This is a genomic window from Kocuria rosea, from assembly GCF_023715525.1.
In the GTDB taxonomy this organism is placed as follows: Bacteria; Actinomycetota; Actinomycetes; order Actinomycetales; family Micrococcaceae; genus Kocuria; species Kocuria rosea_A.
The window spans coordinates 55,942-111,785 of the sequence record NZ_JAMBOG010000010.1; the positions used below are offsets into that span (position 1 = coordinate 55,942).

Annotated in this window: 51 protein-coding genes and 1 riboswitch (2 of these 52 only partly in view); of the genes, 19 read left to right on the top strand and 32 right to left on the bottom strand. The window is 74.4% G+C overall.

Annotated features, from left to right (window positions below):
• The 3 genes from M3185_RS09025 to dtd all read right to left on the bottom strand — a co-directional run.
• Nucleotides 1–407, bottom strand: partial view of a protein adenylyltransferase SelO gene (locus M3185_RS09025; RefSeq protein ID WP_251333339.1) — the beginning only. The gene continues 1,060 nt to the left of window position 1, outside the view; only the first 407 of its 1,467 coding nucleotides appear in the window; it begins with the start codon at nt 405–407; the stop codon falls past the left edge of the window.
• A 54-nt stretch (nt 408–461) separates the two neighbouring features.
• The gene (locus M3185_RS09030; RefSeq protein WP_251333340.1) at nt 462–1,151 is read right to left on the bottom strand and encodes a hypothetical protein; all 690 of its coding nucleotides are present in this window, start codon (nt 1,149–1,151) and stop codon (nt 462–464) included.
• Nucleotides 1,152–1,340: 189 nt separating this feature from the next.
• Complete coding sequence (gene dtd, locus M3185_RS09035) at nt 1,341–1,793, bottom strand: D-aminoacyl-tRNA deacylase (RefSeq protein ID WP_251333341.1); 453 nt, start codon at nt 1,791–1,793, stop codon at nt 1,341–1,343.
• A 119-nt stretch (nt 1,794–1,912) separates the two neighbouring features.
• On the opposite strand from dtd, the gene M3185_RS09040 reads away from it, so the two are divergent.
• Genes M3185_RS09040 through M3185_RS09050 form a run of 3 tightly spaced genes read left to right on the top strand, consistent with a single transcriptional unit; the run spans nt 1,913 to nt 4,844 of the window.
• A complete protein-coding gene (locus M3185_RS09040) occupies nt 1,913–2,320 on the top strand; it encodes a hypothetical protein (protein ID WP_251333342.1) in 408 nt (135 codons plus the stop codon).
• Nucleotides 2,320–3,558, top strand: coding sequence for a glutathionylspermidine synthase family protein (locus M3185_RS09045; protein ID WP_251333343.1), 1,239 nt, complete (start codon nt 2,320–2,322; stop codon nt 3,556–3,558). Before M3185_RS09040 ends, M3185_RS09045 begins: the two co-directional genes overlap by 1 nt.
• On the top strand, nt 3,555–4,844 hold the full coding sequence (locus tag M3185_RS09050; RefSeq protein ID WP_251333344.1) for an amino acid permease: 1,290 nt from the start codon (nt 3,555–3,557) through the stop codon (nt 4,842–4,844). The genes M3185_RS09045 and M3185_RS09050 overlap by 4 nt, the downstream gene beginning before the upstream one ends.
• A gap of 9 nt (nt 4,845–4,853) precedes the next feature.
• On the opposite strand, the gene M3185_RS09055 is transcribed toward M3185_RS09050, so the two are convergent.
• From M3185_RS09055 to hisS, 3 genes are all read right to left on the bottom strand, one after another.
• On the bottom strand, nt 4,854–5,501 hold the full coding sequence (locus tag M3185_RS09055) for a maleylpyruvate isomerase N-terminal domain-containing protein (RefSeq protein ID WP_251333345.1): 648 nt from the start codon (nt 5,499–5,501) through the stop codon (nt 4,854–4,856).
• 89 nt (nt 5,502–5,590) lie between these two features.
• Nucleotides 5,591–7,432, bottom strand: a complete 1,842-nt coding sequence (aspS, locus tag M3185_RS09060; protein ID WP_251333346.1) for an aspartate--tRNA ligase — start codon at nt 7,430–7,432, stop codon at nt 5,591–5,593.
• Between the two features lie 287 nt (nt 7,433–7,719).
• Complete coding sequence (gene hisS / locus M3185_RS09065; RefSeq protein ID WP_251333347.1) at nt 7,720–9,084, bottom strand: histidine--tRNA ligase; 1,365 nt, start codon at nt 9,082–9,084, stop codon at nt 7,720–7,722.
• Between the two features lie 241 nt (nt 9,085–9,325).
• On the opposite strand from hisS, the gene M3185_RS09070 reads away from it, so the two are divergent.
• Both M3185_RS09070 and M3185_RS09075 read left to right on the top strand, forming a co-directional pair.
• The gene (locus M3185_RS09070) at nt 9,326–10,825 is read left to right on the top strand and encodes a DUF349 domain-containing protein (RefSeq protein ID WP_374238485.1); all 1,500 of its coding nucleotides are present in this window, start codon (nt 9,326–9,328) and stop codon (nt 10,823–10,825) included.
• Nucleotides 10,826–10,920: 95 nt separating this feature from the next.
• Complete coding sequence (locus M3185_RS09075) at nt 10,921–11,517, top strand: type IV toxin-antitoxin system AbiEi family antitoxin (RefSeq protein WP_251333348.1); 597 nt, start codon at nt 10,921–10,923, stop codon at nt 11,515–11,517.
• Between the two features lie 46 nt (nt 11,518–11,563).
• Here M3185_RS09075 and M3185_RS09080 read toward each other — a convergent pair whose 3' ends face one another.
• The 10 genes from M3185_RS09080 to M3185_RS09125 all read right to left on the bottom strand — a co-directional run bounded on the left by M3185_RS09080 (nt 11,564) and on the right by M3185_RS09125 (nt 23,160).
• Nucleotides 11,564–13,960: a RelA/SpoT family protein gene (locus tag M3185_RS09080; protein ID WP_374238486.1), complete on the bottom strand. Its 2,397-nt coding sequence runs from the start codon at nt 13,958–13,960 to the stop codon at nt 11,564–11,566.
• Between the two features lie 130 nt (nt 13,961–14,090).
• Nucleotides 14,091–15,122: a protein translocase subunit SecF gene (secF, locus tag M3185_RS09085; RefSeq protein WP_251333349.1), complete on the bottom strand. Its 1,032-nt coding sequence runs from the start codon at nt 15,120–15,122 to the stop codon at nt 14,091–14,093.
• Entirely contained in the window at nt 15,122–16,975 is a 1,854-nt protein-coding gene (secD, locus tag M3185_RS09090; protein WP_251333350.1) for a protein translocase subunit SecD, read from the bottom strand. Before secD ends, secF begins: the two co-directional genes overlap by 1 nt.
• An 87-nt stretch (nt 16,976–17,062) precedes the next feature.
• Nucleotides 17,063–17,524, bottom strand: coding sequence for a preprotein translocase subunit YajC (yajC, locus tag M3185_RS09095; RefSeq protein ID WP_251333351.1), 462 nt, complete (start codon nt 17,522–17,524; stop codon nt 17,063–17,065).
• A gap of 117 nt (nt 17,525–17,641) precedes the next feature.
• Nucleotides 17,642–18,766 carry a Holliday junction branch migration DNA helicase RuvB gene (gene ruvB / locus M3185_RS09100; protein WP_251333352.1) on the bottom strand — a complete coding sequence of 375 codons (1,125 nt, stop codon included), beginning with the start codon at nt 18,764–18,766 and terminating at the stop codon, nt 17,642–17,644.
• A gap of 2 nt (nt 18,767–18,768) precedes the next feature.
• Nucleotides 18,769–19,410, bottom strand: a complete 642-nt coding sequence (ruvA, locus tag M3185_RS09105) for a Holliday junction branch migration protein RuvA (RefSeq protein WP_251333353.1) — start codon at nt 19,408–19,410, stop codon at nt 18,769–18,771.
• Nucleotides 19,411–19,590: 180 nt separating this feature from the next.
• Nucleotides 19,591–20,145, bottom strand: a complete 555-nt coding sequence (locus M3185_RS09110; RefSeq protein WP_251333354.1) for a crossover junction endodeoxyribonuclease RuvC — start codon at nt 20,143–20,145, stop codon at nt 19,591–19,593.
• A gap of 68 nt (nt 20,146–20,213) precedes the next feature.
• The gene (locus M3185_RS09115; RefSeq protein WP_251333355.1) at nt 20,214–20,975 is read right to left on the bottom strand and encodes a YebC/PmpR family DNA-binding transcriptional regulator; all 762 of its coding nucleotides are present in this window, start codon (nt 20,973–20,975) and stop codon (nt 20,214–20,216) included.
• Between the two features lie 138 nt (nt 20,976–21,113).
• On the bottom strand, nt 21,114–21,845 hold the full coding sequence (locus tag M3185_RS09120) for a type 1 glutamine amidotransferase (RefSeq protein WP_251333356.1): 732 nt from the start codon (nt 21,843–21,845) through the stop codon (nt 21,114–21,116).
• Nucleotides 21,846–21,852: 7 nt separating this feature from the next.
• A complete protein-coding gene (locus M3185_RS09125; RefSeq protein ID WP_251333357.1) occupies nt 21,853–23,160 on the bottom strand; it encodes a Mur ligase family protein in 1,308 nt (435 codons plus the stop codon).
• Nucleotides 23,161–23,520: 360 nt separating this feature from the next.
• Here M3185_RS09125 and M3185_RS09130 point away from each other — a divergent pair, with 360 nt between their 5' ends.
• From M3185_RS09130 to M3185_RS09145, 4 genes are all read left to right on the top strand, one after another.
• Nucleotides 23,521–25,302 carry an N-acetylglutaminylglutamine amidotransferase gene (locus M3185_RS09130; RefSeq protein ID WP_251333358.1) on the top strand — a complete coding sequence of 594 codons (1,782 nt, stop codon included), beginning with the start codon at nt 23,521–23,523 and terminating at the stop codon, nt 25,300–25,302.
• Nucleotides 25,303–25,627: 325 nt separating this feature from the next.
• On the top strand, nt 25,628–26,362 hold the full coding sequence (locus M3185_RS09135) for a GAF and ANTAR domain-containing protein (protein ID WP_251333359.1): 735 nt from the start codon (nt 25,628–25,630) through the stop codon (nt 26,360–26,362).
• 159 nt (nt 26,363–26,521) lie between these two features.
• Entirely contained in the window at nt 26,522–28,615 is a 2,094-nt protein-coding gene (locus tag M3185_RS09140; RefSeq protein ID WP_251333360.1) for a M3 family metallopeptidase, read from the top strand.
• Between the two features lie 76 nt (nt 28,616–28,691).
• On the top strand, nt 28,692–29,168 hold the full coding sequence (locus tag M3185_RS09145; protein ID WP_251333361.1) for a VOC family protein: 477 nt from the start codon (nt 28,692–28,694) through the stop codon (nt 29,166–29,168).
• A 60-nt stretch (nt 29,169–29,228) separates the two neighbouring features.
• On the opposite strand, the gene M3185_RS09150 is transcribed toward M3185_RS09145, so the two are convergent.
• Both M3185_RS09150 and thrS read right to left on the bottom strand, forming a co-directional pair.
• Entirely contained in the window at nt 29,229–29,807 is a 579-nt protein-coding gene (locus M3185_RS09150) for an HIT family protein (protein WP_251333362.1), read from the bottom strand.
• Nucleotides 29,804–31,906 carry a threonine--tRNA ligase gene (gene thrS, locus M3185_RS09155; protein WP_251333363.1) on the bottom strand — a complete coding sequence of 701 codons (2,103 nt, stop codon included), beginning with the start codon at nt 31,904–31,906 and terminating at the stop codon, nt 29,804–29,806. The genes M3185_RS09150 and thrS overlap by 4 nt, the downstream gene beginning before the upstream one ends.
• A 138-nt stretch (nt 31,907–32,044) precedes the next feature.
• On the opposite strand from thrS, the gene M3185_RS09160 reads away from it, so the two are divergent.
• Nucleotides 32,045–33,283, top strand: coding sequence for an MFS transporter (locus tag M3185_RS09160; RefSeq protein ID WP_251333364.1), 1,239 nt, complete (start codon nt 32,045–32,047; stop codon nt 33,281–33,283).
• A gap of 107 nt (nt 33,284–33,390) precedes the next feature.
• Here M3185_RS09160 and M3185_RS09165 read toward each other — a convergent pair whose 3' ends face one another.
• Together M3185_RS09165 and M3185_RS09170 are read right to left on the bottom strand one after the other, a co-directional pair.
• Nucleotides 33,391–34,380, bottom strand: coding sequence for a DUF2382 domain-containing protein (locus tag M3185_RS09165; RefSeq protein WP_251333365.1), 990 nt, complete (start codon nt 34,378–34,380; stop codon nt 33,391–33,393).
• A gap of 100 nt (nt 34,381–34,480) precedes the next feature.
• The gene (locus tag M3185_RS09170) at nt 34,481–38,011 is read right to left on the bottom strand and encodes a DNA polymerase III subunit alpha (protein ID WP_251333366.1); all 3,531 of its coding nucleotides are present in this window, start codon (nt 38,009–38,011) and stop codon (nt 34,481–34,483) included.
• Nucleotides 38,012–38,154: 143 nt separating this feature from the next.
• Here M3185_RS09170 and M3185_RS09175 point away from each other — a divergent pair, with 143 nt between their 5' ends.
• From M3185_RS09175 to M3185_RS09190, 4 genes are all read left to right on the top strand, one after another.
• On the top strand, nt 38,155–38,364 hold the full coding sequence (locus M3185_RS09175; RefSeq protein ID WP_251333367.1) for a hypothetical protein: 210 nt from the start codon (nt 38,155–38,157) through the stop codon (nt 38,362–38,364).
• Between the two features lie 208 nt (nt 38,365–38,572).
• Entirely contained in the window at nt 38,573–39,847 is a 1,275-nt protein-coding gene (locus M3185_RS09180; RefSeq protein WP_251333368.1) for an SAM-dependent methyltransferase, read from the top strand.
• Between the two features lie 77 nt (nt 39,848–39,924).
• Nucleotides 39,925–40,024: riboswitch (glycine riboswitch) on the top strand.
• A gap of 154 nt (nt 40,025–40,178) precedes the next feature.
• On the top strand, nt 40,179–40,481 hold the full coding sequence (locus tag M3185_RS09185) for a hypothetical protein (RefSeq protein ID WP_251333421.1): 303 nt from the start codon (nt 40,179–40,181) through the stop codon (nt 40,479–40,481).
• Nucleotides 40,482–40,570: 89 nt separating this feature from the next.
• Nucleotides 40,571–42,001: an L-serine ammonia-lyase gene (locus M3185_RS09190; protein WP_251333369.1), complete on the top strand. Its 1,431-nt coding sequence runs from the start codon at nt 40,571–40,573 to the stop codon at nt 41,999–42,001.
• A gap of 365 nt (nt 42,002–42,366) precedes the next feature.
• On the opposite strand, the gene M3185_RS09195 is transcribed toward M3185_RS09190, so the two are convergent.
• From M3185_RS09195 to M3185_RS09205, 3 genes are all read right to left on the bottom strand, one after another.
• The gene (locus M3185_RS09195; RefSeq protein WP_251333370.1) at nt 42,367–43,335 is read right to left on the bottom strand and encodes a TIGR03885 family FMN-dependent LLM class oxidoreductase; all 969 of its coding nucleotides are present in this window, start codon (nt 43,333–43,335) and stop codon (nt 42,367–42,369) included.
• Between the two features lie 45 nt (nt 43,336–43,380).
• A complete protein-coding gene (locus M3185_RS09200) occupies nt 43,381–44,217 on the bottom strand; it encodes a fumarylacetoacetate hydrolase family protein (protein ID WP_374238487.1) in 837 nt (278 codons plus the stop codon).
• Nucleotides 44,218–44,315: 98 nt separating this feature from the next.
• The gene (locus M3185_RS09205) at nt 44,316–44,639 is read right to left on the bottom strand and encodes a DUF6504 family protein (RefSeq protein WP_251333372.1); all 324 of its coding nucleotides are present in this window, start codon (nt 44,637–44,639) and stop codon (nt 44,316–44,318) included.
• Between the two features lie 295 nt (nt 44,640–44,934).
• Here M3185_RS09205 and M3185_RS09210 point away from each other — a divergent pair, with 295 nt between their 5' ends.
• Nucleotides 44,935–45,438 (top strand): GNAT family N-acetyltransferase, encoded by a 504-nt coding sequence (locus M3185_RS09210; RefSeq protein WP_251333373.1) that lies wholly within the window; start codon nt 44,935–44,937, stop codon nt 45,436–45,438.
• A gap of 37 nt (nt 45,439–45,475) precedes the next feature.
• On the opposite strand, the gene M3185_RS09215 is transcribed toward M3185_RS09210, so the two are convergent.
• The 8 genes from M3185_RS09215 to M3185_RS09250 form a co-directional block, all read right to left on the bottom strand.
• On the bottom strand, nt 45,476–45,895 hold the full coding sequence (locus M3185_RS09215; protein WP_251333374.1) for a pyridoxamine 5'-phosphate oxidase family protein: 420 nt from the start codon (nt 45,893–45,895) through the stop codon (nt 45,476–45,478).
• A gap of 26 nt (nt 45,896–45,921) precedes the next feature.
• Nucleotides 45,922–46,752, bottom strand: coding sequence for an SOS response-associated peptidase (locus M3185_RS09220; protein WP_251333375.1), 831 nt, complete (start codon nt 46,750–46,752; stop codon nt 45,922–45,924).
• Nucleotides 46,753–46,799: 47 nt separating this feature from the next.
• On the bottom strand, nt 46,800–47,510 hold the full coding sequence (locus M3185_RS09225) for a lipoate--protein ligase family protein (protein ID WP_251333376.1): 711 nt from the start codon (nt 47,508–47,510) through the stop codon (nt 46,800–46,802).
• A gap of 7 nt (nt 47,511–47,517) precedes the next feature.
• Nucleotides 47,518–48,114: a nucleosidase gene (locus M3185_RS09230; RefSeq protein ID WP_251333377.1), complete on the bottom strand. Its 597-nt coding sequence runs from the start codon at nt 48,112–48,114 to the stop codon at nt 47,518–47,520.
• Between the two features lie 149 nt (nt 48,115–48,263).
• Nucleotides 48,264–49,262, bottom strand: coding sequence for an MsnO8 family LLM class oxidoreductase (locus tag M3185_RS09235; protein ID WP_251333378.1), 999 nt, complete (start codon nt 49,260–49,262; stop codon nt 48,264–48,266).
• A gap of 64 nt (nt 49,263–49,326) precedes the next feature.
• The gene (locus M3185_RS09240; protein WP_251333379.1) at nt 49,327–50,178 is read right to left on the bottom strand and encodes a Rieske 2Fe-2S domain-containing protein; all 852 of its coding nucleotides are present in this window, start codon (nt 50,176–50,178) and stop codon (nt 49,327–49,329) included.
• 129 nt (nt 50,179–50,307) lie between these two features.
• Nucleotides 50,308–50,772 carry a Fe-S cluster assembly sulfur transfer protein SufU gene (sufU, locus tag M3185_RS09245; RefSeq protein ID WP_251333380.1) on the bottom strand — a complete coding sequence of 155 codons (465 nt, stop codon included), beginning with the start codon at nt 50,770–50,772 and terminating at the stop codon, nt 50,308–50,310.
• Entirely contained in the window at nt 50,769–52,073 is a 1,305-nt protein-coding gene (locus M3185_RS09250; protein WP_374238488.1) for a SufS family cysteine desulfurase, read from the bottom strand. Before M3185_RS09250 ends, sufU begins: the two co-directional genes overlap by 4 nt.
• A gap of 213 nt (nt 52,074–52,286) precedes the next feature.
• On the opposite strand from M3185_RS09250, the gene M3185_RS09255 reads away from it, so the two are divergent.
• The 3 genes from M3185_RS09255 (at nt 52,287) to M3185_RS09265 (ending at nt 54,414) form a co-directional block, all read left to right on the top strand.
• Nucleotides 52,287–53,297, top strand: coding sequence for a matrixin family metalloprotease (locus M3185_RS09255; protein WP_251333381.1), 1,011 nt, complete (start codon nt 52,287–52,289; stop codon nt 53,295–53,297).
• 100 nt (nt 53,298–53,397) lie between these two features.
• The gene (locus M3185_RS09260; protein WP_251333382.1) at nt 53,398–53,862 is read left to right on the top strand and encodes a carboxymuconolactone decarboxylase family protein; all 465 of its coding nucleotides are present in this window, start codon (nt 53,398–53,400) and stop codon (nt 53,860–53,862) included.
• Nucleotides 53,863–53,943: 81 nt separating this feature from the next.
• Complete coding sequence (locus tag M3185_RS09265) at nt 53,944–54,414, top strand: DUF1990 family protein (RefSeq protein WP_251333383.1); 471 nt, start codon at nt 53,944–53,946, stop codon at nt 54,412–54,414.
• Nucleotides 54,415–54,705: 291 nt separating this feature from the next.
• Here M3185_RS09265 and M3185_RS09270 read toward each other — a convergent pair whose 3' ends face one another.
• A complete protein-coding gene (locus tag M3185_RS09270) occupies nt 54,706–55,386 on the bottom strand; it encodes a nucleoside/nucleotide kinase family protein (RefSeq protein WP_251333384.1) in 681 nt (226 codons plus the stop codon).
• Nucleotides 55,387–55,832: 446 nt separating this feature from the next.
• On the opposite strand from M3185_RS09270, the gene M3185_RS09275 reads away from it, so the two are divergent.
• Nucleotides 55,833–55,844 carry the beginning of a hypothetical protein gene (locus tag M3185_RS09275; RefSeq protein WP_251333385.1) on the top strand. 336 nt of this gene lie beyond the right edge of the window, so the window shows 12 of its 348 coding nt (coding positions 1–12); the start codon lies at nt 55,833–55,835; its stop codon lies beyond the right edge, outside the window.

Consider the following 55,844-nt stretch of genomic DNA (forward strand, 5'->3'; position numbering starts at 1 on the left):
AGCATCGGGCCCACCGCCGCGAACCCGTCGCCGCCGCGCGCGAACGGCGTGCGCCCGGAGCCCTTGAGGTGGAGGTCGCGCAGGCGGCCCCCGGCGTCGACCACCTCCCCCAGCAGCAGGGCGCGGCCGTCACCGAGGCGCGGGGAGAACCCGCCGAACTGGTGCCCGGAGTAGGCCTGCGCCACCGGTGTGGCGCCCTCGGGGACGCGGTTGCCCACCAGCAGGCGCACGCCCTCCGGGCTGCGCAGCGAGGCGGGATCCAGGCCCAGCTCGGCGGCCAGCGGCTCGTTGAGCACCAGCAGCTCGGGCTCGGGGACCTGCTCGGCCCGCCAGGGAACGGCCATTTCGCCCAGTTCCCGGGCGAAGGCGCTGTCCAGGGTGATGGTCGGCAGCGGTGTGACGCTCATCCCGTCAACGATACAGGGGACGGCCCGTTCCGTCGCGGGCGGTGCCCGCCGGAACTAGGCGGGCACCCGGGGGTCGGCGAGCCCGTCGATCCCGACGAGCGTGGTGAACACCGCGTCGGCGAGGTCCCGCTCGTGCCGGGTCCGTCCGGCGGGGCCCCGGCGCATCAGTCCCACCACGGCCCGGCGGGCCGCGGCGAGCAGCTCCGGGTCCGAGGCCAGCTGCCGGCTCAGGTCCTCCGCGGAGCCCTCGGCCTGCTGGGCGGGCACGGGGGCGCCGTCCACGTCGAGGTAGGTCGGCTCCGGGGAGTACGTCCGGTCCACCACCGGCTCGGGGGCGAGGGCCAGGCACACCAGGGGGTTCTCCCCGTCCCCCTCCGGGTCCTCCACCACGGTGGCCACCGCCACCCCGTGGACGCTCAGGCGCGCCAGCTGCTGCGGCTCCTCCACGGGGATGTCGGAGTCGAGCGCCGTCTCCACCGCCCAGAAGCTGCCCTCGGTCGCCACCGGGTCCGGCAGCACCAGGGCCACGTAGTGGGCCAGGAACTCCAGGACCGTCTCGTATCCCCCGGTGCGCGCGAGCCGGCGCAGCTGCGGGCTCATCGCCCGCGCCCCGGAGCCCAGGTTGGGGACGGGAAGACGCCGGCCCTCCAGGAAGGCCCGCTGCAGGCCGGGGTTCACCACCGCGTCCAGGGGGCTCGGCGTGGTGGGCAGGTCCTCGGGGGCAACGTTCAGGAGCTCGTTCATCATTTCCTCCGGTGACACGGTCCGGCAGGGGGCACGGACGGTGTGGAGACGATTTTCACCCGCCGGCCGCCGCCGCGTAAGACCCCGAAGGTCTCGACTTCTCCGTGACGGGGCGGGCGGGGTTCCACCAGGGGCGCGGGCGCCGGCTGTCCCGCGGGCGACGGACGCCGGGGCCGCCGCGGCCCCGGCTCACGACCGTCGCGGCCGCTCCAGCTCCGCGCTGTCCAGGACGAGCGTGACCGGCCCGTCGTTGACCAGCTCGACCTGCATCGTCGCCCCGAACCGGCCGGTCTCCACCCGGGCCCCCAGCGCGCGCAGCGCCTGCACGTAGGCCTCGAAGACGGGCTCGCTGACCGGACCGGGAGCCGCGGCCGACCACGAGGGGCGCCGGCCCCTCCGGGCGTCGCCGTAGAGCGTGAACTGGCTGATCGCCAGCACCGGCGCGCCGAGGTCCGCGCACGACCTCTCGCCCTCCAGCAGCCGCAGGTTCCAGGTCCGCTCGGCCAGCCTCGCGGCGACGGCGGCGTCGTCGTCGTGGGTCACGCCCACGAGGGCCACCAGGCCCGGCTCGTCGATCCGGCCCACGGCGGAGCCCCCGACGGTCACGGCGGCCCGGGCCACCCGCTGCAGAACGATGCGCATGGGCCCCAGTCCACCACAGCTCCCGGCGCGGTCGCGCGACAACGGGGGCCCGCGTGCCGGAGGATAAGAGGGTGGGCGGCTGCCGGCCGCCCGCTCCGTCCCGAGCCGAAGGACCCGCTGTGCCTCCTCGCCCCTCGACCCGCATCATGGCCGCCGCCTCGATCGGCGTCCTCGCCGTCACCCTCACGGGCTGCGGCGAGGACGTGCAGGAGGTCGACGCCGACTACGCCGAGATCTGCGTGCAGGAGGACCCGGAGACGGGCGAAAACGTGCGGGTCGACGACGACAACTGCGACGACGACCGCCCGCGCGGGTCGTTCATCCCGATGTTCCTGTTCCTCAACGCCAGCCGCGCGGTCTCCGTGCCGGCGGTGGGCGCCCCGGTGCCGCGGTCGTCGGGCTTCACGACCACCCGCCCGCCGGCCTCCGCGAAGGTGGCCCGGAACTTCTCCCCCTCCGGGACCTCCGTGGGCAAGACCGGGGTCTCCAAGGGCTTCGGCGGCTCGAAGAGCGGGGCGGGGTCCTGATGCGGCGCATCGACGGCCTGCCGCCCCGTCCGCACTGGGAGCAGACCGTGCGCGACGAGGGCCTGACCTACGCCTTCACCGAGCGCCCGGACGGCTCCCGGTTCTCCTACTGGAACGAGACCGCCGCCTACGTGCTCTCCCCGGCCGAGGTCGAGGAGCTGGAGTCCACCACGGACGAGCTGTACCGGATGACGCTGGAGGCGGCCCGGTACATGGCCGCCGGCAACCTGGGCACGCTGGGGCTCTCCGAGGCCGCGTTCGAGCTCGCCCAGTACTCCCTGAGCCTGCGGGAGCCCTCGATCTACGGCCGCTTCGACCTCGCGTGGGACGGCACGGGCCCCGCCAAGATGCTCGAGTTCAACGGCGACACCCCCACCGGGCTCGTCGAGGGCGCGATCTGCCAGTGGTCGCGCGTGGAGGCGCTGCACCCGGGACTGGGCGAGGAGCACGCGCAGTTCGACCAGCTCAACGGCCTGTGGCCGATGCTCGTGGAGCGGTGGCGGCAGCGGCTGCCGTCGTCGGCGTCGAAGGTCCTGCACGTGGCGTACACCCGCGAGGAGGAGTCCGGGGAGGACGCGGCCAACGCCGCCGTGATGGCCGCGACCGCCGCGGAGGCCGGCTACCGCACGGTCCTACTGCCCGTGGAGGACGTGCGCTTCGACACCCGCGCCAACCACTGGGTGCACGCCGCGGGCAGCGTGGACGACCCCGCGGTGGTCTCGGGCATCGAGGAGCTCTTCGCGCTGCACCCGTGGGAGGTCATGGTCGACGACGGGCCCGGCGCGTTCGTGCTGGGCGACCCCCTGCTGATGCACCACTGGTACGAGCCGGCCTGGAAGATGTTCTGCTCCACCAAGCTGCTGCTCGTGGCCCTGTGGCGCTGCTTCCCCGGCCACCCCAACCTGCTGCCCGCCTATCCGGACGGACCCAACGGCCTGGCGGAGTGGGTGCGCAAGCCGATCTTCGGCCGCGAGGGCGACGGCATCGAGATCCGCGCCCGCGACGTGCACGTCCGCTCCCCCAACCCCCACCCCTCTCCGATGGACGTGTGGCAGGGCTACGTGCCGCTGCGGAACTTCCCGGGCTCGGACGGGGCGCCCAACCACCCGGTCGTCGGCTCCTGGGTGGTCGGCGACGCCGGGGCCGCCGGCGTCGGCATCCGCGAGTCCGACGGCCCGCTCACCGACTACTGGTGCCGCTTCGTGCCCAACATCATCGACAAGAAGGGCGTCCTGTGACCGCGCACCTGCTCCCCCGGTCCATCTCCACGGCCACCTCGGCGGTCATCGGCGCGACCTCCATCGCCCCGCTGTACTCCGCGGTGGTCACCCTGGGCCTCATGCACGCCCTCGTGGGCCGGTGGACCCCGGTGGTGCTGGTCGCCGCCGTGGTCCCCATGGCCGTCGTGTCGGTGTGCTTCGCGCGGCTGGACGACCTCTACGAGGACCAGGGCACCGTCTACCGCTGGGCCCGGGAGGCCTTCGGGGAGTTCGCGGGGTTCCTGGGCGGCTGGGGGCTGTGGCTGTCGGCGACCCTCGTGCTCGCCTCCCTGGCCTGGGTCACGGCCGACTCCGCCCTCTTCGCCCTGGGCCTCGACCCGGGCGCGTGGACCACCACCGGGGTGGCGGCCGCGCTCATGGCGGTCTTCGCGGCCGTCTCCTCCACGGGGATCCGGGTCTCGGCGGCCGTGCAGGCGGTGCTCGCCGCCCTGCAGCTGGTGGGGGTCGGCGTCCTGGTGTGGGCCATGCGCACGGCCCCGGTCCTCGCCGACGGCACGGGGACCGCGGACGGCGAGTGGAGCGGGTTCTACACCGACGTGCTCACCGGCGGCGAGCTCACCGCCGGCAACCTGGCCGCGGCCCTGCTGCTGGCCCTGTTCCTGTACTGGGGCTGGGACTCGACGTTCTCCCTCACCGAGGAGTCCACCACCCAGCGGGCGCCGCGGGTCTCGGCGTGGATCGCGCTCGCGGTCGTGGCGGCCGCCTACGCCCTCATCGGCTGGGCCTACGTGCCCGGGGCCTCGGTGGGCTCCCCGCTGCTGGCGTCCCTGGTGGCGGTCTCGGCCGGTGCGTCCATCGGCACCACGATGATCCCCACCTCCCGCGGGCTGATGTCGATGGCCCGCGGCGGGCACCTGCCCCGCCGGTTCGTGTCCCTGGCCTTCGCGACGTGGACCACCGCGGCCGTCGCCGCGGCGTGGATGGCGTTCTCGGGCTCCCTGTTCGACGACTCGATCGGGATCATCTCGGTGCTCGTGGCGCTCTACTACGGCCTGGCCTGCGCGGCGGCCGCCCGGCTCGCCCGCACGGCCGGCACCCGGGCGCTCGGGGTGGCCGGGGCGGTGCTGATGGGCCTCGCCCTGGCCCTCACCGGCTGGGAGTACGTGCTCTCGGCCACCTGGGTCGGGGTCGGGGTGGCGCTGGTGCTGCTCGTGGTCCCGCTGTGGTTCCTCCTGGGCCGCGGGCGCGACCCGCTGCCCGGCGCGCACGAGCGCGCCCCGCACCTGGAGAGCCTGCGGAACTGACCGGTCCGCTCAGTCGAGCACGCTGAACCCCCGCGGCAGGGACCGGCGGCCCGTGAGGGCCTGCAGCACCGCGGGCACGTGCCCGCGCTCGGCGGCGATCTCCACGAGGGTCAGGGCGGCGTCGGCCAGCACGTGGCCGGGCGGGGTGCGCTCCAGCCCGCAGGCCGCGGTGATGTCGAGCCCGTGCACGGCGAGCTCGAAGGTGCGGGTCGGCAGGTAGGCGCTCAGCCGCGTGCCGCCGACGACGGTGCGGATCAGCGGGTCCTCCCCCACCGGCACCCGGGCCAGCGCCTCGCGGGCGTCCTCGAGCGCGCCGCGCACCACGGACGCCGGCTCGTCCCCGAGCGCCCGCCCCGCGGCCACGCCGCGCGCGGCGACCTCCTGCGGGCCCGTGGCCCCGCCGGAGAGCACGTAGTACTGCCCGATGCTCGTGCAGGCCGCGACGTCCGCGGGCTCGCCGAGGTAGGCGGCGAGCGTGACGAGGGCGCGGTGGGTGTGCCCCACCAGCGCCCGGACGTCCCAGGCGCCGAGACCTGGCCGGGCCCACACGTCGTCGTCGGAGCGCTCGGCGAGCTGCTCGATCTCGTCGACGAGGCGGGCGAAGAACACCCCGGCCTCGAGGAAGGCCGTGCGGGCGGCGGCGGGGTCGCGGTCCATGGGTCCCCCTCGGCGGAGCGGCAGGCGGTACGGCGCGGGCCGGGCCCCGTCCGCGAGGACGGGGTCCGGCCCGCAGGAGTGACCGAAGCCTACTGCGCGGCGGCCGCCGCGGCCTCCGTGTTGCTCCCGGTTGCGGCCTGCTCGCCCTTCGGGCCGTCGACCTGCTTGACCTTGGGCTCGGGCCGGGCGTCCACCCCGGCCTCCTTGCGCTGCTGCGCCGTGATGGGCGCCGGGGCGGCGGTGAGCGGGTCGTAGCCGTTGCCGGTCTTCGGGAAGGCGATGACCTCGCGGATGGAGTCGGCCCCGGCGAGGAGGGCGACGACGCGGTCCCAGCCGAAGGCGATGCCGCCGTGCGGGGGCGCGCCGTACTTGAAGCCCTCCAGCAGGAAGCCGAACTTCTCGTCGGCCTCGGCCTCGCCGATGCCCATGACCTCGAAGACGCGCCGCTGCACGTCCTGCTGGTGGATGCGGATGGAGCCGCCGCCGATCTCGTGGCCGTTGCAGACGATGTCGTAGGCGTAGGCCAGGGCGGACTCGGGGTCCTGGTCGAAGGTGTCCAGGAACTCGGGCTTGGGCGAGGTGAACGCGTGGTGCACGGCGGTCCAGGCCCCGGCGCCGACGGCGACGTCCCCGGACTCGACGGCCTCGGCCGCCGGCTCGAACATCGGCGCGTCGACGACCCACACGAACGCCCACTCGCCCTCGTCTATCAGCCCGGTGCGGTGGCCGATCTCCACGCGCGCGGCCCCGAGCAGGGCGCGGGTGGACTTCCTCTCGCCGGCGCCGAAGAAGATGCAGTCGCCGGGCTGGGCGCCGGTGGCGGCGGCGAGGCCGTCGCGCTCCGCGTCGGTCAGGTTCTTGGCGACGGGCCCGGAGAGGGCGCCGTCCTCGCCGACGAGCACGTAGGCGAGGCCCTTGGCGCCGCGCTGCTTGGCCCACTCCTGCCAGGCGTCGAGCGTGCGGCGCGGCTGGGAGGCCCCGCCGGGCATGACGACCGCGCCCACGTAGGGGGCCTTGAACACGCGGAAGGTGGTGTCCTTGAAGTACTCGGTGAGCTCGGTGAGCTCCAGGCCGAAGCGCAGGTCCGGCTTGTCGGAGCCGTACTTCGCCATGGCCTCGGCGTAGGTCATCCGGCGGATCGGGGTGGGGATCTCCACGCCGATGAGCCGCCACAGGGCGGCGACGATGCGCTCGCCCAGGGCGATGACGTCGTCCTGCTCCACGAAGGAGGCCTCGATGTCGAGCTGGGTGAACTCCGGCTGGCGGTCGGCGCGGAAGTCCTCGTCGCGGTAGCAGCGGGCGATCTGGAAGTACTTCTCGACGCCGCCGACCTGCAGCAGCTGCTTGAACAGCTGCGGGGACTGGGGCAGGGCGTACCAGGAGCCGGGCGCGAGGCGGGCCGGCACCAGGAAGTCGCGGGCGCCCTCGGGGGTGGAGCGGGTCAGCGTGGGGGTCTCGACCTCGAGGAAGTCGTCGCCGTGGAGCAGCTCGCGGGCCACGCGGTTGGCCTCGGAGCGCAGCCGCAGGATGCGGGCGGGCCCGGGCCGGCGCAGGTCCAGGTAGCGGTGGCGCAGGCGGGTCTCCTCGCCGACCTCCACGTGGGCGTCGATCTGGAACGGCAGCGGCGCGGCGGTGTTGAGCACGGTCACGGTCTCGGCCATGACCTCGACCTCGCCGGTGGCGAGGGCCGGGTTCTCGTTGCCCTCGGGCCGGCGCTCCACGGTGCCGGTCACCTGCAGGACGTACTCGTTGCGCAGGTGGTGGAAGTCCGCCTCGTCGCGCACCACGATCTGGGCGATCCCGGACGCGTCGCGCAGATCCAGGAACGCCACCCCGCCGTGGTCGCGGCGGCGGCCGACCCAGCCGGCCAGCGTGACGGTCTCTCCGATGTGCTCGGCGCGCAGCTCGCCGAGGTTGTGTGTGCGCAGCACTCAAAAACCCTTCGTTGTTCGGGAGGTCCGGACGGGGCCGCGCGGATCGCACGTTCGCCCGGGGTTCGCCCGGTGCCCCTACTCTCGTTCGGGCACGAGTTTACAGCCCGCCTCTCGGGCCCCAGGACGGCCCCACCGGAGCGCCGGGCTCCCGGGGCCCCGCCCCGGCACCGCGCCGAGCCCCCATCCCGGGCGCATTCCCCCGGGATCGAACGTGGGGAGATGGGGCAGAGGTGGGGACTCGGCGGAAAGGAGCGGGGCTCGGCGGAAGGGAGTGGGGGCTCGGCTCAGGCCTCGACCGGCACGACGGCCCGCACGACCGGGCGCAGGTCCTCGGCCGGCGGGGTCCAGGCGGCGAGGTCGGCGGGGACCTGCTCTCCCGAGCGGATGTCCTTGACCTCGTGGGTCAGGCTCCCGTCCTCGCCGCGGGAGGTGAACCACACGTACGGGATGCCGCGGCGCTCGGCGTACTTGATCTGCTTGCCGAACTTCGCCGCGGTCGCCGAGACCTCGCAGGCGATCCCGCGGGCGCGCAGCTGCTCGGCCGCGTCCTGGGCCTGGGCCCACGACTGCTCGTCCACCAGCGAGACCAGCACCGCGGTGGGCACCTTGCGCGAGGGCTCGGCCATCCCCTGGGAGAGCATCCGCGAGACGAGGCGGGTCACCCCGATCGACAGGCCCACGCCCGGGTAGCTCCTCTTGCCGGCGGAGGCCAGCGACTCGTAGCGCCCGCCGGAGCAGATGGAGCCCAGCTGCTCGTGGCCCACCAGCACGGTCTCGTAGACGGTCCCGGTGTAGTAGTCCAGGCCGCGGGCGATCGACAGGTCGGCCACGACCTTGCCCGGGGCGCGGCGGGCGGCCTCGCCCACCACCTCGGCGAGCTCCGCCAGGCCCTCCTCGAGCAGCTCGTCGCTCACCCCGAGCGCGCGGACCTGCTCCACGAAGGAGGTGTCCTCGGTGCGGATGGAGGCGAGCCGCAGCGCGGCCTCGGCCTGCGCGGCGGTGGCACCGACCTCCTCGCGCAGCGCCTCGGCGACCCGCTCCGGGCCGATCTTCTCGAGCTTGTCGATGTTGCGCAGCACCCCGGCGGTGTCCTCGAGGCCGATGCCGCGGTAGAAGCCCTCGGCGAGCTTGCGGTTGTTGATCCGCAGCCTGAACGGCGGGACGGGCAGCTTCGCGAGGGCGTCGATCATCACGAGCGCGAGCTCCACGTCGTAGCGGAACGGCAGCGTGCCGTCGCCGACCACGTCGATGTCCGCCTGGGTGAACTCCCGGGCCCGGCCCTCCTGGGGGCGCTCGCCGCGCCAGACCTTCTGCACCTGGTAGCGGCGGAACGGGAACGTGAGGAAGCCGCTGTTCTCGACGACGTACCGGGCGAAGGGGACGGTGAGGTCGAAGTGGAGGGCGAGCTGCTCCTCACCCTTGGGGGAGCCGGCGTCCTCGTCCTCCTGGAGGCGCGAGACGGCGTAGACCTCCTTGTCGATCTCGCCCTTGCGCAGCAGCTGGCCGACGGTCTCGACGGCGCGGGTCTCGATCGAGGAGAAGCCGTGCAGCTCGAAGGTCTCGCGCAGCACGTCGAGCACGTGCAGCTCGACCAGACGCTCCTCCGGAAGCCATTCGGGGAAACCGGACAGGGAGGTCTTGCGGGCCATGGGGACGTGCTCCTCGGGTGGGACGGGGGGGACGGGGCGACAACGGTCGGACGACGGGACGGCAGGGGCCGCGGGTCCGGACTCATCCTAGAGAGCACCGCCGCCCGGCCCCAAGCTCCGGCCCGTGGGACCTCCCCGGCACGGTCCTCGGTACTATGGGGCAGACGACTGTCCGAAGCCGGGCGACGACGCCGGGTGCACGCTCCGGCCCCCGTCCGGCGAGAGCGAAAGAGTTTCAGCGGTGACCGAACGTCTCGAATCCGACGACCAGCCCACGCCCCGCCCCGTCCCCGCCCCGGGGCCCGTGCCGAAGCCTGCCGTGCCCGCCCCTGCGGCACCGGCCCCGGCAGCGCCCACCCCGGCGGCCGCGGCACCCGGTCCTGCCGCCCCGGCAGCGCCTGCGGCACCGGCCCCCGCCGCCACGGCACCGGCCGCCACGGCACCGGCCCCCGCGGCGGCTCCCGCCCCGGCCCTGGCCTCCCCGGAGACCCTGGAGCGGGCCCGGCCCTTCGGCCGGGTCACCGAGGACGGGCACGTCTACGTCGTGGTGGACGGCGAGGAGGCGCTGTGCGGGCAGTTCCCGGACGCCACCGAGGACGAGGCCCTGGGCTACTTCGCGCGGAAGTTCGAGGACGTCGAGGCGCAGGCGGCGCTGCTCGAGCAGCGCGTGGCCGCGGGCGCCCCGTCGTCGGACATGCTCAAGACGGTCGACCACCTCGCGGAGCAGGTCGCCCAGCGCACCCTGCTCGGCGACATCAGGGCCCTGGAGGCCCGGCTCGAGGCCCTGCGCCCCGCGATCCGCGAGCTGGAGGCCGCGGAGCGGGCCGCCCACGAGGCCCAGCGCGCCCAGAACGTGGCCGCGCGCGAGGCCATCGTGGCGGAGGCCGAGAAGATCGCCGCCCAGGACCCGCAGCGCACCCAGTGGAAGCAGGCCTCGGCCCGGATGGCCGAGCTGTTCGAGCAGTGGAAGGCCCACCAGAAGTCCGGCGTGCGCCTGGGCCGCTCTGCCGAGGACGCCCTGTGGAAGCGCTTCCGCACCGCGCGCACCACCTTCGACAAGCACCGGCGCGCCTTCTTCTCCCAGCTCGACGCCGACAACGCCGAGGCGAAGAAGGCCAAGGAGGCCCTGATCGCCGAGGCGGAGGCCCTGTCGACCTCCACGGACTGGGGCACCACGGCCGCGGAGTACCGCCGGCTCATGGACCGCTGGAAGCAGGCCAAGCGCGCGTCCAAGAAGGACGACGACGCCCTGTGGGCCCGCTTCCGCGCCGCCCAGGACCGCTTCTTCGAGGCCCGCAAGGCCGACAACGACCGGATCGACCAGGAGTTCGAGGGCAACCTCGCCGTCAAGGAGCAGCTGCTCGCCGAGGCCAGAGCGCTGCTGCCCGTCACGGACCTCAAGGCCGCCAAGCGCGCGCTCGGGGACATCCTGGACCGGTGGGAGCAGGCGGGCAAGGTCCCCCGCGCCCACATGCGCCGGGTCGAGGCCGAGATGCGCGCCGTGGAGGACGCCGTGCGCAAGGTCGAGGACGAGAAGTGGCAGCGCTCCAACCCGGAGACGAAGGCCCGCTCCAACTCGATGCTCACCCAGCTCGAGGTGAAGATCGAGGACCAGGAGGCCGCGCTCGCCAGGGCCCGGGCCACCGGGGACACCAAGCGGGCCGCCAAGCTCGAGGCCGAGCTCACCACGAGCCGGCAGTGGCTCGAGACGCTGCGCCGCTCCGCCGCCGACCTGCACTAGGACCCGGAGCCCCTGCGCACGGCCTCGCGGGCCCGCTGTCCACAGCGCGCCCGCGGGGCCTTCCGCGTGCCGGGGTGCGGCACCAGGCTGGGCCCATGGACGCCCCGCCCTGGCACCCCGACGCCCTGCTCCTGCCCGGCCGGCCCTTCCCCCGGGTCGAGCTCTCCGCGCTCGTCGCCGACGGCGTGCTCGTGCCCGTGGTGCTGGAGGCCCACGTGCTGCGCGGGCGGCCGGTGACCCGGGCGCTGAAGGTCGCGGCGCTGGAGGCGCAGCTGCCCCCGCACCTGCTGCGCCGCGGGGTGCTCGGCCGGCTCTCCGCCGCGTGGTTCTACGACTGCGCCCGGGCGCCGACCACCCTGCCGCTGCTGCTGGACAAGCTGCGGCGCACCACCATGTCCCCCGTGCCGGAGGGGCTCACGCTGCACCAGGTCACGCTGGGCGGCTACGACGTGCACGAGGCCGGGCCCGTGCACGTCACCACCCCGCTGCGCACCGCGGTGGACCTGGCGCTGCACGTGCCGGGGCGGGAGGGCACCGCCGCGCTCGAGAAGCTGATGCACGCCCCGCACCTGCACTGCCCGCCCGCCCTGGTGCACACCGCCCTCGAGAGCTACGGACGGATGCCGGGGCGCCGGGCCGCGCTCGTGCGGGTCCGCCGGGCGGGCCGGGCGATCGGCCGGCCCGTGCCGTGAGCGGCGCCGGCCGGTCCGGGGCCCGGAGGTCCCGCGGCCGGGCGGCTCAGCGCCCGGCCGGCTCCGAGACGGGACGGTGGCCCGTGGTGCGGTAGACGTCGTAGACCCCGTCGATCCGGCGGACCTGGTTGAGCACGTGGTCCAGGTAGCGCGGGTCGCCCATCTCGAACGCGAACCGGGAGATCGCCAGGCGGGACTTCGAGGTGTGCACGGAGGCCGAGAGGATGTTGACGTGGTTCTCGGAGAGCACGCGCGTCACGTCCGAGAGCAGGGACTTGCGGTCGAGGGCCTCCACCTGGATCTCCACCAGGAAGACGCTGGACTGGGTGGGCGCCCACTCGACCTCCACGATCCGCTCCGTGGAGGTCAGCGCCTGCATGTTCACGCAGTCGCGGCGGTGCACCGAGATCCCGGTGCCGCGGGTGACGAAGCCCATGATCTCGTCGGGCGGGACCGGGGTGCAGCAGCGGGCGAGCTTGACGTAGACGTCGGAGGCGCCCTTGACGACCACCCCGGAGTCGGACACGCGCGGGCGGATCGGCTGCGTGGCGATGGTCGTCTCGGCGAAGTCCTCCTCCGCGCCGTCGGCCCCGCCGAGGCTGCCCACGATCTTCTCGACGACGTCCTGGGCGCTGACCACGTCCGAGCCGATCGCCTCGTAGAGGGAGCTGATGTCGGAGCGGTGGAAGTCCTGGGCCACCGCGAGCAGCGACTCCTGGGTGAGGGTGCGCTGCAGGGGCAGGTGGTGCTTGCGCAGCGCCCGGGTGAGCGCGTCCTTGCCCTTCTCGATGGCCTCCTCGCGGCGCTCCTTGGAGAACCACTGGCGGATCTTGTTGCGCGCGCGCGGGGAGCGCACGAACTTCAGCCAGTCCTGCGACGGGCCGGCGTGCTCGGACTTGGACGTGAGGACCTCGACCCAGTCCCCGTGCTGCAGCTCCGAGGACAGGGGCACGAGCTTGCCGTTGACGCGCGCGCCGATGGTCTTGTGGCCCACCTCGGTGTGCACGGCGTAGGCGAAGTCCACGGGCGTCGAGCCCGCGGGCAGGGCCATCACCTCGCCCTTGGGCGTGAAGACGTACACCTCGGACGTGTTGATCTGGTAGCGCAGGGAGTCCAGGAACTCGGAGGAGTCCTGCGTCTCCTCCTGCCAGGACACGAGCGAGCGCAGCCAGTTCAGGTCGCCCTCCTGCGCCTTGGGCGTGGCGGAGTTCGCCTGGTTGACCTGGTCCTTGTACTTCCAGTGCGCAGCCACGCCGTACTCGGCGCGGCGGTGCATCTCGTGGGTGCGGATCTGGATCTCCACGGGCCGGCCGTCCGGGCCGATCACCGTGGTGTGCAGGGACTGGTACATGTTGAACTTCGGCATGGCGATGTAGTCCTTGAACCGCCCCGGCAGGGGCCGCCACCGCGCGTGCAGGGCGCCCAGCGCCGCGTAGCACTCCCGCACCGTGTTCACGAGCACCCGGACCGCCTGCAGGTCGTGGATCTCGTCGAAGTCCTTCCCGCGCACGATCATCTTCTGGTAGATCGAGTAGTAGTGCTTGGGCCGGCCCGTGATGGTCGCCTCGATCCCCGCCTCGGCGAGGTCCTCCGCGATCCGCTCCCGGATCTTGGCCAGCGACCGCTCGCGCTGGGGCTGGCGCTCCCCCACCATGCGGACGATCTCCTCGTAGACCTTGGGGTAGAGCGCCGCGAAGGCGAGGTCCTCGAGCTCCCACTTGATGGTGTTCATGCCGAGCCGGTGGGCCAGCGGGGCGAAGATCTCGAGGGTCTCGCGGGCCTTCTTCGCGGACGACGCCGGGGGCACGAAGCGCCAGGTGCGGGCGTTGTGCAGGCGGTCGGCGAGCTTGATGACGAGCACGCGGATGTCCTTGGCCATCGCCACGATCATCTTGCGCACCGTCTCGGCCTGCGCGGCGTCCCCGTACTGGACCTTGTCGAGCTTGGTCACGCCGTCGACGAGCGCGGCGACCTCGTCCCCGAACTGCGCGCGCAGCTGCTCGAGGGTGTAGTCGGTGTCCTCGACGGTGTCGTGCAGCAGGGCGGCCACGAGGGTCGCCCCCGTCATGCCGAGCTCGGCGAGGATCGTGGTCACGGCCACGGGGTGGGTGATGTAGGGGTCGCCGCTCTTGCGCTTCTGCCCCTCGTGGCACTTCTCGGCCACCTTGAACGCCCGCTCCAGGACCTCGAGGTCCTCCTCGGGGTGGGTGGCGCGCACGGTGTGCAGCAGCGGCTCCAGGATCGGGGAGTGGTCCATGGGCCGGCCGGAGAGGTAGGACAGGGAGGACCGGGTGCGGTCGCTGCGGCCCGGGAACACCGCGCGCCCCACCATCGAGCGCGAGGCGGGCAGGACGTAGTGCGTGCCGGCCATGTCGGAGCGCCGCGGCGGCATGGGGGCGGCCCCCGGGCCTGCGGGGGTGGTGCCGTCGTCGGTCGGGCTCATGACCGTGGCTCCCTTCCCGGTATGCGCGCGGGGCGGCGGCCGTGCGGCCGCCGCCCCGGGCGTCGAGTGACGTGTGGTGCTGCTGTGCGGCGGGCGCTCCTGCGCGGCCCGCCCTACGGTGAGCTACATTCTAGTCCGCCGCGGCGGCCACGGCGGCACGCTCCGCCGGGACCTGCCGCGGGTCGCCCGCACCGGCCTCCTGCTCCCGCACGGCCGGCTCCCCGCGGCGCAGCAGCGCGTACAGCGGGGCGGCGACGAACAGGGTGGCCACGGTGCCCGCGACGATGCCCACGAACAGGGACAGGGACAGGTCCTTGAGGGTGCCCGCGCCGAGGACCAGCCACCCGATGAACAGGATGGAGCCCACCGGCAGGATGCCCACGACCGACGTGTTGATCGAGCGGACCAGGGTCTGGTTGACGGCGAGGTTCACCTGGTCGGAGAAGCCGCGCCCGGCGCGCTCGGGCGGGGCCGTGCCGTCGAGCAGGCCCTCGGTGTTCTCCCGGACCTTGTCGAAGACCACCACGGAGTCGTAGAGGGAGTAGCTGAGCACCGTGAGGAAGCCGATCACCGCCGAGGGCGTCACCTCGAAGCCCACGAGCGAGTAGACGCCCGCGGTGATGGCCACGGTGGCGAGCATCCCGGCGATCGCGGAGACCGACATCTTCCAGGTGCGGAAGTACAGGGCCATCAGCGCCGTGGCCAGGACCACGAAGACCACCAGGCCCCACAGGGCCTGGCGGGTGACCCCGGCGCCCCAGGTGGGGCCCACGAAGGTCGACGTCACCTGGTCCTCGCCCACCCCGTAGGCGGTGACGAGGGCGTCCTTGACCGCCAGCGTCTCGTCGTCGTCGAGCTGCTCCGTCTGCACGCGCACCGTCTCGGCGGCGATGTTGGTGACCTCGACCTCCGCGGCGTCGGAGGACTCCGCGACGGCGCGCTCGCCCACGGACACGTCCGGGTCCGCGACCGAGGAGACCGTGAACTCGGACCCGCCCGTGAAGTCGATGCCGAGGTTGAACCCGCCCTTGACCACGGGCACCAGCAGGGAGAGGACCACGGCGGCGGCGGCCACCGCCAGCCACAGCCGCGCCCTCGCCACGAAGGGGTAGGACTTCCGCCCGCTGTGCAGGGCGTTGCCGAAATCTGCGAACCGGGACATCAGGCGTTCTCCTCGGAGGTGCGGGCGGGGGCGGACGACGCCGAGGCGCCGGCCGGTGCGCCGGCCGGCGCGTCACCGGCGGGCTCCTCCGGGGCGGCGGCCCGGGCGGCGAGCCGGCGCCGCTCGGCGATGGTCAGGCCGTCGTGCTCCCCGGGCTGCCGCAGCCGCCCGGCCCCCCGGTAGAGGGGCACGGCGTCGAGGGCCTCGGGGTTGAGCCCCGAGTGCTTCCCGCCGCCGCCGAAGTAGCGGGTGCGGGCGAGCAGCACCATGACCGGGTGGGTGAACAGGAAGACCACGAGCAGGTCGGCGAGCGCGGTCAGGCCCAGGGTGAAGGCGAAGCCGCGGACGTTGCCGACCGCCACGAAGTAGAGCACCACGGCGGCCAGCAGGTTCACGGCCTTGGACGCGAGCACCGTCTGGCGGGCGCGCCGCCAGCCGTGGTCGACCGCGGCGGGAATGGAGCGGCCGCCGCGGATCTCGTCGCGGATGCGCTCGAAGTAGACGATGAAGGAGTCGGCGGTCTGGCCGATGGCCACGATCAGGCCCGCGACGCCCGCCAGGGACAGCCGGTAGTTCGCGGACCAGCCCAGCAGCGCGATCGCCAGCCAGGTGAGCACGCCGGCCACCACGAGGGAGCTGATGGTCACGAGGCCGAGCAGCCGGTACTGGAACAGCGAGTAGACGCACACCAGGGCCAGGCCGATGAGCCCGGCGACGATGCCCATCCGCAGCTGGTCGGCGCCCAGCGTCGCGGAGATCTGCTGCTCGGACTGGATCCCGAAGCTCACCGGCAGGGCACCGTACTTGAGCTGCTCCGAGAGGAACTTGGCCTGCTCCTCGGTGAAGCTGCCCGTGATCTCGGCCTTGCCGTCGGAGATCACGGCGTTCATGGACGGCGCGGAGACCACCTGGCCGTCGAGCAGGATCGCGAACTGGCTGCGCGGGTCCCCGGGCGTGGTCTGCCCGATGCCGTAGAGCCGCTCGGACAGCACCCGGAACCGGTCGGTGGCCTCGGGGCCGAACTGGAGGTTCACGGCGAACTGGTTCAGGGACACGCCCGTGGAGTTCTGCGCGGTCCCGTAGGAGGCGTCCTGGATGCCGGTGCCCTGGATCTCGACGGGGCCGAGCAGGTACTTGGTGCCGGTGTCGGGCTCGCACGCGACGACCGGCTCGTCGGCCGGCTGCGCCTCCCGCTCCTCGGGGGGCACCGTGGCGGTGCAGTCGGTGGCCTCGAACTGCCGGTAGAGCTCGGGGGTGATCCAGTTGGGGTCGGAGGAGTCGGCGGGCTCGCCCGTGGGCTCGGGCAGCTCGTCCTTCGGCGTGCGCTGGTCCTCGGGCACGGCCCCGGCGGCGGCGGTCGTGAGCACGGGGCGGAAGTTCATCTCCGCCGACGACTGGATCAGCTCCCGGGTCTCGGCGGAGGGCACGCCCGGCATGGACACGACGATGTTGTCCCCGGACTGGGTGGAGATCTCCGCCTCGGAGACCCCGGACCCGTCGACGCGCTGGCGGATGATCTCGACCGCCTGGCTGAGCTGCTCGGGGGTGATCTCCCGGCCCTCGTCGTCGCCCCGCAGCGACGGGGAGAGGATCATCTGGGTGCCGCCCTCGAGGTCGAGGGCGAGCTTCGGGCCCCAGCCGGTGCGGTCCGTGCCGGCGCCCCAGGCGAGCAGCCCGGCCAGCAGGGCCAGGAGCACGAGGAGCCCGAGCAGGGAGCGGCGGGCGCCGGAGAGGGCGGCCCGCACCCCCGGGCCCGCGGGGGCGCTGGAGCCGGCCCGCGCGCCCGCGCGCCGGGAGCCGTCGGGGGCGTCGGGTCCGGCGCCGCCGGACGTGTTCCGTGTGGTCAGTGCCATGGTCTTCCTTACGGGCAACGGCCCGGTCCCCCGGGCCTGCTCATGGGAACGGGCCGACCAGTGGTCGGCCCGTGCTCCCGAGGGGGGTCAGTCGCTGCGCTGTCCGGGGTCGCGCGGGGTGTCCTCGTCGCGGACCTCGGCGGACGTCGACCCGGGCAGTTCCTCACCGGGCGCCGGGCGCGCCCCGAGGTCGCCGGCCGGCTCGGCGTCGGCCGCCGTGGCGGGCTGCTCGTCGACGACCGTGGTGACGGTCTGCAGGTGGACGGTGACGGAGGTGCCGGGGGCGATCTCCAGGACGGCCTTGTTCTCGTCCCGGTCGATGGCCCGGACGGTGCCGTAGAGGCCGAAGCTGGTCATGACCTCCGTGCCGGGGGCCATGCTCGCCTGCTTCTCCTTCATCTGGGCCGTGGCCTTCTTCTGCCGGCGCATGGGCAGCCACAGCAGCAGCACCATGGCCACGAGCATCAGCGGCAGCAGCCACGAGGTGCCGCCGCCCGCGGGCTGGGCCGCCTGGGCGGTGAGGGACTGGACGAGGAGGTGCGGGCTCACGGACTTCCGTTCGATCGGGTGCAGGTGTTGCTCCCATGGTAGGTGATCCACCCCGGAGCTCCCTGGAGGCGCCCGCGCCGGAACGGCGCGGGCCCGGCACCGCCGGTCCGTGGCCGCTCAGCCCTCGAACAGCGGGGGCTCCTCGTCGTCCCCGCCCGGCGCGCCCGGCGCCGCGCCGAAGGCGGCGCGCACGGCGGGGTCCTGGAAGGCGGCGTGCTCGGGCGGGGTCAGGCCGAGGTGCTCCCACGCCGCGGCCATGGCGATGCGGCCCCGCGGGGTCCGGCCCAGCAGGCCCTCCCGCACGAGGTAGGGCTCGGCGACCGTCTCGACGGTCTCGGTCTCCTCCCCCACGGCGATCGCGAGGGTGGACAGCCCGACCGGGCCGCCGCCGAACTTCGTGACCAGGGCCTCCAGCACGGAGCGGTCGAGGCGGTCGAGCCCGCGGGCGTCGACCTCGTACATGTCCAGGGCCGTGGAGGCGGCGCGGGCGTCGATCCGGTCGACGCCGTGCACCAGCGCCCAGTCCCGCACCCGGCGCAGCAGCCGGTTGGCGATGCGCGGGGTGCCGCGCGAGCGGGACGCGACCTCGGTGAAGGCCTCGGCGGTCATGGCGAGGTCCATGAGCCCGGCGGAGCGGCGCAGCACGAGCTCCAGCTCCTCCACGGAGTAGAACTCGAGGTGTCCGGTGAACCCGAAGCGGTCGCGCAGGGGCCCGGGCAGCAGCCCGGCGCGGGTGGTGGCGCCCACGAGCGTGAACGGCGGGAGGTCGAGCGGGATGGAGGTGGCCCCGGCGCCCTTGCCGACGACGATGTCGACCCGGAAGTCCTCCATGGCCATGTAGAGCATCTCCTCGGCGGGGCGGGACATCCGGTGGATCTCGTCGAGGAAGAGCACCTCCCCCTCGGTGAGGGAGGACAGGATCGCGGCGAGGTCCCCGGCGTGCTGGATGGCCGGGCCCGAGGAGATGCGCAGCGGCGCGGCCATCTCCTCGGCGATGATCATGGCGAGAGTGGTCTTGCCCAGGCCCGGCGGGCCGGAGAGCAGGACGTGGTCGGCGGAGCGCCCGCGCAGCTTCGAGGCCTCGAGGACGAGGGAGAGCTGCTGGCGGACCCGCTTCTGGCCCACGAACTCGTCGAGGTTCGCCGGGCGCAGCGCGGACTCCAGCTGCTTCTCGTCGGGCTCGTTGTCCGCGGAGACCAGCCGGTCGCGGGAGTTGACGGCCGGGCCGTCCTCGCGGGCCACGGTCAGGCCCCCCGCTCGGCGGCGGTGCGGGTGCCGGCCTTCGCCGTGCCCAGCCACGCCAGGACGGTGCGCAGGATGACCGCGACGTCCCCGGAGTCCGCGAGCTCCTCGCGCCCGGCCAGGGCGTCGGCGATGCCGCGGGTGGCGTCCTTCTCGTTCCAGCCCAGGCCCACGAGGGCCTCCAGCACCTGCGCGCGCCACGGCTCGACCGGGACGGCCGCCGGCTCCGCGGGCCGCTCGGGGACGATGAGCTTGTCGGCGAGCTCCAGCACGATCCGGCGGGCGCCCTTGGGGCCGATCCCGGGGACCTTGGTGAAGGCCTTGGCGTCGCCCTGGGCGATGGCCCGGTGGACGTCGTCGGGGCCCAGCACGGCGAGCACGGCCAGTGCGGTGCGCGGGCCGACCCCGCTGACGCCGAGCATGATCTCGAAGACCTCCCGCTCGGCGGGACCGCGGAAGCCGAAGAGCAGCGGCGACTCGTCCTTGCGGGCGACGAAGGCGGTGTCGAGGCGGACCTCTCCCCCGACGCGCAGCCCGGAGAGCGTCTCCGCGGTGGCGTGCACCTGGACGCCGAAGCCGCTCACCGACACGACGGCGGTGGTCAGGCCGACGTGCTCGACCCGGCCCGTGATGGACGCGATCACCGCGTGCCTCCTTCCGGTGCCCGGCACCGACGACGTCGGCCGGGCGCCGTGCGAACAGAACTACGGACACAACTACCGGACAGAACTACCGAACACATCTACGAATGTGTCGTCGACCGCCACTCTAGCAGTGGGCCCCGACGCCACCGGCGCACCCGGCGGCGCACCGCCCGGGCCGGCTCAGCCGCGCCCGCCCCGGCGGGCACGGGCCTCCGCCTCCGCCCACGCCTGCTGGGCGGGGGTCATGACCCGGCGGCGGTGGGCGACCGGGCGGGCGCCCTGGTGGGTCTCGGTGCCGGCGGTGGCGTCCATGCCCGTGCCGCCGCCGCGCCAGCCGTGGCAGATGGCGATGGCCAGGGCGTCCGCGGCGTCCGCCGGCCTCGGCGCCTCGGCGAGGCGCAGGATGCGCACCACCATCCGGGCGACCGAGGCCTTGTCCGCCCCGCCGTCGCCGGTGACCGCGGCCTTGACCTCCGAGGGGGTGTGCCAGGCCACCGGGATCCCGTGCCGGGCGGCGGCCGCGATCACTGCCCCGGAGGCGTGGGCCGTGCCGATCACCGTGTTCACGCTGGTCTGGGCGAACACGCGCTCCAGGGCCACCGTGTCCGGGTGGTAGCGCTCGATCCAGCGCTCGGCCGCCTCCCAGATCCGCAGGATCCGCCGGTCCAGGGGGTCGGCCGCCGCCGTGCCGGCCACGCCGACGTCCACGAGGGACGCCGTGCGGTTGCCGGCCATGTCGATCAGGCCGAAGCCGCAGCGCGTCAGTCCGGGGTCGACCCCGAGGATCCGCTGGGCGGTCGTGGTCAGTCCTCGGTCTCGAGCTGCGCCAGGACCTCGGCGGGGATCTCGGCGTTCGAGTAGACGTTCTGCACGTCGTCGAGCTCCTCCACGGCCTCGGCCAGGCGCAGGAACCTGCGGGCGCCGTCCGCGTCCAGCTCCACCTTCATGGTGGGGCGGAACTGCGGGTCGTCGTTGTTGTACTCGAGCCCGGCCTCGTCGAGGGCCGCGCGGATGCTCGGCAGGTCGGTGGCCTCGGAGACGACCTCGAAGACGTCCTCCTGCTCCACGACCTCCTCGGCGCCGGCGTCGAGCACGGCCATGAGCACGTCGTCCTCGCTCAGCCCGTCTGCGCGGGTGACCTCGACGACGCCCTTGCGCTCGAAGAGGAACGCCACGGAGCCGGAGTCGGCCATGGTGCCGCCGTTGCGGGTCACGGCCACGCGGACCTCGGAGGCCGCCCGGTTCTTGTTGTCGGTGAGGCACTCGATGTAGAGGGCGGTGCCCTGGGGGCCGCGGGCCTCGTAGAGGATCTCGGTGTAGTCCACGACCTCACCGGTCAGCCCGGCGCCGCGCTTGATGGCGCGGTCGATGTTGGCCACCGGCACCGAGTTCTTCTTGGCCTTGGACACGGCGAGGTCCAGGGCCGGGTTGCCCGAGGTGTCGGGCCCGCCCATGCGCGCCGCCACCTCGATGCCCTTGATGTACTTGGCGAAGGCCTTGGCGCGCTTGGCGTCGATCGCGGCCTTCTTGTGCTTGGTCGTGGCCCATTTGGAGTGCCCTGACATGCGTTCCTCCTCGGAAGTCTGCGACGCGATGGTGCGCCGGGGAAGTCGTCGGTCCTCGTCCCGGCGCGGCGGGGCGCCGGGACGGGCCGGAAAAGTCCTGGTCCATTCTACCGGGTGCGCCCGCTCCCGGTGCCGGGCCTAGCGGGGCCTGGCCTGGGCGACCTCGCGGGCGCGCTCGGCGAGGGTGTCGTCGAGGGGCTCGCCGTCGAAGACCCCGAGGCGGCGCTCCACCGCCGCGCGCAGGAGGTGGTCGGCCACCGCCGGGTTCTTCGGCAGCATCGACCCGTGCAGGTAGGACGCCACGACGTTGTGCACGCGCGCGCCCTCGGTGCCGTCCTCGCCGTTGTTGCCGGCACCGTGGACCACGGTGCCGAGCGGGGCCTGGCCGGGACCCAGGCGGGTGATCCCGGAGTGGTTCTCGTAGCCGACGACCGTGCCGAACTCGGGGGAGTCCAGGACGATGTTGCCGATCAGCCGGGTGGGCCCGCCCACGGTGGTGACGTCGAGGACGCCGATGCCGGGCAGGGTCTGCCCGGCGCCGGTGCGGAACTCGTGGCCGAACAGCTGGTAGAGCCCGCAGATCGCAAGCATGGGCACGCCGTCGGCGGCCATGGCCCGCAGCTCGGGGGCGATGCGCTGCAGGTCCTCCTGGACCCGGAACTGCCCGGAGTCCTGACCGCCGCCGCCCACGAGCAGGTCGGCGTCCCGGGGGAAGGGGTCCCCGGGGTTGTGGTCGGTCAGGCGCACGGCGTAGCCGTAGCGCTCGAGCCGGCGCTTGAGGGTCAGGGTGTTGCCCCAGTCCCCGTAGATGTTCATGTCCCGGGGGTAGAGCTGGACGAGGTGGACGGTGCGGTCGGTGGGGGCAGTCATGGGGCTCTCAGATCTCGGCGACCTCGGCCACGCGGGAGAGCTCCCGGCGCAGCGCGAGCATGGACGTGTAGGTGCAGAAGACGCGCATCGGCCGGTCCCCGGCCTGCGCGACGAACCGGCGCAGCGCCTCGCCGAGGTCCGGGGCGACCTCGCGGACCGGGACCTCGTCGTAGTCCAGGCGCAGCGCCATGTCCCAGGCCCGGGTGCCGGCCACCACGTCGACGCCCCCGTCGCGCAGGGAGTGGAAGTCGACGTCCCACAGCCAGGAGACGTCCCGGCCGTCGGCGTACTCGTCGTTGATGGTGATCATCGTGGCGTAGTCGCCGGGCCGGGCCGACGCCAGGGAGAGGCGGAAGCCGGCGGGGTTCTTCACGAGCAGCAGCTGCAGCGGGCGGCCGTCGACCTCGATGGTCTCGCCGCGCCCGAAGGCGGGGGTCACCCGGGACAGCTCGTCGACCAGCGCGGCGCGGTCGGCGGCGGGCCCGGCGACCGCGAGCGCGAGGGCCAGGGCGGCGGCGGCGTTGTAGATGTTGTAGACGCCGTAGAGCTCCACGGTGGTCGAGACGTCCTCGCCGTCCACCGTGAGGTGCACCCGGTTCGCCTCGAAGGACGTCAGCTCCACGGCGGCGCCGGGACGCGGGGCGAGCTCCTGCTCGTGGTCGGCCTCGGCGTCGGGGCCGCCGGCGGAGCGCATGTCGTCGTCGGAGGGGAACATGGGCCGCAGCCGGGCCGAGAGGCCGAACCAGTGCACGCCGGTGCCGTCGGGGACGTGCTCGGCGAGGGAGGCGATGCGGGGGTCCTCCCGGTTGAGCACGACCGCGCCCGTGGTCGCCGCGGCGACCTCGGCGAGCATCCGGCGGGTGGTGTCGATCTCGCCGAAGCGGTCGAGCTGGTCGCGCATGACGTTGAGCAGCAGCGCGTAGCGGGGCCGCACCTGCTTGACGAAGTGCACGGCGTGCGCCTCGTCGAGCTCCAGCACGGCGATGTCGGCGTCGAGGCGGCCGGTGAGGCTCATCTCCCCCAGCAGGGCGGCGGCGACGCCGCGCACGAAGTTCGAGCCCGTGCGGTTGGTGAAGACCTTGTAGCCCTGGGCGCGCAGCAGCTGCACGGCCATCTTGGTGGTCGTCGTCTTGCCGTTGGTGCCGCTGATCACGACCACGCCGTGCGGGAGCTTCGCGAGCTCCTCGGCCACGAAGCCGGGATGCAGCTTCTCCATCACGAGGCCGGGGAACGCGGAGCCTCCGCCGCGCAGGGTGGAGAGGTACCGGATGCCTTGGCCGAGCAGGCGCACGTGGGGTCGGGACATGCGCTCCATCCTAGGGCGTCCGCCGGCGCTGCCCCGCCGGGCGGGGCCGGCCGTGCCGGGGGCTCGGGCCTCCCGGCTGCCCGGGCCCGTCCTGGGCGGGCACCTCCGCCGCCGGGGCGCGGCGCTGCGCCGCTGGGGGGCGTCCGTCGTGCGGACCGCACCGAGCAGGGTGGCGGTCGAAGGCGGCGGTCAGCTCGTCCCGAGGGGCAGCGGCGGCCCGGATCCGGCCGGCACCCGCTTCGCCGCCCGACCGCACGCCCCGGGAGGCATACAGTAAGGGCACGTACCGCTTCCTCGGGGACCCCGGGGAAGTGCCCGGCACCTTCAGCAGCGAGGGGGGCCCGGGCGGAACGGACGAGGAGCACGACGATGTGCGGCATCGCGGGAGAAATCGCGTTCAGAGGAACGCGGGCCGACAGCGAGGCGGTGGGCCGGATGACGGCCGCCCTGGCCGAGCGGGGACCGGACGGGCACGGCCAGTGGAGCGGGGGCTGGGTGGGGCTGGGCCACCGGCGGCTGAAGGTCATCGACCTGTCCGAGGCCGGGGCCCAGCCCATGGTCGACGAGGACCGGGGCCTGAGCATCGTCTTCAACGGGTGCATCTACAACCACCGAGAGCTGCGGCAGCAGCTGCGGGACGACTACGAGTTCCGCTCCACCTCCGACACCGAGGTGATCCTGGCCGCCTACGACCGGTGGGGCGAGGACTTCGTGGACCACCTCGTGGGCATGTTCGCGATCGCCCTCGTGGACCGGGCGCGGGAGCAGGTCGTGCTGGCGCGGGACCGGCTGGGCATCAAGCCGCTGTACCTGGCGCAGGTGGGCCGGCGCCTGCGGTTCGCCTCCACCCTGCCCGCCCTGGTGGCCGCCGGCGGGGCCGACACCTCCATCGACGACGTCGCCCTGCACCACTACCTGAGCTGGCACTCCATCGTCCCGGCACCGCGGACGATCCTGTCCGGGGTCACCAAGCTGCCCCCGGCGACGGTGCGCGTGGTCGAGGCCTGCGGGCGGACCCGGGACCGGGTGTACTGGCAGCCCGACTACATCCGCCGGGCAGAGCACGCACGGTGGGCGCCCGAGGACTGGCAGCAGGCGGTGCACGAAGCCCTGCGCACCGCCGTGGCCAGGCGGCTGGTCGCCGACGTCCCGGTGGGGGTGCTGCTGTCGGGCGGGCTGGACTCGAGCCTGCTCGTGGCCCTGCTGGCCGAGGCCGGCCGGCAGCACCTGTCCACCTTCAGCATCGGCTTCGACGCCGCCGGGGACCGTGCCGGGGACGAGTTCTCCTACTCCGACCTGGTGGCCGAGGCCTTCGGCACCGACCACCACCGCCTGCACATCACCACCACCGACCTGCCCGTGGCCGTGCAGGACACGGTGGCGGCGATGACCGAGCCGATGACCAGCCACGACGTCACCGCCTTCCACCTGCTGTCGGCGGCGGTGTCCGCCCACGTGAAGGTCGTGCAGTCCGGGCAGGGCGCGGACGAGGTGTTCGCCGGCTACGCCTACCACCAGGCGGCCGCGGCGGTTCCCCGGAACACGGCCCTGGACACGTTCATCGCGGCGTTCACCGACCACGACCGCACCGGGCTGGCCGGGATCCTCGCCCCGGACCGGCTGCCCCCGGGCGACCCCAGCCGAGCCCTGCTGGCCGAGCACCTGGCCGCCCCGGGAGCGGAGACGGCCCTGGACGCGGTGCTGCGCCTGGACACCCACCTGCTCATGGCCGACGACCCCGTCAAGCGGGTGGACAGCATGACCATGGCCTTCGGGCTGGAGGCCCGCGTGCCGTTCCTGGACCAGGACCTGGTGGAGCTGGCGGCGGCCTGCCCGCCGGAGCTGAAGACCGCCCGGTCCGGCAAGGGCGTCCTCAAGGACCTGGGGCGCAGCATTCTTCCCGCCGAGGTTGTCGACCGGCCCAAGGGCTACTTCCCCGTGCCGGCCCTGTGCCATCTGGAGGAGCCGATCCTCGGCATGGTCCGCGAGGCGCTCCGCGCGCCCGAGGCCAGGCGGCGGGGCCTGTTCCGCACCGAGACCGTCGAGGACCTCCTGGCGCAGCCCAACGCCCGCCACGCGCCGACCGGGCCCAACGTGCTGTGGCAGCTGGGCCTGCTGGAGATGTGGCTCCAGCGCCACGGGGTCGGGTGACAGCCGTGGCCCGGGGCAACGGCCCCGGCACCGGGACGGCACCGGGATCGACGGGAAGGACGGCGGCGTGCGCCCGTTCGGCGGGGAGGAGGAACTGCCGAGGAACTGCCGAGGAAACTGCTGCGGGCTGAGGCGCCGGACGTGCCGGCGTCCCTGCTGCGCACGCGGAGCCGGCAGGTCGGCCGCTCCAGGAGACCCGGGTGCGGCACGGCTTCCTCCGTGCGGCACGGGCATCGCTGGTAGAATCCCTGGCCGGTGCCCGAGGCGGGCGTCCTCGGCGGCGGCCACGGCGCGCGCACCGGCAACTGCGACGGACGGACACCCCATGACAGACCACCAGAGCAGCGGAGCGCCCGTGGCGCAGCTGCACGACCTGCTGCTGGAGTCCAAGGACATCAGCGGGTTCCTCGACGAGTTCACCCGCGCCATCGCCCAGGCCCTGTCCACCGACGGCGACGAGGCGTGGTGCGCGGTGACCCTGCTGCGGCCGAAGAAGTCCGCCACCGTGGCGTCCTCCAGCGACCACGCCGAGGCCCTGGACGAGATCCAGTACCACTTCGGCGACGGACCGTGCCTCACCGCCGCCCGGGAGCACCGGACGGTCCACGTCCGCGACACCCGCACCGACCCCCGGTGGCCCGACTACGGGCGGGCCGCGGCCGAGAACGGCATCCTCTCCGCCCTCGGGGTGCCCTTCGAGCTCGGCGACGAGGCGAGCGCGGGCCTGAACGTCTACGCCGACCGCCCGGGCAAGTTCGACGAGGCGACCGTCGAGGTCGTCCAGCGCCACGTGGCCGCCGTCTCCACGACCCTGCGCCTGGCCGTGCGCCTGGCCCGACACCGTGACACCGAGGCCGACCTGCAGGCGGCCATGGCCTCGCGCACCTCCATCGACCTGGCCGTGGGCATCGTCATGGGCCAGAACCGCTGCACCCAGGACGAGGCCGTGAGGATCCTGATGGCCGCCTCCAGCCACCGCAACGTCAAGCTGCGGGACCTGGCCGCCGAACTGGTCGCGACGGTGGGCAGGGGACCGGCCACCACCCACTTCGACCACTGAGCACTCCCCCACCGGCAGAGCAGCAGGCCGGCCGGCCCTCCGTCCGGCGGCGGCGGGCGGGCGCCCCGGCACCCGGTCGCCGTAGCACCGCCGCAACACGGGCGGGGTAGTGTGTGCCAGCACACGGGCCCGACCCGCCGACCTGACAGAGACGGATCCTTGGACAACCCACTCCTGCGCCCCAGCGACCTCCCCTACGAGCTGCCCGACTTCGGCCGGCTCCGGGAGGAGCACTTCCTGCCGGCCTTCGAGGCCGCCATGGCGCACGACCTCGCCAACGTCGAGGCGGTCCTCACCGACCCGGCCGCCCCGACCTTCGCCAACACCGTCGAGGTCCTCGAGCGCGGAGGCCTGTTCCTGGACCGCGTGGAGTCGGTGTTCTTCACCCTCACCGCCGCCCACAACACCCCCGGCGTCCAGCGGATCTACGAGCAGCTCGCGCCCCGGCTGTCGAAGCACAAGGCGGACTTCACGCTCAACAAGGCCCTCTACCACCGGGTGCGCCGGGTCGACCGCACGGACCTGGAGCCATGGCAGGTCCGTGCGCTGGACGAGTACCTGTCCTGGTTCCAGCGCTCCGGCGTGGAGCTGACCCTCGACGAGCAGGCCCAGCTGCGGCGGATCAACGACGAGCTCTCCGCGCTGAGCATCCGCTTCGGCAACGACCTGATCCAGGAGGTGCACGCCTCCGCCGTGCTGGTCGAGGACCCGGCGGAGCTCGACGGGATGGCCGAGGCCGACGTCGAGGCCGCGGCCCTCGCCGCCGCCGAGCAGGGCCACCCCGGCCGGTGGCTGCTCACCCCGTCCCTGTTCACCGTCCAGCCGGCGCTGTCCGTGCTCACGGACCGGGCGCTGCGCCGGCGGATCCACCTGGCCGCCGTCAACCGCGGCACGGGGGCGCGCGGCGGCCCGGGCTCCCAGAGCCGCATCGACCTGCTGCCCGTGGCCGCGCGGATCGCCGCGCTGCGGGCCGAGCAGTCCGAGCTGCTGGGCTGCCGCAGCCACGCCGAGTACGTGATGCAGGCCAGCACGGCGCCCTCCCCCGAGGCGGTGCACGAGATGCTCGAGCGGGTCAGCGGGCCCGCCGTGCGCAACGCGCTCGAGGAGCGGGCCGAGCTGGAGGCGCTCGCCGGGCACCGGATCGAGGCCTGGGACTGGCCGTTCTGGGCGGAGCGGGCGCGCCGGGAGCGGTTCGCCGTGGACACCTCCGCGCTGCGGGAGTGGTTCGAGCTGGAGTCCGTGCTCGAGCAGGGGATCTTCCGCACGGCACGGGAGCTCTACGGGCTGGTCTTCACCGAGCGCCCGGACCTGCGCGGCTACCTGCCCGAGGTGCGCGTGTGGGAGGTCACCGACGAGCGGGGCCGCGGGGTGGGACTGTTCCTCGGCGACTGGTTCACCCGCTCCACCAAGCAGGGCGGAGCGTGGATGGGGTCCCTCGTGCACCAGAACCGGCTCACGGGGCAGCGGCCCGTCGTCGTGAACAACGCGAACTTCACCCCGCCCCCGGCGGGCAGCCCGAAGCTGCTCACCCTCGACGAGGTGGTGACGGTCTTCCACGAGTTCGGCCACGCCCTGCACGGGCTGCTCTCGGACGTGCACCTGCCCTCGTTCTCGGGCACGAAGGTGCCGCGGGACTTCGTGGAGTACCCCTCGCAGGTGCACGAGATGTGGGCGCTGCACCCGGACGTGGCCCCGCACTACGCCCGTCACCACGTCAGCGGGGAGCCGCTGCCCGAGCAGACCCTGGAGGCCCTGCGGGCGGCGGCCGCCCACGGGCAGGGCTTCCGCACCGTGGAGTACCTGGCCTCCACGTGCGTGGACCTCGCCTGGCACGGGAGCGCGGACCCCGACGGGCCGCCCGCCCCCCACACCGTGGAGGCCGGGGCCCTGGCCCGGGCCGGCCTGGACGTGCGCGGCATCGACCCGCGCTACCGGACGGGCTACTTCAAGCACGTCTTCGCCGGCGGCTACTCCGCGGGCTACTGGTCCTACCTGTGGTCGGAGATCCTCGACGCGGACACCGCCCAGTGGTTCACCGCCCGCGGCGGGCTGACCCGCGACAACGGCCGGCGCTTCGCCGCGGAGGTGCTCTCCCGCGGCAACGAGACCGCCCCGATGGAGGCGTTCGAGGCGCTGCTGGGCCGTGGCCCGCACCTGCGCGCCCTGCTCGAACGCCGCGGGCTGCTGCCGCGGGAGCAGTTCGTGCACCGGCGCCGGGGCGCCCCCGCACCGGAGGCGCCCGTGCGCGCCTGAGCCGCGGCACGGGCGGGCGCCGTCATGTGGGGTCTGCCCCTTCCTCGCGCGCGGCGGGGAGGCGGACAATCCCACCATGACGACTCTCAAGCCCTGCCTGTGGTTCGACACCGAAGCCGAGGACGCGGCGAACTTCTACCTCACGGTGTTCCCCGACTCCCGGATCACCGGCATCACCTACTACGGCGAGGCCGGACCGCGGCCGGCGGACATGGTGCTGACGGTGGAGTTCGAGCTCGACGGCAATCCGTTCACCGCCCTCAACGGCGGACCCGAGTTTAGCTTCAGCCATGCCGTGTCGTTCCAGATCGACTGCACCGACCAGGCGGAGGTGGACCGGTACTGGGAGGCCCTCACCGCCGACGGCGGGCAGGAGGACATGTGCGGGTGGCTCAAGGACAAGTACGGGCTGTCCTGGCAGGTGGTGCCCCGCCGGCTCGTCGAGCTGCTGGCCGACCCCGACCCGGGCCGGGCGCAGCGGGTGATGGCCGCCATGATGCCGATGCGCAGGATCGTCGTCGCCGACCTGGAGGCCGCCGCGGACGCCGCCTGACCGGGCGCCGCCCCGGGCGGTCCCGGCCCGGGGCGGTGACCCGGGCCGGGACCGCCCGGATCAGGACGCGGGCCAGGCCCGGGCGATGTCCTGGCGGGTGTCGCCCAGGGTCTGCATGATCGCCTTGGTCCCGGCCAGCACCGGCATGAAGTTCGCGTCCCCGCTCCAGCGCGGCACCACGTGCTGGTGCAGGTGCTCCGAGAGGGAGCCGCCCGCGGCGGAGCCCAGGTTGATCCCCACGTTGAAGGCGTGGGGGGAGGCGACCTCGCGGATCGTCGCGATCGCGGTGCGGGTGAGCTGGGTGAGCTCCCGCGCCTCGTCGTCGTCGAGCTCCGTGAGGTCCGCGACGTGCCGGTACGGGCACACGAGCAGGTGCCCGGGGTTGTACGGGAACAGGTTGAGGATCACGAAGCAGTGCTCGCCGCGGTGGACGATCAGGGACTCCTCGTCCGGGCGCCCGGGCCCGTTGCAGAACGGGCAGCCCGGATCGGCGTGCACGGACGGGTCCTCCCCGCGCACGTAGGCGAGCCGGTGCGGGGTCCACAGCCGCTGGAAGCTGTCCGGGACCCCGGGGATCTCGAACTCGTCCTGGCGGATCCAGCGGTGCGGGGGTCCGGCCTCGGGGGCGGGCCCCGTCACCGGGCCTCCGCGGGCTCGCTCGCCACGGCGTTCGCCGTCGGGTCGGTGTTGACGCGGCCCCGCACGTGCGCCACGATCCGCTCCACGGCCTCGGCCACCGGCACCCGGTTCTCCTGGGAGCCGTCGCGGAAGCGGAAGGACACGGCGGCGGACTCCGCGTCCTCCCCGCCGGCGATGAGCACGAACGGGACCTTCTCCTTGGAGGCGGTGCGGATCTTCTTGGGGAACCGGTCGGAGCCCGCGTCGAGCTCCACCCGCACCCCGCGGGCCCGCAGCTGGTCGACGACGGCCTGCAGGTAGTCGTTGAACGCCTCCGCGACCGGGATCGCGCGGACCTGCACGGGGGCCAGCCACGCCGGGAACGCGCCCGCGTAGTGCTCCACGAGCACGCCCATGAACCGCTCGATCGAGCCGAACTTCGCGGAGTGGATCATCACCGGGCGCTGCCGGGTGCCGTCGGCGGCCTGGTACTCGAGGTCGAAGCGCTCCGGCTGGTTGAAGTCGTACTGGATCGTCGACATCTGCCAGGTGCGCCCGATCGCGTCCTTGGCCTGCACGGAGACCTTCGGCCCGTAGTACGCGGCTCCCCCGGGGTCCGGCACGAGGTCCAGGCCGGTCCCGGTGCAGACCTCCTCCAGGACGCGGGTGGCCTCCGCCCACTGCTCGTCGGAGCCGATGAACTTGTCCGACTCGGGGTCGCGCGTGGACAGCTCGAGGTAGAAGTCGTTCATGCCGAAGTCCCGCAGCAGCCCGAGGATGAAGTCCAGCAGGTGGCGGATTTCCCCCGGGGCGTCCTCGCGGGTGACGTAGGAGTGGGAGTCGTCCTGGGCGAACCCGCGCACGCGGGTGAGCCCGTGCACCACGCCCGACTTCTCGTAGCGGTACACGTGCCCGAACTCGAACAGCCGCAGGGGCAGGTCGCGGTAGGAGCGGCCCCGGGAGCGGTAGATGAGGTTGTGCATGGGGCAGTTCATGGCCTTGAGCCGGTAGTCCTGGCCCGGCTTGGTGACGTTGCCGTCCTCGTCCCGCTCCTCGTCCACGTGCAGGGGCGGGAACATGGTGTCGGCGTAGTAGGGCAGGTGCCCCGAGGTGTGGAACAGCCCGTCCTTGGAGATGTGCGGGGTCCCCACGTACTGGAAGCCCTCGGCGACGTGGCGGTCGCGGACGTAGTCCTCCATCTCGCGCTTGATGATCCCGCCCTTGGGGTGGAAGACCGGCAGGCCGGAGCCGAGCTCGTCCGGGAAGGAGAACAGGTCGAGCTCGACGCCGAGCCGGCGGTGGTCGCGCCGCTCCGCCTCGGCGAGGCGGTCCTTGTACGCGGTCAGCTCCTCCTTGGTGGGCCAGGCCGTGCCGTAGATGCGCTGCAGCTGCTTGTTCTTCTCCGAGCCGCGCCAGTAGGCGGCGGCCGAGCGCATGAGGGCGTAGCCGTTGCCGATGAGCTTGGTGTCCGGCAGGTGCGGGCCGCGGCACAGGTCCTTCCACACCGTCTCCCCGCTCTTGCGGTCCACGTTGTCGTAGATCGTCAGCTCCCCGGCGCCGACCTCCACGGAGGCGCCCTCGGCCGCGGCGTCGACGTCCCCGCCGGAGCCGGGGCCCTGGGACAGGCCGATGAGCTCGAGCTTGTACGGCTCGTCCGCCATCTCCGCCCGGGCCTCCTCCTCGCTCACCGGGCGGCGGCGGAAGGACTGGGTCGAGTTGACGATCTTCTGCATCCGCTTCTCGATGGCCTTGAGGTCCTCGGGCGTGAACGCCTGCTCGACGTCGAAGTCGAAGTAGAAGCCGTCGGTGATGTAGGGGCCGATGCCGAGCTTCGCGTCCTCGTGCAGCTGCTGCACGGCCTGGGCCATGACGTGGGCGGCGGAGTGGCGCAGGACCTCGAGGCCCTCCGGGTCGGAGATCAGCACGCGCTCCACGACGTCGCCGTCGGCGAGCTCCGTGGCGAGGTCCTTGAGCACCCCGTTGACGTGGGCCACGACGACGGCGCGGTCCTCCCGGTACAGCTCCGCGGCGGTGGTCCCGGTCCCGACCGTGCGCTGCTCGCCGTCGACGGTGATCGTGAGGGGGGCGGACTCGGGCGTGGGCTCCGGCGCGGTGGTCATGGGGAGGGTGCTCCTTCGATCGGCGGGCAGCACGCACCCGTACGGGGGGCGCGCGCGGGCGGCGCCGGGGCACGGCGCACGCCGTCTTCGATGGTACCCGCCCGGTGAGATGATGACCGGCGGAGGTGAGGCCCCCCGATGCCCGCAGACGACCCGAGACCGCCCGACCGCCCCGGAGACCCCGGACCCGGCGCCCCGCCGCCCCCGCAGCGGCTGTGGACCGCCGGGTTCGTGCTGATGTGGGCCGGGCAGTTCCTCATCGCCGTGAACTTCTACCTGCTGATGACCGTCATGGCCCTCTACGCCATGGAGCGCTTCGGCGCGGACGAGTCGCTGGCGGGGATCGCCACGAGCGCGTTCATCGCGGGGGCGGTGCTCACCCGCCTGCTCACGGGCAAGTACATGGAGCTGCTCGGGCGGCGGCGGGTGCTGCGCACCGCGCTGGTGCTGCTGGTGCTGTGCGCGGCGGCCTACCTGCCGGACACCGGCTTCGGCGGCCTGCTGGTGGTCCGGGTGCTCAACGGCGCGGCCTTCGGGATGGCCACCACCGTCCTGCCGGCCGCCGTGCAGGCCCTCATCCCCCCGCACCGGCGGGGGGAGGGCACGGGCTACTTCATGCTCTCCACCACGCTGGCCGCGGCCCTGGGCCCCCTGGCGGGGCTGGCCCTGTCCACGGCCCTGGGCTACGGGGCGCTGTTCTGGACCTGCACGGGGATCGCGGGGCTGGGGCTGGCCGTGGGGGCGGTCACCCGGGTCCCCGAGCTGGAGCTCTCCGCCGCGCAGCGGGCGGGGCTGTGCTCCTTCTCCGTCGGGCAGTTCGTGGAGGCGCGGGCGCTGCCGGTCTCCGCGCTCATGCTCTTCGTGGGCGCGGGCTACGCGTCCGTGCTGTCCTTCCTCAACCCCTTCGCGGCGGAGACGGGCCTCGTGGGCCCGGCGGGGGGCTACTTCCTGGCCTACGCCGCCACGGTGCTCGTGAGCCGGCCCTTCGCGGGGCGGCTGCAGGACCGCCGCGGGGACGACGCGGTGCTCTACCCGTCCCTGCTGCTGTTCGTGGTCGCGCTGCTGCTGCTGGCCGCCGCGGACTCCGCGGCCCTCGTGCTCGCCTCGGGCGTGGTGCTGGGCGTCGGCTACGGTGCCGTGCTCTCGGCCGCGCAGGCCGCCGCGATGCGCTCGGCCCCGCTGACGCGGGTGGGGCTGGCCACCTCGACCTACTTCCTGTGCATGGACGTGGGGGTGGCGCTGGGTCCGGTGGTGATGGGGGCGCTCATCCCGGGGCTGGGCTACCGGGGGATGTACGTCGCGGCCGCGGGCGTGGTCGCCGCGGGCCTGCTCTACTACGCGGGCGTGCCCGCCCGGGCGCGGCGCCGCGCGGCCTGAGCAGGGCGGCCTGAGCCGGGCGGGCACGACGACGGGGCCCCCGTCACCTCGCGGTGACGGGGGCCCCGGACGACCAGGCCGGGAGGACCCGGCGGGATCGGGTGGGATCAGATGCGGCGGTCGCGGTCGGTGAGGCCGCGGTCGGTGTCGGTCTCGACCTCGACCTGCTCCTTGCGGACGTCGGCGTCGACCCGCTGGGTGTCGGTGACGACCTCCTTGTCGAGCTCCACGCGCTCGACGCCCACGGTCTCCTTGGCGACGACGGGGCGCTCCTCGTGGAGGACCACCTCCACGTCCTCCTCGCCGATGGTGCCGGTGGTGGCCTCGGTGCCGTTGAGCGGGGTGCGCTCGACACGGACCTCCTCGCGCTGGACGGCGACGTCGACGGTCTCGTGGTCGGTCACGACGTACTTGCGCAGGCGCGCCCGGCCGGTCTCGACGTTCTCCTTGCCGACGTGCAGGCGCTCCTCATGGCGCACCACGCCGTTGTCGCGGTCCGTGAGGTCGCGGTCGGTGACGTCACGGTCGGCGTAGCCGGCGGTGCGGTCCGTCTCGGCGTAGCCGGCGGTGCGTCCCGTCTCGGCGTAGCCCTCCTCGCCCGAGGCCGCCGAGGTGTCGCGGTCGGTCACCGCGTAGCCCGCGGCGCCCCCGGCCAAGCCGCCGCCGGGAACGGCGTTGCGGTCGGTGTCGACCGTGTCGTAGGAGTCACGGCCGGTCGTGCCGGTGCCGACGTAGTCGGTGCCGCGGTCGTTGTCCGCGTAGCCGGCGGTGCCGTTGCCGGCGCCGGAGTAGTTCAGCTTGTAGTAGCGGTAGATCTCCTCCTCCTCGGAGGGGGAGAGGTGCTGGTCCGCGTCCACGTTCGGGGCGTCCTTGACGACCTCCTTGGTGTACGGGAGGACGAGGCGGTCGCCGTCCTGCTGCGCGCCGTCGACGGGGACGAAGCTCTCCTTGGTGCCGAACAGGCCGGTGTTGACGGTCACGAAGGTGACGTCCTCGGTGTTGTCGTCGAGGAAGACCTGCTGGACCTTGCCGATCTTGTCGCCGTCGGAACCGTAGGCGGTCGCGGACAGAAGAGCGTTGACATCGTACGTGGCCATGAGAACTCCTTGATCTGATTTCTGCGTGGCAACGGACTCCCTGGGTCGGGGCCCGGCGCGGACGTTCTCCGCCGGGGGGCGGGGTGCAGCTCGTCCGCTGTTATTGGTAACCATACTGCCTATCAGCCTCCTGACCAATGGATTCTCCGAGAGTGAAATCACCCTGCGCCCGGCCCCCGGAAGGAGTATTTTCCCTCGCCGCGCCCCGGCTTCCGCAGGCCCCGCCCGCGCGCCGTCCCCCGCCCGGCGCGGGCTCCGGGGGCGTCCCGGCCAGGGCGGCACGCACCGCGGCGGGGGTCGCCGGGTCCGTGAGGTCCCACGCCTGCACCGCGCCGACGCTGATCCCGCGCGGGCCCGTGCGCCGGGTGCGGCCCCGGACCAGGAGCATCCGCGCGCCGAAGAGGTGCCGCCCGGAGCGCTCCTGGGCGTCGGCGAAGAAGGCGCAGTCGACCGGGCCCGTGCCGTCGTCGAGGCTCACGAACACGACGCGGCGTCCGCTGCGCACGGGAGGGGTCATGGTGGAGACCCGCACCCCGGCCACCAGCACCTCGGACCGGGTCCGCAGCTCCAGCAGCCGCTCGGCGGGCGTGACCCCGAGCTCCCGCAGCAGGGGGGCCCAGCTGTCCATGAGGTGCGCCGAGACGTCCACGGCGAGCAGCTCCAGCTCGGTGCGCACCTTCTCCTCGACGGTGGGCTCCGGCCGCCGCGCGGCCAGCCCCCGCAGCTCGAGGTCCCCCAGCGGGAGGGCCAGCTGTCCCTCGACCTCCCGGGCCACGGCGGGCCGGGGCGGCCGGTCGGCGTCCGCCCGCGCGCGCAGGGCGTGCACAAGGTCGGCCCGGGAGGCCGCGGCCCCGGAGCGGTGCAGCAGCCCGTCGAGCGCGCCGACGGCGGCGAGCCGCTCCAGGGTCCGCCGCCCCGGGCGCGCCCGCTCCCGCAGGTCGGCGAGCGTGGCGTACGGGCGCCCGGCCGCGATCCGGCGGACCTCGGCGCGGGAGACCCCGTGGATCCCGGTGAGGGCCAGGCGCACCCCCAGGCGGGCCGGGTCCTCGTCGAGGCGCTCCACCCGGTGCTGCTCGTCGGAGCGGTTGACGTCCACGGGCAGGATCGGGATCCCCATCCGGCGGGCCTCCCCCACGAGCAGGCGCTTGGGGTACATCCCGGGGTCGTGCTCCCACAGCCCCGCCAGGAACGCCTCGGGGTGGTGGGCCTTCAGCCACGCGGACTGGTAGGTGGGCACGGCGAACGCGGCCCCGTGGGCCTTGCAGAAGCCGAAGGAGCCGAACGCCGCGAGGATCCCCCACACCCGGTCGACCACGTCCAGCGGATATCCCCTCTCCCGGGCGCGCTCGCGGAAGAACGCCTCCACCTCGAGTCGGCCCTCGGCGCCCAGCCGGCGGCGCAGCTCGTCGGCCCGGGCGAGCCCGCAGCCGGTGAAGACGTCCAGGATGCGCAGGACCTGCTCGTGGAAGACGGTCACCCCGTGGGTCTCCGCGAGGATCGGGTCGAGGTCCGGGTGCACGGACACGGGCCGGGACCAGCCGTGGCGGTGCTCCAGGTAGGGGCGGACCATGTCCGAGTGCATGGGCCCGGGGCGGAAGAGGGAGATGTCCACGATGAGGTCCCCGAAGCCGGTGGGCGCCATCTTGCCGATGAGCTCGCGCTGGCCCGGGGACTCGATCTGGAAGCAGCCGAGGGTGTGAGTCGAGCGGATCAGCTCGAACGTGGCCTCGTCGTCGCGGGGGACCGCCTCGAGGTCCAGACGGGGCCGGTCCGGGTGCAGCCGGGCCACCTCCTCCACGGCGTGGGCGAGCGCCGACTGCATCCGCACGCCGAGGATGTCGAGCTTGAGCATCCCCATGGGGTCCATGTCGTGCTTGTCGAACTGGCTCATGGGCAGCCCCATCCCGCTGGCCTGCACCGGGGTGCGGTCCAGGAGGGTGCGGTCCCCGAGGATCACCCCGCACGGGTGCACGGAGATGTGCCGGGGCAGGCGGTCGAGGCGCTCGGTGAGGTCCACGAGCAGGTCCAGCTGCTTCTCCCGGGCCACCTGCTCGGCGACGGCGCACAGCTCCGGCCGGTCCGCGAGGGTGCCCCGCAGCGCCGCGGCCGGCAGGTTCCACAGCTGCTTGGCCACGGTGTCGACGGTCTCGGGGTCGACGCCGAGGGCGAGGCCCGCGTCCCGGACGGCGCCGCGGGCCCGGTAGGCGTTCTGCATGCTCATCAGGCTCACCCGCTCGGGCCCGAAGCGGGCGAAGACCTCCCGGTAGACGCGGTGGCGCTGGGCGGACTCGACGTCGATGTCGATGTCCGGCAGGGTCGAGCGGTCGCTGGAGAGGAAGCGCTCGAAGAGCAGCTCGTGCTCGAGGGGGTCCACGTGGGAGACCTCGAGGAGGTAGTTGACGAGGGAGGAGACGCCGGAGCCGCGGGCGGCGTGGCGGATCCCCAGCGCCCCGATCATCGCGGAGACCTCGGCCACGGTGAGGAAGTAGGAGGCGAAGCCGAGCTCCTCGATCACCCCCAGCTCCCGCTCCAGCCGGTCCCGCACGGCCGGGTCCGCCGGGCCCGGGTAGCGCCGCGCCAGCCCGGCCTCGCACCGGGCGCGCAGCTCCCCGGCCGCGGGGCGCTCCAGGCCCAGCACCGCGGCCTCGGGCACCACGGGCCGGCCCCAGCCGCAGTCCGCGACGGGGTCCAGCCGGCACCGGTCGGCGACCCGGTGGGTGCCCCCCAGCAGCGCCGCGGCCCCCGCGTCCCCGAGGTCGGCGGCGCGGGCGATCTCGGCGGCGAGCGCGCGCATGAGCCGGGCGGGCTTGAGCCATCCCTGCCCGTTGGGCTGCAGGGAATCCGGCCCGAGCGCGCCCCTCCCCCGGCCGGCGGCTGCCCCGCCGGCGCCGAGGGCCTCGAGCGGGGTGAGGGCGCGGGCGGCGTCGAGGACGTCGGCGGTGGCGGCCTCGGCGGGGGTCGCGTAGCGCACCGCGTTGGTCAGCACGGGGGTCAGCCCGGCCTCGAGGGCGGCGCGCAGCAGGCGGGCCGCGTGGGAGGTGCTGGACGCCGTGCCGGGGGCGGTCAGGTGGGAGACGACCTCCACCGCGAGCGCCTCCCCGGGCAGCAGGGCCCGCCAGCGGGCCAGGGCGGCGCGCCCGGCGCGGTAGCGGCGGACCGCGAGCTCCCGGCCGACATCGGAGGCGGGGCCCAGCAGGACGGTCAGCACCGGGCGCTCGCGGGCGGGCGGGCGGGCGTGGGCGGCGACGTCGGCGGCCGTCACCCCGACGGGAGCTCCGCCGGCGCCCCCGCGGCCCTTCCGGGTGCCGGTGCTGGCGTGCGCGGCGGAGACGAGCCGGCACAGGGCGGCGTAGCCGGCGCCGTCGGTGCCGCCGGCGGCGAGGACGACGACCCGCCCGAGGACCCGTTCCCGCCCGGGGTCCAGCAGCGCGAGGTCCGCGCCCAGGACGGGGTCCAGCCCGTGCTCGCGGCACGCCCCGAGGTGCTTGACCGCGCCGTAGAGCCCGTCCCGGTCGGTGCACGCGAGCACGTCGGCGCCGTCGGCCGCCGCTGCCGCGGCGAGGGCGCGCGGACGGCTGACCCCGTAGTGGGCGCTGAACGCGGTGGCGACGTGCAGGTGCGGAAAGCTCACGTCCATATTCGAATACGTGTTCGAAGATTAAGTCAATTGCAAATCATCGGTCCTGGTGGGAGCGGCTCCTGTCCGGCGGCCGGGAGCGCGCATAGGATCGGGCCACCGACGTCCCACGGAAAACGTAAAAGAGGAGCAGGACGATGACGCACCAGCCCGAGGACCTGGGCGAGGCCTACGCCGAGATGCAGCAGGAGGGCCTCAGCGTCCTCGACGAGGACTCGCTGACCGCCAACACGGACGAGGTCAACCGGCGCCGCGCGGACGAGCAGCCCGCCCCGCCGACCGAGCAGCCGGACGACACGAGCACCGAGGACACCGACGGCCCGCCCCCGCCGGACGGCACCCGCTGAGCCCGCGCGCCCGGCCGGCGGGGCGCGCGGACATGTTCGGGCATCTGCGGCGAGGGGCTGGAGATGACCCGGGCGCTGTTCCTACGGTGAAGGTCCGTGTTCCTACGGTGACGGTCCGTGCCGGCAGGCCCCGTCCTGCCCGGACCGCGGAGTCGCCGGCCCGGGGAGGACGGGCCGGCCCCGACCGCAGAGGAGGCAGGTGATCGCCATGGGCAGCCCGCCGGACGTGGCTCCACGGCTGGCCGAGATCCTGGGCATCGTGCTGGGGAGCGACGGGATCCCGGTCCGCCTGCGCGCCTGGGACGGCTCCGAGGCCGGCCCGCCCGACGCCCCGCCCCTCGTGGTCCGGTCCCGGCGGGCGCTGCGGCGGCTGGTCTGGTCCCCCGGGCAGCTGGGCCTCGCCCGCGCCTACGTGGCCGGGGAGCTCGACCTGCCGGGCGACGCCTTCGCCGCCGTCTCCGCCATCACGTCCGCGGGCCGGCCCACCACGTCCGATCCCCTGACCGCACGCCAGCGGCGGAGGCTGCTCACCGCGGCCGCGCGGCTGGGGGCGCTGGGCCCGGAACCGGCCCCGCCCCCGGAGGAGGTGCGGCTGGACGGTCACGGCCGCCGCCACTCCAGGACCCGCGACGCCGTGGCGATCTCCCACCACTACGACGTCGGCAACGACTTCTACGCCCTGGTCCTCGGGCCCTCGATGGTCTACTCCTGCGCCGTGTGGGACGACGAGCGCACCGGCCTGGACACCGCCCAGGAGACCAAGCTCGACCTGGTGTGCCGCAAGCTCGGTCTGCGGCCGGGCATGCGGGTGCTGGACGTGGGATGCGGCTGGGGCAGCTTCGCCCTGCACGCCGCCCGGCGCTACGGGACCGACGTCCTGGGCATCACCCTCTCCGCCGAGCAGGCCGCCCTCGCCCGCGACCGGGCGGCCGCGGCGGGACTGGCCGGCCGGGTGGAGATCCGGGTCCAGGACTACCGCGACGTCGACGACGGGCCCTTCGACGCCGTCGCCTCCATCGGCATGTCCGAGCACGTCGGCCGCGCCCAGATCGCCAGCTACGCCTCCCACCTGCACGGCCTGCTGGCCCCCGGAGCCCGGCTGCTCAACCATGCCATCGCCTGGAACGCCGGACCGGCCGAGCACGACCCCGACACCTTCATGGCCCGCTACGTCTTCCCTGACGGCGAGGTGCTCAGCCTCACCGAGATGGTCGGCGCCCTGGAGGCCGGGGGCCTGGAGGTCCTCGACGTCGAGGCCCTGCGCCCCCACTACCCCCTGACCCTGCGGGCCTGGGTGCAGCGCCTGGAGGAGCACTGGGACGAGGCGGTCCGGCTCGTCGGGGAAGGACGGGCCCGGGTGTGGCGGCTCTACATGGTCGCCGCCGTGTGGACCTTCGAGTCGGGCCGGCAGGGCGTCGACCAGGTGCTCGTGCAGCGCCCCGGCGGCCCCCTCCCGCCCCTGCGCCGGAGCGCATGGGTCTGACCGGCGCCCTCCGGCGCTGTTGCGCTCCGCGGAGGGATTCCACTACGGTGTGGTGACAGTCACCATACTGCAGCCGTTGACGTGCGGCGGGAGAGTCCCGTCCGGCACGACCGGTCGGGCGCCGTAGGAGCAATTCCTCCCCGGGAAACTCTCAGGCCCCCGCACCGCCGCACCGAGGCGAATCTGGAAAGTGGCACGGTCGTTCCCGTGCTCGCCGAAGGAGCAAGCTCCGCCCGGTCCGGGCGGGACGGAAACTCTCAGGCTGTGCAACAGATCGGGGAGGAACCAAGAAACCGCGTGGCGCGGCCGCGCAGACTTCTGGAGTTCCTCGATGACGATCACCACGGCTCGCCCCACCACCGGCCACCCCAGCGGCGAGCACACCTTCGCCGACCGCCGCCTCCCGCAGACCCTCGCCGTGGCGCGGGGCCGGGCCGAGGCCCTGGGCTTCGAGGTGGAGGTCGCCGACCTCTCCGCGGGGGTGCCCGAGGGCGAGATCTCCGGGATCGTGCTCCAGCAGCCCGGCGACGACGGCGCGGTCGTGGACCACACCGCCACCGTCGCGGTCTCCCCGGAGGACCCGCTCCTGTCCGCCCAGGACTACGCCGCCGCCCCCGGAGGTGAGCTCGCATGAGCCCCCGCGCCGGCTGATCCCGCGCGACGCCCGCACCCCGCCACACCTCCTGCCCCCGTCCGGGGGCACCACCTGCTTTGGAGCACACCATGGCCATCAGCGTCTTCGATCTGTTCACCGTGGGCATCGGCCCCTCGAGCTCCCACACCGTTGGGCCCATGCGCGCTGCCGGGCGCTTCGCCCGGACCCTGGTCGAGGACCGTCTCCTCGAGGCCACCGCGGACCTGCGCGTGGACGTCTACGGATCGCTGGCCGCCACCGGCCGCGGCCACGGCACGTTCACCGCGATCCTGCTGGGCCTGGAGGGCTACGACCCCGAGCAGGTCCTTCCCGCCCAGGTCGAGGACCGGCTCGCCGACATCGCCGCCACCGGCACGCTGCGGCTGTGCGCCGCGCTCGGGCACCGCAAGGACATCCGCTACACCGTCGAGGACATGGTGCAGCACCCGCTGACCGTGCTGGCCCGGCACACCAACGGCATGCGGTTCCAGGCCCTGGACGCCGGCGGGGGCGTGCTGGCCGAGCAGACCTGGTTCTCCGTGGGCGGGGGCTTCATCGTCCGCGACGGCGAGGAGGACACCGCCGCCGCCGAGCTGGCCGCCGCCGGCACCCAGGTGCCCCACCCCTTCCGCACCGCCCGGCAGCTGCTGGACCACTGCCGGGCCACCGGGGGCAGCATCAGCGAGGTGATGCTCGCCAACGAGCGGACCTGGCGGACCGAGGAGGAGGTCCGGGCCGGGCTGCTGCACCTGTGGGAGGTGATGGAGCAGTGCAAGGACTCCGCGATCACCCGCACCGGGGTGCTGCCCGGGGGCCTGGACGTCGCCCGCCGGGCCCCGGGGTGGCACCGGCGCCTGCGCATCGAGGACCCGGACCGGGACCCGGGCTTCTGGCAGGAGTGGGTGAACCTGGTGGCCCTGGCCGTGAACGAGGAGAACGCCTCCGGGGGCCGGGTGGTCACCGCCCCCACCAACGGAGCGGCCGGCATCATCCCCGCCGTGCTGTTCTACGCCACCCACTACTCCCCCGCCGTGCGCGCCGCCGCCCGACAGGCCCCGGAGACCCTCGAGGCGACGCGGCAGGAGATCGTCGTGCGGTTCCTGCTCACCGCCGGGGCGGTCGGGGTGCTGTACAAGGAGCAGGCCTCGATCTCCGGGGCCGAGGTCGGCTGCCAGGGCGAGGTCGGCTCGGCCTCCTCGATGGCGGCGGGCGGTCTGGCCGAGGTCCTGGGCGGCACCCCCGGCCAGGTGGAGAACGCCGCCGAGATCGCCATGGAGCACAACCTGGGCCTGACCTGCGACCCGATCGGCGGGCTCGTGCAGGTGCCGTGCATCGAGCGCAACGCGATCGCCGCGGCCAAGGCCATCAACGCCGCGAAGATGGGCCTGTGGGGTGACGGCACCCACCGGGTGAGCCTCGACCAGGTCATCGTGACCATGCGCGAGACCGGCCGGGACATGAGCCACAAGTACAAGGAGACCGCCCTGGGCGGGCTCGCCGTCAACGTCGTCGAATGCTGACCCCGTCCGGGACCGCCGAGGACGGCCGCCGCAACCGTTGCGCCCACGGCATGTCCAGCACCTGAAGGAAGCCGGTGCTCCCATAGGTGTCAGGAAGCACACGGAGGGCCCCTGTCGCCGCAGCACAGGGGCCGGAACCATGGCCCTCCCGCCCGGCCTCTCCACGAGGCCGCGGAGCCCGGGGCCACCAGCTCGGCGGCGACAGGGCCGCCGGGTCCCACCACGCCCCGCCCGCCTGCTGGAGCAGCCCGCCACGCCCTCCGCCCGGTCGGGGTTCTCCCCGGTCGGGCGGAGGGCCGGGGGCACGACCGGGCCGAGACGGTTCCCCGGTCGTCACGCCCCCTCCGGCCGGTGCGGCGCGGGGATCACCCCGCGGCGAGCTGGGGGAGCACGGCCTCCCCGAAGGCGTCGAGGAAGGGCGCCTGCTCCCGGCCCACGTGGTGGAGCTGGAGCTCGTCGAAGCCGAGCGCGGCGTACTCGTGCAGCCACTGGGCGTGCCGGGCGAGGTCGGCGGAGACATTGACAGCCCCGGCGAGCTGCTCGTCCCCGACGTCCTCCCGGACCGCCTTGCGCTCGTAGTCCTGGGGCGAGGCGAGCTCCGCCATGGTGACGGGGTCGAAGACGTTGGTGCGCCACTGGTCGCGGGCGACCGCGCGGGCCTGCTCCGGGGAGGGCGCCCAGCTCAGGTGCACCTGCAGCACGGCCCGGCCGGTGCCCCCGCCCTCGCGGTACGCGTCGAGCATCCGGCGCAGGTCCGCGAGGGGCTGGTTGACGGTGATGAAGCCGTCGGCCCGGGGCGCGAGGCGGCGGACCGTCGCCGGGGTGAGGGCGGCCGCGAGCAGGGGCGGGGGGACCTCCGGGGCGTCCCAGACCCGGGCGCGGTCGGCGTGGAACGGCTCGCGGCAGCTGACCTCCTCCCCCGCGTGCAGGCGGCGGACGACGTCGAAGGCCGCCTCGAGGAACTGCTGGCGCTGCTCCTTGGCCGGCCAGTCCGGGGAGACGGGCCGGTCGTTGAGCCGCTGCCCGGTGCCCAGGGCGGCCCACAGCCGGCCGGGGAACATGCGGGCGAGGGTGGCCGTGGCCTGGGCCGTGACCACGGGGTGGTAGCGCCGGCCCGGGGCGTGGACGACGCCGAAGGGCAGCTCCGTGCTGGCCATGGCCGCGCCCAGCCAGGACAGGGCGAAGCCGGCGTGGCCCTGGCGCGGGGACCACGGCTCCAGGTGGTCGGAGCACATGGCGGCCCCGAAGCCGGCCTGCTCGGCGTGGCGGACGTCGCGCAGCAGCTGCTCGGGCGGGATCTGTTCGTGGGAGGCGTGGAAGCCGATCGTCACCATGGGTCCTCCGGGTGGAGCGGGCTCGGGTCCGGGCGGGGCGCGGGCTCAGGGCCGCGGCAGGAGGTCCTCGGCGGGGGTGCACAGGTTGCGCAGCTCCCCGATGCCCTCGATCTCGGTGACGACCTCCTGGCCGTCCTGCAGCCAGATCCGGCGGGGTTTCTGGGCGAGGCCCACACCGGCGGGGGTGCCGCAGGCCACGAGGTCGCCCGGCTCCAGGGTCATGAACCGGCTGAGGTACTCCACCAGCTGCACGGCGGAGAAGATCATCCGGTCGGTGCTGGAGTCCTGGCGGCGCACGCCGTCGACGGTGCACCGGATCGCCAGCCCCGCCTCGGGATCGACCTCGTCGGCGGTCACGACCACGGGGCCCACGGGGGTGGTGCGGTCGAAGTTCTTGCCCTGGAACCACTCGGAGGTGCGGCCCTGCCAGTCCCGCACCGAGACGTCGTTCATGATCGTGTACCCGGCGATCGCGGCCCGCGCCTGCTCGGGGGTGGCGTGGCGGACGCTGGTGCCGATCACGGCGACGAGCTCGGCCTCCCAGTCGACCTTCTCGGACTCCTCCGGCATGGCGATGGGGTCCACGGGCCCGACGAGGACGTTGGCGTACTTCGCGAAGACCGTGGGGTGCTCGGGGATCTGCTGGCCGACCTCCTCCGCGTGGTCGTAGTAGTTCAGCCCGGCGCACACGATCTTGCCGGGGCGCAGCACGGGGGTCAGCAGGTCCTCGGGGGCGGGCGCCGGACCGGGCTCCCCCGGCAGGGCGAGGTCGCCCCCGGCGAGGAGCTCCCCGACGTCGGCGACGGGCAGGTAGTCGGTGCGCCCGCCCTCCTGGCGGAAGGCCTGGGTGGCGCTGTCGCGTCGCACGGTGCCGAGTCTCACGGGTGCTGCCTTTCTCGGGGCGGATGCCGGGCGGGGCCGCCGGGATCCGGACGGCGGGCTCCACCCGATCCTATGCGCCCGCCGGGACCGGCGGCCCGTCACGCGCAGCGCACCACCCGGATCCCGGTCGCGCTCGTGGCCGTGAGCAGCCGCCAGCGGCCGGTGTCGAGGGTGTGGACGAGCTCGAGGGTCAGCAGCTCGGCGCGGGGAGCGAGCTGGACCTGGACCCGCCACATCTGCTGGTCCACCGCCCCGACCCCGCGGTCCCGGGGCAGCCGCGCGTCCTCGGCCCACCAGGCGCGCCGCTCGTACCAGCGCACGGGCTCCTGCGCCACCCGGTAGCCCCGTCCGCGCCAGCGCACCGCCACCGGCACGCCCTGGGCGTCGCAGTCCACGTCCACGCTCTCCGTGAGAACTCCCACGGCGGCTCCTCTCTCCCTCGCTCGGCGCCCGCCCGGCGGCACGCCCTGGTCCCTGGAAGCTAGAACGCGTGTCCGACAGGCTAACGGCCTCGGGCGGTGACGGGGAACACCAGTTCTGCCGCCGGAGGGCCTCCCGGCCGCGCCACGGCATGTCGGGACCCTTCGCCGGGGTCATGGACAAGACCAGCGAAATGGATACGCTGAGACACCGGAGGACCGGTTCCCAGGTCCTCCCAGGCGCCCCTGTCCCTCGTCCCCCGCCGGAGCAGCCGGCGTCGACCCCACGGAGGTCTCCATGACCGGAACCATCACGCTGATCGCCCAGACCACGGAGAACCCGAAGGCCCACCCCGTGCCCACGCGCCCGGCCGCCCCGGAGGACGCCGAGGGACTCGCGCAGCTCTACTACTCCTCCTACGAGCAGGGCGGGGTCTCCAGCCTGGAGGAGGCGCGCGAGGTCATCAAGGGGGTGTTCGCAGGCGAGTACGGGCCCTTCCTGCCGGACGCCTCCCCCGTGGTGGTGGACGAGGACGGGACCATCGTGGCCGCGGCCCTGGTGCTGGCCCGACGTGTCGGCGACGACCTCCCCGACGCCCCCTACATCTTCGAGCTGTTCACCGCGGCCTCCCGCCGCCGCCAGGGCCTCGCCGAGCAGCTCGTGCGCTCGAGCATGGCGACGCTCTACAAGAACGGCTACGAGCAGGTCTGCCTGCGCATCGCCGAGGACAACGCGGCCGCGCTCGCGCTCTACCTCACGCTCGACTTCAACCGCTGGATCCCGGACGGCGACTACTACTGAGTCCCCCGCATCGGCCGGCGCCCCCGGCCGGCGCGCCTCAGAGGGCGAACTCCTCCCGGAGCGGCGGCTCGACGGCGACGTCGACGAACCGTGCCCAGCGCACGGTGACCGCCACGAGGCGGGTGCTGGGCTTGCCCACGGAGCCGGGGTGGCGGGCCTCCAGCAGCGCGGCCGCCGCCCGGGCGGCAGGGCCCTCCAGCAGCGCGGCGTCCCCCTCGAGCTGGACCTCCTGGCCCGTCCCGGAGACGACCACCAGGGAGACCCGCGGGTCCGCGCGGAGGTTGACGTGCTTGCGGCTGCGCCCATTGGTGCCGAAGACCAGCGTGCCGAAGGCCGGCGCGCCCGGGACCGGCTGCTCGTCCTCCGCCGCGGCGAGGTTGATCCACGCGGACTCCGGGCACCCGGTGCCGCTGTTGGTGGCCACGACCCCGCCGCCGTGGTCGCGGACGAAGGCCACGAGCCGGCGCAGGGGCTCCGGGGCGCTCAGAGCAGGCTCCGCTGCGGGACCACGAGCTCCGGGGAGTTGTTGCGCACGTTGCCGACCGCAGGGTCCACGGGGTCGAGCACCCAGCCGGCGGCGACCCGGTGCGCCTCGGCCCGGACCAGGTCCACGAGCTGCGGGGCCTCGTCCTCGCCCGGGCGCAGCCAGTCGTCCACGTGCTCGGGGGCCAGCGGGATCGGCATCCGGTCGTGCAGCTCGTGCAGCTCGCCCAGCACGGGGTGCTCGTCGGAGGGCTCGGGCGAGTCGGTGGTGAGGATCGAGCAGGACAGCAGCCAGGTGCTGCCGCCCCCGTCCCGGCCGGGCTGGAGGGCCTCCGAGTCCAGGGCCGTGCCCTCGGGCACCCGCCACCACTCGTAGATCCCGGCGAACCAGATCGTCTCGTCCGGGTCGGCCGGGTGGACGTAGTAGGGCTGCTTGCGCCCGCCCTTGCCCGGCCCGGGCTCCTTCTTCCACTCGTAGTAGCCGTTGGCCGGCACGGCGCACCGGCGGGCGCGCACGGCCTTGCGGAACGACGGCTTCTCTAGGACGGTCTCGGAGCGGGCGTTGAACATCCTCGCCCCGACCGCCGGGTCCTTGGCCCACCCCGGGATCAGGCCCCAGCGGGCGACGTGCAGCTCCCGGACCAGCTCGCCGTCGTCGCCCTCCCCGCCGGCGAGGCGCTCCAGGACGACGGGCACGTCGGTGGTGGGCGCGGTGTTGTAGTTGGCGCGCAGCCGGGCGTGGTCGGCGTCGCCGAGGCTCTCGTCGGGCACGGCCCCGGTGGCGGCCACGAGGTCCCCCACCGCCCGGGCGATGACGTAGCGTCCGCACATGATCTGCCTCCTGGTCTCCCGTGTGCTCTGCCCGGCGGCGGCCGGGCTCAGTCGCTCAGCGGCCCGTACCCCAGGTACTCCGAGTACATGCCGTACACCTTCCGGATCCCGCGCTCGACGTCGGCCACGGTGGTGCCCGGGCGCAGGTCGTCGACCGCGCCCGCGGTCGTGGGGTCCCACTCGAGGTCCAGGGCGGCGTAGACGTCGGTGAGCACCGAGCGGATGGGCTCGGAGTGCTCCACCACGAGCACCGTGCTGAAGTACCAGGCGCCCGCGACCACCCGCTGGGCGGTGCCCGCCAGCTTGACCTTCCGCGCCGGCGACGGCGCCGGGTGCGTCCCGTGCACGCTGTGCTCGCCCGGGCAGTACTCGCCGGGGAGCTGCCCGACGTCGGCGTCGACCTCGAGCTCCTCCAGCGCGGCCACGAGCATGTCGCCGAAGAGCCGGTAGCGGTCCTGGATCCCCGTGGCCGGGTCCTCGGCGGGCTCGACGTGGTCGACGACCAGGCACCCCCCGTGGTAGGCGGCCGCCCGCCCGCCGACCTTGCGGACCAGGGGTGTGAAGCCGCTCTCGCGGGCGGCGCGGGCCGCGTCCGGGAACCCGGGGCGCAGCTCGTCGCGGCGGCCGAAGGCGACCGTGGGGGCGGGCTCGTAGAGGCGCAGCACGGGTCCGGTGCGGCGGACGTCGGTGAGGAGGCTCATGGCGCTGTCGTAGTCCTGCTGGGCGCCCAGGGACTCGCGCTGGCGGATCAGTTTCATGCTGCCCTCAGTGTAGTGGGGGCCCGGGACGCGGTGATCCCGCGACGATCCCGCTCTCGTGGAACCACCGGCCCAGGTCCCGGGCGCTGACCTCGACCATCTCGTCCCAGCCGACCGCGGCCTCGTCGGCGGCGTCGGAGACGTGCTTGACCATCCGCAGCCGCACGCCCAGGTGGCGGCAGGCCACGGCGATCGCGTAGCCCTCCATGTCCACCAGGTCGGCGCGGGCGGCCAGCGCGTCCCGGACGGGCCCGCCGGCCACGAAGGAGTCGCCGGTGGCCAGGACGGGGCCGTCCCCGCCGAGCTCGACGACGTTGTCGATTGTGAACCCCGCCGCGCGCAGCAGCTCCTCGTCCACGTCCCGGTTGAGGATCCGGGACGGCTCGTGCACCCCGTTCAGGCCGTCCTTGAGGGCGCCGGCGCTGCCGATGTTGAGCACCAGCAGCTCGTGGCGGAGGGCCGGGTCCGGGCAGCGGCTCAGGATCGCCTCGGTGGCGCGCACCGCGGCGGCCGACATCCCCACGCCGGTGAGGACCAGGTCGATGTCGGAGGGGAAGTACTTCGTCTCCAGGGGGTGGGCGGCGAGCACGAGCAGTCGTTCCATCGGACCCAGTCTAGTCGCCCGCCTGCCGCCCTGCGCCGAGTCCCCGGGCCGGTCGCAGTTCCCCACGATGGATCCTGGGGACTCGGCGCCGCCCTGGGGACTCGGCGGTGAGAGCCCCGAGCGGCCGGGGCCCGGCCACCGGGGCGGGGTCAGCGGGAGAACAGACCCGCCAGGAGCCGGTCGGAGGCGTCCTGCGCCTCGGGATCGGCCGCGCCGCCGGTGACGAGGAGCTCGTCGGCCCCGGTGGCGGCCAGCAGCCGCTCCAGCGCGCCGGCCACCGCGGCGGGCGTGCCGTGCACCGAGGTGGCGAGCGAGTCCTCGACGAGGCCGCGCTCGCGGTCCGGGAGCGCGGCGAGCTCCGCGGCGCCGAAGGGCTCCAGCGGCGGGAACTCACCCCGCGTGCGGGAGAGCGCCAGCGCGCGGGCCTCGGGCAGCAGCAGCGCCCGGGCGGCGCCGGGCGTGTCCGCGACGGCCACGTTGGCCGAGACCACGACGTAGGGCTCCGGCCACCACCGCGACGGGCGGAAGGCCGCCCGGTAGCGCTCGAGCGCGGCGCGGCCGCCGCGGGACCCGTCGCGGAACACCGCGGGGCCGCCGAGCACGACGGCGAGGCCGGCCCGCGCCGCGACGTCCACCCCGGAGCCGGTGGCGAGCACGAAGACCGGGGTGACGGCGCGGTCCTGCGGTCGGGCCGTGATCGGGGCGTCGCCGGCGAGGAAGGCCAGCAGCTCCGCCAGGTCGGCCTCGAACCGCTCCGCGGCCTCCTTGTCGGCGCGCAGCGCGCTCCGGACGGCGGACGTGAACCCGAGGGAGCGTCCCACGCCGAGGTCCACGCGCCCGGGGTGCAGCGCCTCGAGGGTGGCGGCCTGCTCGGCGACCACCAGGGGCTGGTGGTTGGGGAGCATCATCCCGCCCGAGCCGACGCGGATCGTGCGGGTGCGGGCGGCCACCGCGGCCATCAGCACCGCCGGCGCGGAACCGGCGATGCCGGGCACGCCGTGGTGCTCGGCCACCCAGAACCGGTGGTAGCCGAGGGCCTCCGCCCGCGCCGCGCGCTCGAGCACGCGGCGCAGGGCGTCCGTCTCCGAGGATCCGTGGCGGGAGTTGGCGCGGTCGAGGAGGGACAGACGGACGTCGGGAAGGGCCATGGTCCGCACAACCGGGGCGGCGGCGGGAGCATTCCACCGCCACGGGCGCCCCGGTGCAGTGCGGCTAGCGCCGGGCCCGGACCTGGATCCGCCCGTCCTGGACGCGGGTCTCGTAGCCGGGCTGCGAGACGGTCGCCGGCCCCCGCACGACGGCGCCGTCCGCGAGCCGGAAGGTGCTGCCGTGCCAGGGACAGGTGACGCAGCCGCCGTCGATCGTCCCCTGCCCCAGCGGGCCGCCCATGTGGTTGCAGACGCTGTCCAGGGCCTCGATCCGGGTGGCGTCGCGGACGAGCAGCACCGAGACGCTGCCGGTGAGCACCACCCGGTGGCCGCCGGCGGCCAGGTCGGCGTCGGCCAGGACGTCGGTCCACTGCCGCGGACCCCGCCGCCAGGCGGTGCGGTTGACGTTGACGCCCCGCACGAAGACCAGGTGGCCGCCCAGGTAGCCCCCGCCCATGACGCAGCCGTAGCCGGCCAGGGCCAGCGCCTTGCCGGCGCCGCGCCGGCCGCGGGCCCGGGCGATGAGGGAGGCGGCGTAGAGGCTGAGGGCGGCGCTGTTGGCGGTGGCGTGCACCAGCCCGGTGCGCCGGTCGGCGCCCTGGGTGTCGGACCAGTCGTTGAGCCCGGCCACGGCGGTGGGCACGGCGGCGGCCGCCCCGGCACCCACGAGCAGGTCCGCGGCGCGGGCCGCACCGGGGCCTCCGGCCACGTCCAGCATCGCCGCCATGGTCCACGCGCCGATCGGGATGTCGGTGAGGAGGGGGTGCAGCGGATGCCCGATCACCGTCCCGCTCAGGACGTTGCGCACCGGAGCCGGACGCACCGCACGGCCCACGGCCCGGGCCAGGGGCTCGGCCACCTGGTCCAGCGCCTTCCACGTCTCCACGCGGGCCACCAGGTCCTCGAGCAGTTTCACGACCGCCTCCTCCGCGCCGGGACCGGCCCCCGCCAGGGGCTCGGCCACCGCCTCCAGGACCGTCCAGTCTCCCACCGCCGTGCGCGGCAGGACAAGGACGCCCCGGTGTGTGAAGGCTGCGTCCCGGCCTCAGTCCGCGCGGGCCAGGGCCTCCTCGGCGGCGACCCAGCCGAGCATCGCGCACTTGACCCGGGCCACGAACCGGGACACCCCGGCGAAGGCGGCGGCGTCCCCGAGGACCTCCTCGTCGGGGGCCACCGAGCCGCGGGAGCGCAGCAGCACCCGGAAGGCCTCGATGAGCTCCTCCACCTCCGGGCGCGTCAGGCCCGGGGCCGTCTCGGCCAGCACCGAGGCCGCGGCCATGGAGATGGAGCAGCCCTGGCCCTCCCAGCTGATCCGCTCGACCACCGGCTCCGCCCCCGGCGCCGCGGGGGCCAGCTCCACCCGCACGGTGATCTCGTCCCCGCAGGTGGGGTTGTACTGGTGGGACTCCCCCGCCCCGTGGCCCGGGGCGGGGTCGGTGAGGCCCTCCCCGGCCCGGCGCCTGGCGTGGTCGAGGATGACCTCCTGGTAGAGCCCGTCGAGCCCGCTCACCGGGCACCCCCGAGACGGAAGTAGGCCCGGACCCCGGCGAGCTCGGCCAGGAACCGCTCCACGTCCTCCGTGGTGTTGTACAGGTAGGCGCTGGCCCGGGTGGTCGCGGTCAGCCCCAGGGCCCGGTGCAGGGGCTGGGCGCAGTGGTGGCCCACCCGCACCGCCACCCCGGCCACGTCCAGCACCTGGCCCACGTCGTGGGCGTGCACGCCCTCGACGTCGACCGCGGCCAGGCCCACCCGGTCCTTCCCGGGCGGCGGGCCGACCAGCCGCACCCCCTCGATCCCGGCCACGCCCTCGGCCAGACGCTGGCCCAGGGCGTGCTCGTGGGCGGCGATCCGCTCCATCCCCACCTCCTGCAGATACGTCACGGCCGCGGCCAGGCCCACGGCCTGGCTGATCCGCTGGGTGCCGGCCTCGAACCGGGTCGGGGCCGGCAGGTAGTCGGCGCCCTCCATGGTGACCCGGGTGATCATGGAGCCGCCGGTGAGGAACGGCGGCATCGCCGCGAGCATCTCCGCCCTCCCGTACAGCGCCCCGATGCCGGTGGGCCCGCACATCTTGTGCCCGGAGAACACCGCGAAGTCCACCCCCAGCCCCGGGAGGTCCACCGGCAGGTGCGGCACCGACTGGCAGGCGTCCAGCACCGTCAGCGCCCCCACGCGCACGGCCGCCCCCACCAGGGCCGCCACGTCGGTGAGCGCCCCGGTGACGTTGGAGACGTGGGAGAACGCCACCACCTTCGTGCGCTCCCCGATCACCTCGGCCGCGGCCGCGTAGTCGAGCAGGCCCGCCTCGTCGACGGGGATCCAGCGCAGTCTCGCCCCGGTGCGCGCGGCCAGCTCCTGCCACGGGATGAGGTTGGCGTGGTGCTCGGCCTCGGTGGTGACGATCTCATCGCCCGGGCCCAGGCGGAACCGGGCCGCGTCCGCACCGCCGCGCCCGGCGGTGGCGTTGGAGAACGCGTAGGTGATCAGGTTGATCGCCTCGGTGGCGTTGGAGGTCCACACCAGCTCTGTCTCGCCCGCGCCGACGAACCCGGCCACGACCCGCCGGGCCTCCTCGTAGGCGTCGGTGGCCTCCACCGCCAGGGAGTGCGCCCCGCGGTGGACGGCGGCGTTGCGGTGCAGGTAGAACTCCCGCTCCGCGTCGAGCACCGCCAGCGGCTTCTGCGAGGTCGCCCCCGAGTCCAGGTACACCAGCGGCACACCCCCCACGCTGGTGGTGCTCAGCAGCGGGAAGTCCTCCCGCAGCGCACGAACCTCGGCATCGGTCAGGGGCGGGGCGGTCAGCGACGGCACGGTGAAGTTCCTTTCGGGGGTGGACGACGATTCTATGCCGCGGACGGCCGCGGCGTCCCCGCCCCGGGCTTCCCGGTCCCCCGCGGATCTCGGCGTGCAACACAGCACGCGGACCACGACACATTGCTTTGCGAATGGGAACAACATGGTAGTTCTCTACCAGGACGTCCGGTCGGTGGGGCCGGGCGCCGGGGGGAGCAGGAACTGGGAAGCATGGAGCACTCGAGCGCCGGGCGGCCGGACGCGGAGCCGTCGCGCGGGGGCGGCGGCAGGACCGGCGAGCTCGCAGCGCCGGCGAGCACCCAGGGCGGGCGGCCGCTGCGGCGGGTCGCCCACGGGGCACGGCGGTTCCGGACGCAGGCACGGCACGCCCCGCGCACCCGGCGTCGCCGCCCCCCGCGTGCGGCGGGCCACCACGCCGGGCCGCCGTCGCGGGGTCCGGCCTGGCGGGCGGCGCCCGCCTTCTGCCTCGTGCTGGTGGTGGTGCTGCACCTCGCCTCCGCGCTCGCCGACCGGGCGCTGCTGCCCGTCGCCCTCCCGCACCTGCCGGGCGCGGCGGCACCCCCGCGCGGGGTCGAGGCCTCCGACAGGCCCCTGGGCACTCCCCCGGCCGTCACCCCGTCGGAGCGCTACCGGCTGCACCCGTCCCCCGATCCGGACCAGGCGGTGGTGGCGTACGACCCCTGCCGGCCGGTGCACTACGTCGTCCGGCCCGACCACGCACCGGAGGGCTCGGAGGAGCTCGTCGCGCAGGCCGTGACGGAGGTGTCCGCGGCGACGGGGCTGCGCTTCGTCCACGACGGACCCACCACGGAGGCACCGGGCGACCGGCGGGACACCTATCAGCCGGGCCGCTACGGCAAGCGGTGGGCGCCCGTGCTCATCGCCTGGTCGGAGCCCGGCGAGAACCCCGGCCTGGCCGGCGACGTCGTGGGGCTGGGCGGAAGCTCGTACGCGAAGGCACCCGGCGGAGCGCTCGTCTACGTCGCGGGCCAGGTGACGCTCGACGCGCCCGACATGGCGAAGATGCTGCAGCACCCCGGCGGCACCGCGCAGGTCCGCGCGATCATCATGCACGAGCTGGGGCACGTGGTCGGGCTGGACCACGTCGACGACCCCACCCAGCTCATGCACGCCGACAACGTGGGGGTGACCGGCTTCGCCGACGGCGACCGGGCCGGGCTCGCGCGGCTCGGGGCGGGGGCGTGCGTGCCGCAGCTGTGAGACCGCGCCGGGGATCCCTCCCGTCGCCCGGCCGGGCCGCTTAGGATCAGCACACCGCCGCACCACGTGCGCCGGCGCGGCCACCACGACGAGGAGCACGATGAGCGACCCCGAGGCCTTCTTCCTGGACAAGTCCGACCCCGGTACCTGGCAGGCCCTGAACGAGGTGGCCCGGGCCGTCCGTGCCGCCGCCGAGGACGCCGGGATCTCCCGGGCCGTGACGGAACTGGTGGGCGTGCGGATCTCGCAGCTCAACGGGTGCGCCTACTGCCTGGACCTGCACACCCGTCTGGCCGTCAAGGCGGGGGCCAGCCACCAGCAGCTGGCCGTGCTGCCCGCCTGGCGCGAGGCCGCGGTGTTCTCCGACCTGGAGCGGGCCGGGCTCGCCATCGGCGAGGCCGCCACCGTCCTGCCCCAGGACGAGTCCCGGCTCACGGAGCTCGCGGCGGCGCGGGCGGCGCTGACCGACGCGCAGTACTCCGCGCTGCAGTGGGCGGCGGTCGCGATGAACGCCTTCAACCGCGTGTCGATCCTCAGCCGCCACCCCGTCCGGCCCCGCGGCTGACCTGCTCCGCCGGATGCGCCCGCTCCGGAGGACCGGTCGGGGCGGGCGGGGCGCCGCGCCCGGTGTGCGAGGGTGGGGTCCATGGAACGCCGCCCGCTGCACGACCGCCGCCTGACCTATCCCGAGGTCGGGGCCACGGCCGGTGCGCTGCCGCCCGGCTACCACCACCTGGTGCGGCACCGGACGGTGGGCACGGGCGAGGCGGCCTTCCGCACCGCGGCCGACCGGCTGATGACCTGGGACCTGCACCGCCGCGCCGGCATCGGCGTCGACCCGGGCACCCCGCCGGCCGCGGACGGCACGCGGGTGCTGCTGCGGCTGGGCCGGGGACCGTTGAGGATCACGGCCGCGTGCCAGGTTGTCCACGTCCTCGACGAGCCCCGCCGGCGGGGCTTCGCCTACGGCACGCTGGACGGCCACCCCGAACGGGGCGAGGAGCGCTTCTGCCTCGAGTGGCACGACGACGACGCCGTGGTGCTCATCCTCACCGCGTTCTCCCGCCCGGCCGCCTGGTGGGCCCGCGCCGCCGCGCCGCTCGCCCGGCGGGTCTAGGACCGCGTCACGCAACGCTATCTGCACGCGCTCTGACCGGCGAGCGCCGGGCCGGCAGCACTTCCCCGGCAGGCCTCCTGCCCGGTCAGATCCCGGTGCAGCTGGCCTTCCGGCCGGTCAGGCTGTCGTTCAGGACCAGGGTGGCGCCGGCGGGGGCCGCCGGCGCCCCAGCGCCCGCTCGGCCTCCGGGCGGGCGCCTCGGTGTCCAGGGCGCTCCCGGTCTTCCCCGGTGCTCACCGGCGCCCGCCGTGGTGCGGCACCGGGTCCGCCGCGCACCCCGTGGGGGCCGGCCTAGGCGTACACGATGACCAGGTCCGCGCGTGCCAGGGAGGCCTCGACGAGCTCGGCGTTGCGCTGGTCGGAGCCCAGCGCCCGGCGACGTGCCGTGGCGGGGTCGTCCTTGAACCGGACGTGCCGCGCGATCAGCCGTTCCAGCCGCGTCGCCTCCGGGACCTCCACGTACCAGGCCTCGTCCAGCAGGGGCCGCACCGCCGACCAGGGCGGGGTGTCGAGCAGGAGGTAGTTGCCCTCGGTGACGACCACGCGGACCGCGGGGTCCACCTCGACGGCGGCGGCGACGGGGTCGTCGAGCTCCCGGCGGAACTCCGGGGCGTAGACGGTCTCCCCGTCGGCGCGCCTGAGGCGCTCCAGCAGGGCGAGGTAGCCGGGGGCGTCGAACGTGTCAGGGGCGCCCTTGCTCCCGGCCCGCCCCCGGCGCTCGATCGTCGTCTGCGCCAGGTGGTAGCCGTCCATGGGCACGAGGGCGACCTGTCCGGGAAGGTGCCGTTGCGCCTCGTCCGCCACCGCCTGGGCGACCGTGGACTTGCCGGCGCCCGGGGCTCCGGCGATCCCGATGAGGACGCGCTCCCGCCCCTCCAGCAGAGCCGCGATCCGCGGCCACAGCCGCCGGCCGGCCGCGCCCTCCCCCCAGTGGACCGGCGGAGGGCCGGGCACCGGGTCCTGAGACACCATGGTCGTGCTCGTCTCCGTCCTGTGCCGCTCCGCGACCGTTCCCGGGCACGATGATAGCGGCCGGGGCGGGCAGGGGCGTGCCGTCGCGCGTGGACCACCTCGGCGTGGAGGTCCAGAGCACCGACCTCGTGGACACGGCCGCGCAGCGCCTGGCCGGCGCCGGGCGGGTCCCCGGCCCCGGCGCCGGGCCGTGGGAGGTCTGCACCGCCACGGCCGACGCCCGCCGCGCAGCGCCCCGCCGGCTGAGCCGCGAGCCGGCCTCCGGGACGTCCCGGGGACCGGGCCGTCGGCCCCGGGGAGAACGGCCGACGGCCCTACCCGTCGGTTACGGAAATACGCGGTGGCTACGCGAGAGAATCCTTGCCGGTCGGGGCGCCGCTTCCCTACCGTGGGGACGGGCCGAAGGACGGCCTGAGGTTCTCAGCATGCGATGAAGGATGCTCCCTATGGACCACAAG

What these genes read in the sequence shown, in the direction of transcription:
- M3185_RS09030 (WP_251333340.1), bottom strand. Translation starts at nt 1,151, where the DNA reads ATGAACGAGCTCCTGAACGTTGCCCCCGAGGACCTGCCCACCACGCCG.
- dtd (WP_251333341.1), bottom strand. Translation starts at nt 1,793, where the DNA reads ATGCGCATCGTTCTGCAGCGGGTGGCCCGGGCCGCCGTGACCGTCGGG.
- M3185_RS09045 (WP_251333343.1), top strand. Translation starts at nt 2,320, where the DNA reads ATGCGGCGCATCGACGGCCTGCCGCCCCGTCCGCACTGGGAGCAGACC.
- M3185_RS09055 (WP_251333345.1), bottom strand. Translation starts at nt 5,501, where the DNA reads ATGGACCGCGACCCCGCCGCCGCCCGCACGGCCTTCCTCGAGGCCGGG.
- hisS (WP_251333347.1), bottom strand. Translation starts at nt 9,084, where the DNA reads ATGGCCCGCAAGACCTCCCTGTCCGGTTTCCCCGAATGGCTTCCGGAG.
- M3185_RS09075 (WP_251333348.1), top strand. Translation starts at nt 10,921, where the DNA reads ATGGACGCCCCGCCCTGGCACCCCGACGCCCTGCTCCTGCCCGGCCGG.
- M3185_RS09080 (WP_374238486.1), bottom strand. Translation starts at nt 13,960, where the DNA reads ATGAGCCCGACCGACGACGGCACCACCCCCGCAGGCCCGGGGGCCGCC.
- secF (WP_251333349.1), bottom strand. Translation starts at nt 15,122, where the DNA reads ATGTCCCGGTTCGCAGATTTCGGCAACGCCCTGCACAGCGGGCGGAAG.
- secD (WP_251333350.1), bottom strand. Translation starts at nt 16,975, where the DNA reads ATGGCACTGACCACACGGAACACGTCCGGCGGCGCCGGACCCGACGCC.
- M3185_RS09110 (WP_251333354.1), bottom strand. Translation starts at nt 20,145, where the DNA reads ATGGCCGGCAACCGCACGGCGTCCCTCGTGGACGTCGGCGTGGCCGGC.
- M3185_RS09115 (WP_251333355.1), bottom strand. Translation starts at nt 20,975, where the DNA reads ATGTCAGGGCACTCCAAATGGGCCACGACCAAGCACAAGAAGGCCGCG.
- M3185_RS09120 (WP_251333356.1), bottom strand. Translation starts at nt 21,845, where the DNA reads ATGACTGCCCCCACCGACCGCACCGTCCACCTCGTCCAGCTCTACCCC.
- M3185_RS09125 (WP_251333357.1), bottom strand. Translation starts at nt 23,160, where the DNA reads ATGGAGCGCATGTCCCGACCCCACGTGCGCCTGCTCGGCCAAGGCATC.
- M3185_RS09130 (WP_251333358.1), top strand. Translation starts at nt 23,521, where the DNA reads ATGTGCGGCATCGCGGGAGAAATCGCGTTCAGAGGAACGCGGGCCGAC.
- M3185_RS09135 (WP_251333359.1), top strand. Translation starts at nt 25,628, where the DNA reads ATGACAGACCACCAGAGCAGCGGAGCGCCCGTGGCGCAGCTGCACGAC.
- M3185_RS09145 (WP_251333361.1), top strand. Translation starts at nt 28,692, where the DNA reads ATGACGACTCTCAAGCCCTGCCTGTGGTTCGACACCGAAGCCGAGGAC.
- thrS (WP_251333363.1), bottom strand. Translation starts at nt 31,906, where the DNA reads ATGACCACCGCGCCGGAGCCCACGCCCGAGTCCGCCCCCCTCACGATC.
- M3185_RS09160 (WP_251333364.1), top strand. Translation starts at nt 32,045, where the DNA reads ATGCCCGCAGACGACCCGAGACCGCCCGACCGCCCCGGAGACCCCGGA.
- M3185_RS09165 (WP_251333365.1), bottom strand. Translation starts at nt 34,380, where the DNA reads ATGGCCACGTACGATGTCAACGCTCTTCTGTCCGCGACCGCCTACGGT.
- M3185_RS09175 (WP_251333367.1), top strand. Translation starts at nt 38,155, where the DNA reads ATGACGCACCAGCCCGAGGACCTGGGCGAGGCCTACGCCGAGATGCAG.
- M3185_RS09180 (WP_251333368.1), top strand. Translation starts at nt 38,573, where the DNA reads ATGGGCAGCCCGCCGGACGTGGCTCCACGGCTGGCCGAGATCCTGGGC.
- M3185_RS09185 (WP_251333421.1), top strand. Translation starts at nt 40,179, where the DNA reads ATGACGATCACCACGGCTCGCCCCACCACCGGCCACCCCAGCGGCGAG.
- M3185_RS09190 (WP_251333369.1), top strand. Translation starts at nt 40,571, where the DNA reads ATGGCCATCAGCGTCTTCGATCTGTTCACCGTGGGCATCGGCCCCTCG.
- M3185_RS09195 (WP_251333370.1), bottom strand. Translation starts at nt 43,335, where the DNA reads ATGGTGACGATCGGCTTCCACGCCTCCCACGAACAGATCCCGCCCGAG.
- M3185_RS09210 (WP_251333373.1), top strand. Translation starts at nt 44,935, where the DNA reads ATGACCGGAACCATCACGCTGATCGCCCAGACCACGGAGAACCCGAAG.
- M3185_RS09220 (WP_251333375.1), bottom strand. Translation starts at nt 46,752, where the DNA reads ATGTGCGGACGCTACGTCATCGCCCGGGCGGTGGGGGACCTCGTGGCC.
- M3185_RS09225 (WP_251333376.1), bottom strand. Translation starts at nt 47,510, where the DNA reads ATGAAACTGATCCGCCAGCGCGAGTCCCTGGGCGCCCAGCAGGACTAC.
- M3185_RS09230 (WP_251333377.1), bottom strand. Translation starts at nt 48,114, where the DNA reads ATGGAACGACTGCTCGTGCTCGCCGCCCACCCCCTGGAGACGAAGTAC.
- M3185_RS09235 (WP_251333378.1), bottom strand. Translation starts at nt 49,262, where the DNA reads ATGGCCCTTCCCGACGTCCGTCTGTCCCTCCTCGACCGCGCCAACTCC.
- M3185_RS09255 (WP_251333381.1), top strand. Translation starts at nt 52,287, where the DNA reads ATGGAGCACTCGAGCGCCGGGCGGCCGGACGCGGAGCCGTCGCGCGGG.
- M3185_RS09260 (WP_251333382.1), top strand. Translation starts at nt 53,398, where the DNA reads ATGAGCGACCCCGAGGCCTTCTTCCTGGACAAGTCCGACCCCGGTACC.
- M3185_RS09265 (WP_251333383.1), top strand. Translation starts at nt 53,944, where the DNA reads ATGGAACGCCGCCCGCTGCACGACCGCCGCCTGACCTATCCCGAGGTC.
- M3185_RS09270 (WP_251333384.1), bottom strand. Translation starts at nt 55,386, where the DNA reads ATGGTGTCTCAGGACCCGGTGCCCGGCCCTCCGCCGGTCCACTGGGGG.